The organism is Streptomyces sp. B21-105, assembly GCF_036898465.1.
Lineage (GTDB): Bacteria > Actinomycetota > Actinomycetes > Streptomycetales > Streptomycetaceae > Streptomyces.
Genome location: NZ_JARUMJ010000001.1, coordinates 7,333,208 through 7,389,900 on the forward strand (window position 1 = coordinate 7,333,208; position 56,693 = coordinate 7,389,900).

The window sequence follows — 56,693 nt, forward strand, 5'->3', positions numbered from 1 at the left end:
CCGTCAACTCGGACCAGCGCCGCGGCGGTGCGGTCCGCACGGCGAGCGGAAAGCCCTCCTCGCGCCATGCGGCCCGCTCCGCGTCGGACAGCTCCCACCAGGCGAGCTGAGCGCCGTGCCCGGCCTGCGCCATCGCCTTCCCCGCCGACATGTCCACCTCGGGGCTCATCCACAGCACGACAGTCCCCGGCTCCACGGCGCCGGGCGGCTGCGGGTCGTCGAGCTCGGTTCCGGAGACCTGGAGCTTCGCCAGCTCCTTCGGCCAGCCGTCCAGCGGCACGGGCGGGAACACCCGCACCTGTGCCGACTTCCCGGTGACGGTGATGCCGGGCAGCTCCGCCGCCCGCCGCCACTCCGCCCCCCGGGCCCGCCGCACCACCTTGCGGATCCGGGCGTCCTGCCAGTCCCGCATGACCTGAGCCCACTCCCCGTCCCCGACGGACCGCTCGTCCCCGAGCATGACGAGCACGGCCCGCGCGGCGGTCTCCAGGGCGTCGACGCGCGCGGGGGGAGCGGACTTCTCCACCTGCACGACGAGGGGCAGCACGAACTGCGGTGCCCGGTCACGGGGGTTCGGCTCGGTCTGGAACGGACTCTCACTCACCCGCGCAGGCTACTGGACCCGCGAGAGGATGTTCCTCATGGAACGCGATCTACGCCTCGAGGGGGTGGGCCGCCGCTACGGCTTACGCGGCCCCTGGGTGCTGCGCCACGTGACCCTGCGGCCGGAGCCCGCCACGCTCACCCGCGTCGCGGGCGGCAACGGGACCGGAAAGTCCACCCTGCTGCGCCTGCTGGCCCGCGTCGACGCCCCCACGGAGGGCAGGGTCACCGGCCGCCCCCGCACCGCCTACGTCCCCGAACGCTTCCCCGCCGCCCTCCCGTTCACGGCCGCCGGCTACCTCACCCACCTCGGCGCGGTGCACGGCCTGTCCCGCCCGGCCGCAGAGCGCGCCGCGGACCACTGGCTGGACCGCTTCGGCGCCGGAGCGCACGCCGCCACCCCCATGAACCGTCTGTCGAAGGGCAGCAGCCAGAAGGTCGCCGTGGCGCAGGCGCTCCTCGCCGAACCCGAACTGCTGATCCTGGACGAGGCGTGGACCGGCCTGGACGCGGACGCGCGGCCCGAGCTGGAGCGGGCGGTCGCCGAGCGGACGGCGGCCGGCGCGGCGGTCGTCTTCGTCGACCACGACCCCCGCCGCCTCGCCGCCGCCACCGACGTCGTACTCACCGTCCGGAACGGCGCTCTGCACGCGCGCGTGGACGCCGACCCCGGCCCGGACGCCGCGCCCCTCGGCCCGCACACGACGGTCGAGGTGCACGGTACGGCCGTGGCCCTGCCGCCGGACGCGCTCCGGTTGGCCACCTCGGCCGAACGGACGGCCGAGCGCCGCCACCGGCTCACCGTCCCTGTCTCGCACTCCGACATCCTGCTCCGCGCTCTGCTGACCGCCGACCCGCCGTGGCACGTGGTGAGCGTCCGTCAAGAAGAGAGCCGCCCGTGACCGCCCTGCTGCGTTACCAGAGCGCCCTGCTGGTCCGTTCGCAGCGCTGGCTGCCGCCGTTCCTGCTGTACGCCGTGTTCCTGGGCGTCGGCGTGCAGGGCGGCCAGCCGCTGCTGGACTCGCTCGGCTATACGGCCGCGTTCCTGCTGCCGGTGGCCGCCTGGCTGGTGCGGATCTGCGTCTCCAACGAGCCGCCGGCCGCCCGCACCGTCGTCGCCGCAGCGGTCGGGCCTGCGCGGGCCCATCTGGCCTGTGTGCTGGTCGCACTGTCGGCTGCCGCCGCGTTCGGCGTGGCGGCGACCGCGCTCGTCACCGTCGTCAGCGACCCGGTCGGCAGCGATCACCAGCGGCGTGTCCCGGTCGTCGAGGCGGCCGGCGCAGGCCTGCTCGCCGTCCTGACCTGCGCGCTGCTCGGCGCTGCCGTGGGCGCGCTCACCGCCTGGCCGGTGCTGCGTTCACCCGGCCGGGCGGTCCCCGCGCTGCTCCTGGCGGCTCTGCTGGCGCTGGTGGTGAGCGGGTCCCCGGCGCACGCGGCCGTCAGCGGCCTGGTCGGCGGTTCCCGGACGGCCACCGTCCACCTGCCACTGTGGCCCACGGCTACGGCGGCCCTGCTGAGCGCGGCCGCGATCGCCGCCGCCTGCGCGCTGACGTCCCACCGGTCGCCCTGACCGGGACTCGGCACTGGCCGGGCATCCGACCGCACGGCGGGACACGGGGCGTGCGGGGGCACGGGGCGTGCGGGGGGCGTGGGGCGTGGGGCGTGGGCACGGGGCGCGGTCGCGCGGGCCGGTGGGTACTCGGCGGACCAGCGGGTGGTCATCCCGAGCACGCGGTCCGCTGCGCCTCCTGCCACTCGCACACCGGACACAGCGTGATGCCCTTGTACGAGTCCGGGTACTCCGTCGGTTTGCGGCACTGCACGCAGTCCGCATACGGCGGTCCCTCGGCCCGGGGCGGCCGGGTGGCGTCGATCAGGCAGTACTCACGCTCGCTGTCGTCGCTCATGAATCCAGCGTACGGATCCGGCGTACGGAACTCCTGTGGGCCTCCGGAGCGGAGCACAGACCGGCGGGCGGGCGAGTGGGTCGGGTGCGGCCCAGTCGCCGCCCCCGCACGTCATCGACGCGTGCTCGCCGCTGCGATCAGTTCGGAAACCTTTACGAAGCGGTATCCGCGCCTGCGCAGCTCCGGGACGATCGTGCGCACCACCTGCTCGGTCGTCGGGGCCGCGCTGCGGGTGCAGTGCATGACGACGACCGAGCCGGGTCGCACACCGTCCAGCACCTGCCGGGCGACGGCGTCCGCGTCGGTGGCGAACGCGTCCCCGCTCACCACGTCCCACTGCACCGCGGTCACGCCGGTGCCGCTCACCGCGCGCAGCGCCCGGCTGTCATAGCAACCGCCGGGGAAGCGGAAATACGGCATCGCGTTCGGCACACCGGCCTTGCGGAACGCCGTGTAAGCCCTTTCGACGTCCGCTTTCATCCGGTCCTCGGGGACGGTCGGCAGGCCGTAGCAGTCGCCGGTGAAGGCGTGATGGCTGTAGGAGTGGTTGGCGATCTCGAACCGGGGGTCGCGGCCGACCGAGCGGGCCTGGCCGGGGTACTCCTCGGCCCAGCGGCCGGTCATGAACACAGTGGCGGGCACTTTCAGTTGGCGCAACGCCGCGATCAGCCCGGGGTTGTCGAAGCGCTCGCCGGCCGCCGCCCGAGCCCCCTGGTCGGCGGTCATGTCGGCGTCGAAGGTGAGGGCGACCGTCTTGCCGGCGGCGTGGGGCGCACTGCGGAAGACGGGGGTGAGGCCGGCCGGACCGGGGGCCAGGGTCGGGGGACGGGAAGGAGCGGAGGGGGTGGAAGCGGAGGGAGCGGCGGGGGTGGAAGCGGAGGGAGCGGCGGGGGCGGAAGCCGGGGGTGGGGCGGGGCTCGTGGCGGTCGTGGGCGTTGTGGGCGTCGTGGCCGAGGTGGAGGCGGGGGCGGCCGGACGGGCGGCCACCGGGTGCCCGGGGGTGCCACAGCCGGTGAGGGCGGCGAGAGCGGCGGTGAGGAGGCAGAGAGGGGCGGCCTGACGACGCACAGGAAGGATCATCGTATGAACCTACGGGGGACGCCCGGTGGTCGATGCGGAAATATGACCGCAGCTTCGATGTCGTCACCCGCCCGTGCGCCCCGGTGGATCGTCCGGCCGCGCCGCCGCTCGCCGCCGCTCGCCGCCGGGACCCCGGGACTCACGCGAGCATGGTCAACGCCGCCAGGGGCCCGTCACGGCGAACGTCGTCCCAGGGGTGTAGCAGTTGACGTACATCGTGTCGCCGTCGGGGGAGAAGGTGACCCCGGCGAACTCGCCCCACTCGGGCTCCTCGGGCGTGCCGATGTTCTGGCGCCCCCGCGCCATCGCGTAGACCTCGCCGCCCCTGGTCACGCCGAAGACGTGTTGCGCACCGTTGCCGTCCTCGCAGACCATCAGGCCGCCGCTGGGCGCGAGGCAGATGTTGTCCGGGGATTCGCCGGGCAGCTGCACGTCCGTGTCCGGGCCGAAGACGACGACGAGGGTGAGACGGCGGCGCTCCGGGTCGTAGCGCCAGATCTGACCGAAGTGGTCGGCCGCCGAGCCGTCCGCCCCGCGCGCGAACGACGACACGAAGTACACGCACCGCCCGCCCCAGTAACAGCCCTCCAGCTTCTGTGCGTGGGTGATGCCCTTCGGGCCGAAGTCCTGCAGCCGGATCGGGGTTTCGGCGGCGAGGGGATCCGGCACGTCGACCCATTCGACGCCTTCGAAGACATGGCCCGTGTCCTGGATGGAGGACAGGTCCGGCACTCCGGGCACCCGCATCGCCTGCAGCCGGCCACCCGCACGCAGCGAGCCCACCCCGCCCAACGGTTTCTCCGGCAGGAAACGGTAGAAAAGGCCGAACGGCTGAAGAAACGCGTCCTCCGTTTCGTAAACGATTCCGCACTGCGGGTCGACGGCGATCGCCTCGTGCTGGAAACGGCCCATCGCGGTCAGCGGCACGGCTCCGGTGCGGCGCGGGTCGGACGGGTGGACCTCGAAGATGAAACCGTGATCCTTGGTGTAACCGTTTGTGCCGGCTTTGTCCTCGGTCTCCTCGCAGGTCAGCCAGGTGTGCCACGGGGTGGGTCCCCCCGCGCAGTTGACGGCCGTACCCGCGATCGCGACCCGCTCGGAGAGCACCCTGCCCCGGGAGTCGAGCGTCAGAGCCGTACAGCCGCCCTTGCCGGCCGGGTCGTACGTCAGGCCCTTGACGGTGGGGACGGGACGCGCGGCGGTGTGACGGTTCTCGTGATTGCGGACCAGGTGCACGCGGCCGCCCTGCCCCGGGAGCGCCGTCATGCCGTCGTGGTTCGAGGGCACCGGGCCCTCACCGGAGCGCAGCGGGTCGCCCTCGCGGGACAGGACCCGGTAGCGGAAGCCCCTGGGGAGGTCGAGCAGGCCGTGCGGGTCGGGGACGAGGGGGCCGTACCCCTCGTGACCGAGGCCATGCGCGGCCGCTGTGCCGGCGAAGAGGTCGGAGAGGGCGCCGGTGAACGCGATGCTCGCGCCGACCCCCAGCGCACCGGTGCCGGCGAGGATCTGACGTCGTGTCGCAGACATGGGAAAACCTTCCTGCTGGCGGACAGGACTGTGATCCCGCTGTGTCTATCACCCGCGGTGCGCCCCGGGAACCACGCACGGCGCAGGTGTCACTCGTCGGCAGCCTCAGGAGGCGGTGGAGGCGGTGGAGCAGGCGGCGGCTGCTGAATCTGTTGCGGGAGCGGTTGCTGCCGCTGCGACGGTTGCGTAAACGCTTGCTGCTGATGCTGTTGCGTAAACGATTGCCGCTCAGGATGGTGCGGGAGCGGTTGTTGCTCGGAGTGTTGCGGAAGCGGTTGCTGCTCCGGCTGTTGTGGAGGCGGTTGCTGCGCTTTCTCCAGGAAACGCAGCAGCTCGACCGGAAACGGCAGCACCAGCGTGGAGTTCTTCTCCGCGGCGACCGCCACCACCGTCTGCAGCAGCCTCAGTTGGAGTGCGGCGGGCTGTTCGGACATCTCCGCGGCCGCCTCGGCGAGTTTCTTCGACGCCTGGAGCTCCGCGTCGGCGTTGATGATCCGCGCCCGGCGTTCGCGGTCGGCCTCGGCCTGACGGGCCATCGAACGCTTCATGGTGTCCGGCAGGGAGACGTCCTTGATCTCGACCCGGTCGATCTGCACGCCCCAGCCGATGGCCGGGCTGTCGATCATCAGTTCCAGGCCCTCGTTGAGTTTCTCCCGGTTGGACAGCAGGTCGTCCAGTTCGCTCTTGCCGATGATCGAGCGCAGCGAGGTCTGTGCCATCTGGGAGACGGCGAAGCGGTAGTCCTCGACGTTGATGATCGCGGCCGGCGCGTCCACCACGCGGAAGTACACGACCGCGTCGACCCGCACGGTCACGTTGTCGCGAGTGATGCCTTCCTGGGCCGGAATGGGCATCGTCACGATCTGCATGTTGACCTTGCGCAGCCGGTCCACCGCGGGGACGACGACGGTGAACCCGGGCTGGCGGACGTCGCCGTGCAGCCGGCCGAGCCGCAGGACCACCCCGCGCTCGTACTGCTTGACGACCCGTGCGGCGGCCCCGAGATACACGAGGCCTCCCGCGGCGACCGCCGCGGCCGCGCCCAGCAGCTCCTCGAGCATGTCGACCTCCTCGACCAGAGGTCCGATTGAGCTGGTCTGTCTACTCCTGTAACGATATGCCCGCCGTCTGGTCCGGGGCCATGCCCGGGGCCCCGGACCAGACGACGGACACGTCCGGTGTCAGCCGGCCGGGGCCGGCCCCGTCGCCGCCTCCGCGGCAGGCCGCGCCGTCACCGACCTCGTGACTTTCACCGAACCGGTGACCTTCACCGGCTCGCCGTGACCTTCACCGGTTCGGTGCCGTGGTCGCTGTGGCGTTCCGCCCAGTTCTCCAGGGCGGTCCGGCAGGCGTGGTCGAGGTGGTGCAGGCCGGACAGGTCCAGCTCGACCGGCCGGTCCTGCGGGAGGGACTCCAGGCTGTCCAGGATCTTCGGCAGGCGCAGGAAGGTCGCGTTGCCCGACAGGTACGTCTGCACCGGGCCCGCTCCCTTGTCCACGATCTCGAGCCGGATGTGCGAGGCCTCCCAGGCCGTCTTGACGACCGCCAGCGCGAGACCGATGAGGACGCCCTCGAACATGCTGACCACGACGATCGACACGGCCGTGACGACCAGGATCAGCGCCTCGCCGGGGTGCTCGCGCCACAACGCCACGAGCGACCGCACCGGCACCAGCTTGGCGCCCGCGTGGACGAGGATTCCGGCCAGCGCCGGGATCGGGATGTACGCCAGCAGATCCGGCAGCAGGGCCGCGAACAGCAGCAGCCACCCGCCGTGCAGCACGCGGGACGCCTTCGTCCGCGCTCCCGCCTGCACATTGGCCGCGCTCCGGACGATCACGGCGGTCATCGGCAGTGCGCCGAGCGCGCCGCAGACGGCGTTGCCGGCGCCCTGCGCCATGAGCTCCTTGTCGTAGGCGGTGCGCGGGCCGTCGTGCAGCCGGTCCACCGCCGCCGCGCTGAACAGCGACTCGGCGGACGCGATCAGGGTGAACGCGACGATCGTGCCGAGCAGAGCGACGTCCGCCAGATCGCCGAAGGCGGCGAGCGGCGGGGGCTGGACGGACTCGAGCAGACCCCGCACCTCGACAGTGGCCACCGGCAGGTCGAACAGCAGGGCGGCGAGCGTGGCCAGACCGACTGCGGCGAGCGGGCCGGGCACGGTGCGGACCTTCGCCGGCAACCGCTTCCACAACATCAGCACCGCGACCGTGCCCACGCCCAGTGCGAGCGAGGCGGAGGCGGCGGCGCTGCCGAACGCGTCCGCGACCGCTTCGGGCAGCCCGGCGATCTTCTCCGGACCGGACTCCGGCGCCTTGGCGCCGACCGCCGCGTACAGCTGACCGGCGATCAGCACCAGGCCGATCCCGGCCAGCATGCCCTCGACGACCGACACCGAGATGGCACGGAAGTAGCGGCCCAGCCGCAGCGCGCCCATGGCGAGCTGCAGGGCGCCCGTGGCCAGCACGATCACCCCGAGGGCCGGCAGGCCGAACTCCCGCACCGCCTCGAAGACCAGCACGGTCAAACCGGCCGCGGGACCGGACACCTGCAGGCTGCTGCCCCGCATGAGCCCGGTGACCAGGCCGCCGACGATGCCGGTGACGAGCCCGAGCTCGGCCGGCACGCCGGAGGCCACTGCCACGCCGACGCACAGCGGCAGCGCGACGAGGAAGACGACGAGAGAGGCGGCGAAGTCCTGCTTCAGGTGCGGGAACCGGGATATGTGCCCGGTGGGCTTCTGGTGCGTCATGGCGGCGCTCACAGGGCTTCGAAGCCGTCGGTGTCGACGCGGTGTTCGCGGACCGCGCCGGTGTGCACCTCGTAGTACCAGCCGCGCACCCGCAGCCGGCCGTCGGCCAGCCGCTTCTCCACGCACGGGTAGGAGTGCAGCCGCAGCAACTGGGCGAGCACGTGGTTCTGGACGGCGCGCATGACCGTCGGGTCGTCGGGATCGGCGGCGCCGGGTTCGCCGGCCGCGTGGGCGAGCCAGTCGCGTACGGCGGGCACCCCGTCGAGGTCGTCGCCGCGCACCAGCGCGCCGACGGCGCCGCAGTGCGAGTGGCCGCAGACCACGACGTCCTGGACGCCGAGCACCTCCACGGCGTACTCGATGGTGGCGGCCTCGCCGGTGGGGCGGTCGGAGCCGTAGGGGGGCACGATGTTGCCCGCGGTGCGCAGCTCGAAGAGCTCGCCGGGCCGGGCGCCCGTGATCAGGGCGGGAACGACCCGCGAATCGGAGCAGGTGATGAAGAGAACCTGCGGGGACTGGCCTTCGGCGAGCCTGGCGAACTCCTCAGGGCGCTGTCCGAAGGTACGGGCGTTGTCGATGAGGGGCTGCATGACGTGGTGACTCCTCCTGGCGCGCCGTGGGGGCGCGTCGGACGTGCAGGACATGAGGACAGGTGGGGGCTGTTGCTCTGTTCTGCTCGCTCAGCAGCGGAAGACCTGAAGTGCCGCCGGGGAGTGGGACGTCGAGGATCTGGACGCGCGGTGCCGGGGATCGCCGGGCCGGGCCTGCCGGTGACCGGCCGCGGGGTCCTGCGTCGGCGATGCGCGCTCGGACTCGTGGGGAGCCGAGGCGGCGCCGGCGGTGACGCGCAGGCGATCGCGGGTGCGACGAGGGTCGGCGGGACCGCCGGGAAGCTTGCAGTCACGCGAGGTGACCTTCTCCTGGCGCGGCGTCTTGGCGGAGAGTTTGATTCCGGGCTGGGTCTTGGCCTCGAGGTGACGCACCGTGTGCGCGGTTGCGAAGGGCGACGCCGGTGCGAAGAACGGGAGGGCCAGCAGGAGCGCGGCGAGGAGAGAAATTCCGGCACGGGCCGACCTACCTCGGAACATGCGCCTCCCTCCGGCTGTCACACATCTCCAGTCCGGACCAACGGTTGGTCAACGACTGGTCAAGAAACAAGGTAACCCTGCAAAGTTGTTTGCAGGGTTACCTCGATGTTTCCTGATGAAGTGCGCCTCAAAAGAGCTGGACGCGTGGCGCGAACCGGCTCTTGACCCGGGCGGCCAAGATCGCTTACTGGGGCTTGACGAGTGACTTGGCGTCGCGGGCCAGCGCGGTCAGCCGGGATATCGCGCGGAAGTACTTCTTGCGGTACCCGCCGTTCAGCATCTCCTCGCTGAAGAGCCGGTCGAAGGGGGCTCCCGAGGCCAGCACCGGGACCTCGCGGTCGTAGAGCCGGTCGGCCAGCACCACCAGCCGCAGCGCTGTGGACTGGTCGGGCACCGGCTGCACGTCCGTGAGGCAGACCGCTTTCAGGCCGTCGGCCAGCGCGCCGTAGCGGCTCGGGTGGACCTTCGCGAGATGCTCCAGCAGGTGCGGGAAGTCGTCGAGCGAGGCGCCCTCCGTGGCGTACGCGGTCTTCGTCACCTGCTCGTCGGAGTAGGGGGCCGGAGCCTCGGGCAGGCCGCGGTGTCGGTAGTCCTCGCCGTCGATGCGCAGGGCGCGGAACTGCGCCGACAGGCCCTGGATCTCCCGCAGGAAGTCGGCCGCGGCGAATCTCCCCTCGCCCAGCTTGCCGGGCAGCGTGTTGGAGGTCGCGGCGAGCGCCACACCGGCCTCGACCAGCTTGCCGAGCAGTGTGGAGACGAGAACGGTGTCGCCCGGGTCGTCCAGCTCGAACTCGTCGATGCACAGCAGGCGGTGCCCGGAGAGCGTGCGCACCGTCTGCTGGAAACCCAGGGCGCCGACGAGGTTGGTCAGCTCGACGAACGTGCCGAATGCCTTGAGGGCGGGCTCGGCCGGGGTCGCGTGCCACAGGGACGCCAGGAGGTGGGTCTTGCCGACGCCGTAGCCGCCGTCGAGGTAGACGCCGCGCGGCCCGACGGGCGTGCGGGGCGTCCTGGGCCGGCCGAAGCCGAGGAACCCCCGTCGGGCGGCGCCCGTGGCGTGTGCCCCGCCGAGTCCGGCCGCGAAACCCTCCAGGGCGCCGACCGCCTGCGTCTGGCTGGGCTGGTTGGGGTCCGGGATATAGGTGCTGAAGCGGACCGAGTCGAACCGCGGCGGCGGCACCATCTCGGCGACCAGCCGGTCCGCGGGGACGTGCGGCTGCCGGGCGCAGAGGGAGGCCGGCGACGCGTCGGCTATCGGGCGGAGGCCGGGGGCGGCGGAGGAGGACGACACGGTTCCCCATGCTACGGGGCGTGCCAGACTGCCTGACATGCGACGGCTGTTCCCTGTGACCGACCAGACAGCGACGACCGGCTCCGGCGGCGGCCCGCTCGGGGCGCGCGGCGAGGGAGGTGAGGCTGCCGAGGACCGTGAGTGGAGCCTCGACGAACTCGCCGAGGCGTACGCCTACCCGCAACCGGATCTGCAACCGCATTCACAACAGCAAGCGGATCCGCAACGGCAACAGCAACGGCAAGAGGTTCCGCAACGGCAAGCGGATCCGCAACGGCAACAGCAACGGCAAGCGGATCCGCAACAGCAACCGGATCGGCAACGGCAACCGCATCCACAACCGGATTCGCAGGCCCGTCCCGGCGGGCCGCGGCCCTGGCTGCGGGCCAACATGGTGTCCACCCTCGACGGCGCCGCCCAGCACGACGGGCGCTCCCAGCCCATCTCCACCGCCGCAGACATGCGGATCTTCGGCACGCTGCGAGGACTCGCGGACGTGGTGGTCGTCGGCGCGGAAACGGTCCGGATCGAGGGGTACCGCCCCGCACGCGCGCGTGCGGAGTTCGCGGCGCGGCGTGCGGCGGCCGGACAGGCGCCCGCCCCCGCTGTCGCGGTGGTCACCGCCGGCCTCGATCTGGACTTCTCGCTCCCGCTGTTCACGTCGCCGCTGGTCCCGACCCTGATCCTGACGGGCGCGGCGGCCCCGCCCGGCAGGGTCGCGACCGCGGAGAAGGCGGGCGTGCGGGTGGTGATCGCCGGGGACGGCATGGGCGTGGAGCCCGCCCGGGCCGTGCAGGCCCTCGGCGAGCTCGGACACACCCGGCTGCTGACGGAGGGCGGGCCGAGGTTGCTGGGCCAGTTCGTCGCCGCCGGGGTACTGGACGAGCTGTGCCTGACCATCGCCCCGATGCTCACCGCCGGCGACGCCCAGCGGATCGCGGACGGGCCGTCGGTCGCGGTACCGCAGCGGTTCGCCCTGGCGTCCCTGCTGGAGGAGGAGGGTTTCCTGTTCGGCAGGTACCGGCGGCCGTGACCCCGGAAACAGGTTCGATCGCCGCAGACGGTCCGCATCGGTGGAGTCGTTCGTTCCGTTTGACGTCCGGCGGGCACACTGAATCTCGCGGTACCCGTGCGATCACGGGGAAGGATGGTTTCCGCAGGGCCGCGAACGGCCCACGGAGGACAGAGGGCCACGGGGGTCCTCGCAGAGAATGGGGCGCCGGTGTTCACAAGCGTTTTGATGATCGAGAAGGCCCTGACATCCGCCGACGTGGAGTTCGTCACCACCTTGCACGGGGACGAGCAGGTCGCCTTCCACGTGCTGCTCCAGCCGCGCGGCGACCAGGCGGACCGTCTGCTGAGGGCCATCGACGACGTCGCTCTCGGCGAGCTGGACGAGGCCGCGCGTGAGCGCGAGACGCCGGAGGGGGACGAGGCGAAGGGCTTCGGCGTGCGCGCGCTGGAGGTGTCGCTCCAGGCGCTGCAGGCCTCCGGCAGCCCGGCGGTGGGGCGCCTGGTGGAGGACCATCCGCTGGACGCGCTGAAGTCCCTGGTGGCCGAGGTGGGGGCGGACGAGGTGATCGTGCTGACGGATCCGCACTACGTGGAGGAGTTCTTCCACCGGGACTGGGCCTCCCGGGCCCGGCACAAGGTGGGCGTCCCGGTGCTGAAGCTGTTCTCGCACAGCAAGGCGTAGCCGGCCCACCGCGGGGCGCGCGGTCATCCGCGCCGCGCGGTGTGCCGGATGCGGCGTGCGGGGGACCGTGCGTGCGGGGCACCGTGCGTGGCGTGGCGCGGGCGGCGGGGTGACGGTGCCGGCTGTGGTGTCGGCTTCGGTGCCGCTGCCGTGTCGGCGTCGGCTTCGGTGCCCGCCGGGGTCCCGGGGGTGATCCGTGGCGGGGCGGGTGCGGTTCCGGCTGTGGGTCGTACCGGGTCGGGTCCGGGTTTCTCCGCGCCCCTGGGGCCGTGCGGCCGGCCCGACCCCATAGGCTGGGGCGCGTTCACCGTCGTAGCGCACCCTGGAGACACGCACATGGCACCCGGCCTTCCTCCCGCCATGGACCGACCGCACTTCATCGGCATCGGCGGGGCCGGGATGTCCGGGATCGCGAAGATCCTCGCGCAGCGGGGGGCGAAGGTCGCCGGCAGTGACGCCAAGGAGTCGCAGACCGCGGCGGCGCTGCGGGCACTCGGGGCGACCGTGCACATCGGGCACGCCGCAGAGCACCTGGCCGACGACGCGAGTTGTGTCGTCGTCTCGTCGGCGATCCGCGCGGACAACCCCGAGCTCGCCCGCGCGGCCGAGCTGGGCCTCCCGGTCGTCCACCGCTCGGACGGGCTCGCCCGCCTGATGGACGGCCTGCGTCCGATCGCCGTCGCCGGCACGCACGGCAAGACGACCACCACGTCCATGCTGGCCGTGTCGCTGTCCGAGCTCGGTCTGCACCCCTCGTACGCGATCGGCGGCGACCTGGACGCGCCCGGTTCCAACGCGCTGCACGGCGAGGGCGACATCTTCGTCGCCGAGGCGGACGAATCGGACCGCAGCTTCCACAAGTACGCGCCCGAGGTCGCCATCGTCCTCAACGTCGAGCTCGACCACCACGCGAACTACGCCTCGATGGACGAGATCTACGAGTCCTTCGAGACCTTCGCCCAAAAGATCGTGCCCGGCGGCACCCTGGTGATCGCCGCCGACCAAGAGGGCGCGCGGGAACTGGCCCGGCGCGTCGAGGGCGTGCGCACGGTGACCTACGGCGAGGCCGAGGACGCCGACGTGCGGGTGCTGTCCGTCGTCCCGCAAGGGCTGAAGAGCGAGGTGACCGTCCTGCTCGACGGTCAGCAGCTCACCTTCACCGTCTCCGTGCCCGGCCGCCACTACGCTCACAATGCCGTCGCCGCGCTGGCGGCGGGCGTCGCGCTGGGCGTCCCGGCCGCCGAGCTGGCCCCCGCGCTCGCCGCGTACACGGGCGTCAAGCGCCGGCTGCAGCTCAAGGGCGAGGCGGCGGGCGTGCAGGTCGTCGACTCCTACGCCCACCACCCGACCGAGATGACGGCCGACCTCGAGGCGATGCGCGCGGCGGTCGACGACGCCCGCATCCTCGTCCTCTTCCAGCCGCACCTGTTCTCCCGTACGCAGGAACTGGGCACGGAGATGGGGCAGGCGCTGGCCCTGGCGGACGCCTCCGTCGTCCTGGACGTCTACCCTGCCCGCGAGGACCCGATCCCGGGCGTCACCAGCGAACTGATCATCGACGCGGCGCGGGCAGCGGGCGCGGACGTGACGGCCGTCCACGACAAGGACGAGGCGCCCGCCGTGATCGCGGGAATGGCGAAGGCCGGTGATCTCGTTCTCACCATGGGCGCGGGTGACGTGACGGACCTGGGCCCGCGCATTCTGGACCGTCTTTCCCAGTGAGGGGCTGAGGCTCATGTCGTACGACGTCGAGAAGCCGGACGAGCAGTGGCGGGCGGAGCTGACGCCGGCCGAGTACGCCGTCCTGCGCCAGGCGGCGACCGAGCCCGCGTTCACCGGTGAGTACACCGACACCAAGGCCGAGGGCGTCTACTCGTGCCGGGCCTGCGGCGCGGAACTGTTCACCTCCGACACCAAGTTCGACTCGCACTGCGGCTGGCCGTCGTTCTTCGACCCGAAGGACACCGACGCCGTGGAGCTGATCGAGGACCGTTCGCACGGGATGGTGCGCACCGAGGTGCGGTGCGCCCGGTGCGGGTCCCACCTCGGACACGTGTTCGCGGGCGAGGGCTATCAGACCCCGACCGACCAGCGGTACTGCATCAACAGCGTGTCCCTGCGGCTGACGACGCAGGACTGACGCCGCTGTCGCTGAGGTGACGGGCCTGCAGGCGTGACGGGCCTGGCGGCGGTCGGCGCCGCTTCGGCGGAGGGCTTACGGCGTTCGTCGCGCCGTGTGAAACCGTGTGGAGCCGGTGCGGTGGTGGGGCTGGTGGAGTCGGGCCGGTGAGGCTCACAGCCGTCCGCGCTGCACCATCGCCGACAGCACCAGCATCCCCGGCAACAGGGGCGCCCAGACCGTCAGCACCCGGTAGCCGATGACGGTCGCCGTGGCGAGGGGCAGCGGGGCGCCGTACCCGGCCAGGGTGAGGACCAGCGCCGCGTCGACCGGGCCGATGCCGCCCGGCGCGGGCACCGCACCGGCTGCCGTGCTCGCCGCGAGGAACGCGAAGAGCAGCTGTGACCAGGACAGCGGCAGGCCCAGCGCCGTTCCCACGGAGGCCACCACACACGCCTGGAGCAGCGGAGCCGCGGCTGCTCCGCCCCACAGGGGCAGAAACCGGGCGGGCCGGGTGTGCAGGCGCCGGGCGTCGGTGAGGGCCGTCCGGACGAAGTCCAGGGCGGGACGGCGCAGCGGCCGTGCGACGGCGAACAGCGCCGCGACCGCCACCGGGGCCAACAGAAGGCATGCGGCGGCCAGAAACAGCGTCCGCCCTTGCGGAAACAGTTCCGCGGGAGGCACGGCGGTGGGCGCCGCGAGGACGAAGACCAGCACCACAGGGATCTTCGCCACGGCTCTGACCAGGGAGTACAGGGCGATCGAGGCGGTGGCACGGTGCAACGGGACGCCCTCGCGCTGCAGAAACCGCAGGGTCACCGCGTGGGCGCCGATGCTCGCGGGCAGCACACGGTTGGCGGCGTCGGCGGCGATCTGCGAGGCCAGCAGTGCGCCCGGCGGCAGCCGGTCCGTGATCGCGCCCTGCCGCACGCAGGCAGCGGCGACCACCCCCAGACCGGTGAACAGGAGCCCGGTCAGCAGCCACCAGGGATCGGCGGTGGCCAGCCGGGCCGTGCCGTCGCGGACGGTGTGCCAGTCGACGGCCGCCCACACCGCGAGGAACAGCAGCGGCAGCAGGGCGAGGACGCGGCGGGTGGCGGGGGAGGCAGACGGGCGGCGGCGCTCGTCCGCAGGCGACAAAGACGTCGGCTGCGGCGACGGGAACGCGGGGTCCTCAACGGGTAACAGAGACACGGCGCACGTCATCCTTCCTCGCCGTCACCGCGCGCGGCGGTGTGACGGATCGGGGGCGAGCTTCGGGGAGGGTACGGAAAGTCCTTCCCCTCCGGCGTGGCGGTGCGGTGTCCGAAGGCCGACGGAGTGCGGGCGGAAGGGCGACCGCAGTGCGGTGGGGTCGGGGTGCGTCCGAGCCGGGGCGCGGTGGGGCTGGGGGTGCGGTAAGAGCTGGGCTGCGGTGCGGCCGTACGGGGGGTGCTGTGGGGCTGGGGTGCGCCCGTACGGGGGTGCTGTGGGGGGCTGGGGTGCGGTGAGGCTGTGGGATTTCTGCCCGCGTCCCTCCCTGTTCATCCCGGCCGCCTGCCGAGGTTCACCCGGCCCGCAGCACCGGGGCGCCGTCCGGGGCCGTGCCGGTTGCGGGGCGACCGGGACGGGGGGCGGGTCGCACTCCTCCGTCCGCGTGCCGCTTGATCGGACGCGGTGGATGGTGCGGGAGAGAGGGGGCGGCGTGGGCCGGCGGCAGGTCCGGAGGGTGAAAAGCGGGCACGCCGGGTGGGCGCGAACGGCGGCGACGGGGCACGCCACGGCCGTCTTCGGCCCGGGCACGGGGGTCCGGACCGGAAATCGGGGCTCGGGCGGATCAGGGTCGGCCGAGGGGCCCGTCCGGTCACTCCCGTTGCTCCGCCCCTGCGCCCCCCGGGTTCGCCGTCTTCCCCGGGTTGGCCACCTTCCCCGGATTCCCCGGCTTGCTCTGGTCCGACCCCAGGGGCAGCGTCATCGTGAAGACAGTGACGGTCGTCGTGTCGTCCAGCTCCAGCGAGCCGCCGTGGGCGCGTACCAGGGAGCTGGCGACCGAGAGGCCGAGGCCGCTGCCGCCCCGGTCGCGACTGCGCGCCTTGTCGACACGGTAGAAACGGTCGAAGACGCTTTCACGCTCGTCGAGCGGGATGCCGGGTCCCTGGTCGGTGACATGGACCCGGGCCGTCTCCGCCGAGACGGACACCTCGACCGAGACCGGCGTTCCGGCCGGGGTGTGCACGGCCGCGTTGGTGAGGAGGTTGTCCAGGACCTGGCGGATGCGATGCGGGTCGATCCGCAGCCGTACCGCCGCAGGGCCCGGAAGCACCGTTACCGGATGCCCGGGGTGACTCGCCCGGAACGCGTCGGCCGCCTGCTCGGCCAGTTCCACGAGGTCGGCGTGCTCCATCCGCAAGGGCGTCTCCACCTCGGCCGCGTCGAGACGGGCCAGCAGCAGGAGATCGTCGAGGAGTACGCCCATCCGGGCGGCCTCGGCGCGCAGCCGGGCCAGGTGTTTGTCGCGCTCCTCGGGGGCGTTGGCGGCCGCGTACTGGAAAAGGTCCGCGTAACCGCGTACCGACATCAGCGGCGTGCGCAGTTCGTGCGAGGCGTCGGCGACGAAGCGGCGCAGCCGCTGCTCGGCCTCCGCGCGCACGGCGAGGGAGTCGTCGATGTGCTCCAGCATCGTGTTGAAGGCCGTCCGCAGCTCCTCGACCTCGGGCCCGCCGCCGGGGGCGTCCGCCCGCAGGTGCAGCCGGGACGCCGACTCGCTCAGGTCGTGCGAGGCGATCCCGTGCGCGGTGTGGGCCATGTCGCTGAGCGGTTTCAGACCGTTCTTCAGCATCCGCCGGCCGAACACCACCAACGCCAGGAGAGCCAGACCGAACGCGACCACCTGCATGGTGATCAGCTGGCGCATGGTGCCGTCGATGTCCTGGGTCGGCGCGGCGCTGACCAGCACCACACCGGGCGATACCTCGCAGGCGCGCAGCAGATACGTGCCCTCGCCGATCCGCACGGTGCGGGTGACGTCGGCGTCCGAGTCGGACATCCGCCGGGCGAGGGCGGTCAGCGCCGTGGTGTCGGCGGGCACGTCGGCCGGCGTGCGCAGTACGGCCGAGTCCGCCGACACGTCGTAGACGGCCGTGTACCAGCCGTAGTACGGCTTGCGCTCCACGATCCCGTGCGCCTTGGCGTCCTTGGACTGCACCACCTGGACCAGCTTGATCTGGTCGCGCAGCTGGTGATCGAGATATTCCCGCATGTACATGGTCAGCATGGCGCCGACCACCGCGAACACGACCAGCGACAGCGCGCCCAGGCCGAGGGCCAGCCGGGTGCCCAGCCGGAGTCTGTGGTACGACCGGAGGAACCGGGCGGTCACTCCGCCGCCTGCCGGAGCACGTATCCGAAACCGCGTACCGTCTGGATCAGCGGATCGTCGCCCGTCTGGTCGAGCTTGCGGCGCAGCCGGCTGACGACCAGCTCGACGACGTTGGAACGGCCGCCGAAACCGTATTCCCACACATGATCGAGGATCTGCGCCTTGGTGAGCACGGTGGGGGACTTGCGCATCAGGTAACGCAGCACCTCGTACTCGGTGGGCGTCAGCGTGAGAAGTTTGCCGCCGCGTCGCACCTCGCGGGTGTCCTCGTCCATGGTGAGGTCCGCCACCTGCAGTACGGAACGCTGGAAACCAGGACCCGCACTGCGCCGCAGCACGGTGCGCAGCCGGGCCATCAGCTCCTCCACCGCAAACGGTTTCACCAGGTAGTCGTCCCCGCCTCGGGTCAGCCCCGCGACGCGGTCGGCGACACCGTCGCGCGCGGTCAGGAACACGACGGGAACCATCGTCCCGGTGGTGCGCAACCGGTCGAGCACGCCGAAACCGTCGATGTCGGGCAGCATCAGGTCGAGCACCACGATGTCCGGATGGAAGTCGGCGGCACGGCGCAGCGCCTCCTCACCCGAGTTCGCGGTCACCGCGTTCCAGCCCTCGTAGCGGGCGACCGTCGCCACGAGATCGGCGATCGGCGGGTCGTCGTCCACGACGAGGAGTCGTACTTTTTCCACCCGCCCATAGTGCGCCACTCGCCCCGCAACGCCAGAGCCGCGTCCCCTCTTCGCGCTCATCGATAAGATCTTGAAAGTTGTACGACAGAAGAATGACAGCAAAGCACGGAGAAGCTCTGTGTCCTGAGGATCCGATCTAGGAGTTTCCGTCCGTGACGACCGTCCAATCGCCCCCCTCGCCCCCCACGGCGATCCGCCCCAAGGTGGTGGCCCGCACCGGCCTGTACGCCGTGCTGGCCGCCAACGCGGCCGTCGTGACCCTGTTCGGCGTCCAGGCCGGCTTCGCTTCCAACGCGCTGGTCGTGATCGGCCGCTTCGCCGGCCTCTACGGCGCGTTGCTCATGGCGTTCCAGCTGTTGCTGGTGGCCCGGCTGCCCTGGCTCGACCGCCGGATCGGCATGGACCGGCTGACCAACTGGCACCGCTGGACCGGCTTCGGCCTGCTGTGGACGCTGGTCGGGCACATGGTGTTCATCACCTTCGGCTACGCCGAGTCGTCCTCGATGAACCCGGTGAACCAGCTCGTCGACCTCGCCGAAACCGTCGAAGGCGTTTTCCGTGCCGTGGTCGCCATGGGGCTGATCCTTGTCGTCGGCGGTGTCTCCGCCCGCTGGGCACGTCGTCAGCTGGCCTATGAGACCTGGCACTTCGTCCACCTGTACACGTACGTCGCCGTGGTGCTGGCCTTCACACACCAGGTCGCGGTCGGCACCACGTTTACCGCGTCGTCCGCCGCCACCGCCTACTGGTACGGCGTGTGGGGCGTCGCCCTCGGCTCGGTCCTCCTCGGCCGTCTCGTTCTGCCGCTGTGGCGGAACTGGCGTCACCAGCTGCGCGTCGAGGCGGTCGTCCCCGAGGCCGACAACGTCGTTTCCGTCTACATCACCGGACGCGACCTGGACCGGATGCCCGCCCGGGCCGGGCAGTTCTTCCTCTGGCGGTTCCTGACCAAGGACCGCTGGTGGCAGGCGAACCCGTTCTCCCTGTCGGCCGCACCCGACGGCTCCCGCCTGCGGCTGACCGCGAAAGCCGCCGGTGACGGCTCCGCGGGTCTGCGCCATGTCAAGCCCGGCACCCGCGTCTTCGCCGAGGGTCCCTACGGCGCGTTCACCGCGATGCACCGCACCCGCCCGGAAGCGCTGCTCATCGCCGGCGGCGTCGGCGTCACGCCGATCCGCGCGCTCCTCGAGGAGATCCACGGGCATGCCGTCGTCATCTACCGGGTCGCCGGCGAACGCGACGCCGTCCTCTACGACGAGCTGCACCAACTCGCGCTCACCAAGGGCGCCGAGCTGCACCTGGTCACCGGGCCGCCGGTGCCCGACCGGCTGGCGCCCCGCGAACTGTCGGCGCTCGTCCCGGACATCGCGCAGCGGGACGTCTTCCTGTGCGGGCCGCCGCCGATGATGAACGCGGTTCTCGGCACCCTCCGCGAGCTCGGCGTGCCGCGGCCGCAGATCCACTTCGAGCGCTTCAGCCTGGCGGGATGAGAGAGACATCGTGAAACGAGCCGTACCTGTCCTGATCCTGTCCGTTGCGGGACTCATCCCGGTCTGGCGCTACGAGCCGTCCACCGGGGCGTCGACCGCCACGTCCGCCGTCGCCGAGTCGCCCGCGTCCTCTTCCTCTTCGTCCTCCTCTTCGTCGGGGACCGAGACGTTCACCGGAACGACGGTCACCACGGAGAAGGGCGACGTCCAGGTCCGGATCACCTACGACGGCAGTGAGATCACGGCCGTCCAGATGCTGAAGCAGCCCAATCATCCGCAGACGACGGCGGCGGTGCCGAAGCTGATTGCAGAAACGCTTGCGGCGCAGAGCGCGGACATCGACACCGTTTCCGGAGCGACCATCACCAGCGACGGCTACAAGGAGTCGCTGCAGGCCGCGATCGACGCCAAGGGCGCCTGACGTGCACCGCGTCGAACATGTCATGGGGTTTCCCGTCTCGCTGCGGGTGGACGACGTCACCGACCCGTCGGTCTCCGAGGGCGCCGCGGACGCCGTCTTCGCATGGCTGCGGGAGGTCGACGAGCGGTTCAGCCCCTACCGGGAGGACAGCGAGGTGTCCCGGCTGGACCGGGGCGAGCTGTCCGCCGACCGGCTGAGCGACGACCTCACCGAGGTGCTCGGCCTGTGCGAGGAGTACCGGATCGCCACCGGCGGCGCCTTCGACGTCCGGCTGCCCGGCCGCGGCCTCGACCCCTGCGCGGTCGTCAAGGGCTGGTCGGTGCAGCGGGCGGCGAACCTGCTGGACGCGGCCGGACTGACCCGGTTCTGCCTCAACGCCGGCGGTGACGTCGTCGTCTCGGGCGGTCCTTGGCGGGTCGGCGTGCGGCACCCCTTCGTCGCCGACAAGGTGTGCGCGTCCTCGCCCTCACCGACGCGGCGGTCGCCACCTCCGCGCGCTACGAGCGCGGCGACCACATCCTCGACGGGCGCACCGGTCTGCCGGCCGTCGGCCTCGACAGCCTCACCGTCGTCGCCCCGGACCTGACCCTGGCAGACACCGTCGCCACCGCCGCGTTCGCGCTGGGCCGGGAGGGCGTGGAGTGGGCGGCCTCGCGGGCTGACTGCGAGGTCCACGCCGTGATCTCCGGGGGCGGCGTGCTGCGCACCCCCGGCTTCCTCACGGTCGGCGAGGGGACGGCAGCGACCTGACGTCCCGCCGACATGCCGGCGCACAACGGAAGAAACCGGGAGGAAACCGAGAAACACAGAGAAAGGCAACGCGGAGGAGAAGCGGGCTACGCGGAGAAACGCGGTAACGCCGAGAAACGCGGGCAACGCGGTAACGCCGAGAAAACGCAGGTAACGCGGAGGAACGCAGCCTGCTCCAGTGCTTCAGCGAGACGCTCCGTAAGCACGCAGACTTTCCCGTCCTCCGGTGAACGTCCTGCACTGGTCCTTATGGAGCCAAGAATCGCTCGACCCTCTGTTGCAGGTCGGGGGACAGAGCGGGCAACATCGAGACGATCACGCGAAGCTCTCGGCCGAGTTCGGAGTGCTCGATCCAGACCGAGGGGTCTCCACCTACTGGTCCGCGAAGTCGGGTAAGTGAGCGTAACCATGTGTGAGTGAGTGTGGTTGGGGTGTGAATCTGACGGAATGGGCGAAGACGCAGGGTGTGCATCCGCAGACCGCGTATCGCTGGTTCCGTGAGGGGGTGTTGCCGGTACCGGCTCAGCGGGTCGGACCGCGCACGATCCTGGTGAACATCGACGCGAACGCTACGCCCGAGGCCATCGGTGGTCTGGGCCTGTATGCCCGTGTGTCCTCGCACGATCAGAAGACCGATCTGGAACGCCAGGTCGCGCGGCTGTCGGCGTGGGCGGTGAACGCCGGTCACCGGGTCGTTCGTGTCGAGGCGGAGATCGCTTCGGGGATGGACGGCTGCCGTTCGAAGGCCCGGCGTCTGCTGGCCGACCCGAACGTGACCACCGTGGTGGTGGAGCATAAGGACCGGCTCGGCCGGATGAACGTCGAGGGCAACCAGGACATCCACAACCGTTCGGGATGTCCGCAGTGACCAGGTACGGGTCCAAGACTCACTCCTGCTCACTGATTAGGAACGGTTCCTGGTGAGGACCGCGGACAACAGATCCCCTGCGTACATGTCCCCTTCTGCCATCGGGTTCTCTCGCAGTACCTCCAGTGCCAGTGGCAGAAGGTAGGCAAGACCGATGTCCTGGCCGATCAACAAGCGCATGTCCTCGACGGTCAGCTCCCGGATCGGCCGACGCCGCAGGGTGTGCGCTGTAGCGACGAGACGGGTGTCGTCGGCTGACGGAGCAGGCCGGCAGACGTGTTCGCGCTCTTCAATGGAGAGGTCACGATTCAAGGTGCGCGTCACCGGTCGATGTCCTACGCCCAGCTCTCGCACGCGGTCCGAGCTTGTCTTGCCGCCTCTGCGCGCTTGTCCCTTCGGGTGCCTCTTCGTAGGGCGCGTTCTCCGGTCACGCGGAAGGGGAGAGCTGATCGCGTACCCATGCGGGATCGGGGTTGGTGTGTGGCCGGCCTGCCACGACGACGGTCGGCACGGTCTCGTTGCCGTCGTTTGCCGCCCTCACCGCTGCGGCTCCTGCCGGGTCACGCCAGATGTCGACCCAATGCAACCGGCGGACGTTGCGGCCCAGCCGGACGCGCAGCCGTATGCAGTACGTGCAGCCCGGACGCCAGAAGACGATCGGCCGGCCGTCGAGAGCGCTGCGGCGTTGTGCCTCCCGCGCACTGATCGACCTCGGGAACATCAGGGGCGAGTTCACGCCTGCGAACGTCAGGAACGCCAGCAGGAGCGCCGCGGCTGTGCCGAGGTCCCCCTGGAAGATCTGCCCGGTCGCGACGACCGAGCCGCACAGCACCAACAGCGTCGGCAGGATCCAGGCGCGCATCATGGTGACGAAGGCTACCGATCACCGACACGCTCCCCAAGCGCAAGGCCGGCCTTCACGGCCACAACGGGTCGTGAAGGCCGACGTCGCGCTCAGCCCCACCTTCACCGACAGCGTCGGCGAAAGGCCGGAGCGCTTGCCGTGCGTCGGGGTCAGCCGACGTCGGAGGCGTCCAGGCGGTAGAGGCCGCTGTGGTCGGAGACGGCCGTGCCGTTCGCCTTGACCCAGGTGGAGATCTCGGAGTTCGCGGAGCCCCGGCCGCTGTCGCTGATCACGATGTAGTGCAGCTTGCCCGTCTTCACGAGGCTCTTGAGCCCCGCGAGGGTCATCGCGTCGTCGCTGCCGGACCAGCCGCCCATCGAGATCACCGGCTCGCCGGACTCCAGGATGAGGGAAGAGGCCGTCTGGTCGGTGGCCACCGCCACCAGCCAGGTGGCGCCGTCCTGGTTCTCCTTCAGGTACGTGACCGTCGCGGACGAGATCTGGGTCTCGCCGCCCATGCCGCCGCCGTCCGAGTTTGTGCCTGAGGCGTCCGACTCGGCGGAACCGGCTTCGGCAGTGCCCGAGACGGTGCCGCTCGATTCCGTGGCAACGGACTCCGTGTTGCCGGGCGTGGAGCCGTCGCCGTTGGTCGAGCTGTTGCTGTTGCCGCTGCTCGACGACGGTCCGCCCGTGCCGCCGGGCCGCTGGCCTTTGCCCATGCCGCCGCCGGTGCCGGGGCCGGCCGTCGGGTTCGTGCCGTTGGTGCCGGAGGTCGCCGCCGACGCCGAGTAGGCAGCCGGACCGGCGAGCAGCGCCACGACCGCCGCGAGTGCCGCGACGCCCATCAGTCGCTGTCGCTTCGTGAACCGGGCGACCAGCAGCCCGATCACCGACGCGACCCCCGCCACGGCGACCACGGCCTCGGCGACCGTGTACAGCGTTCCCGAGCCGGAGACCCGCTCGAGCAGGACGACCGCCCAGCCGGTGCTGACCGCGATCGCGGTGGGCAGCACCCACGACCATTTCGCCGCCGCCCGCTCGCGGAAGGCGCCGTACAGCGTGACCCCGCCCGCGCCGGCCAGGGCCGCGATGCCGGGGGCCATGGCGGTCACGTAGTACGGGTGGAAGGTGCCCTCGGCGAGGGCGAACGTCAGGTAGTGCAGGACGAACCAGCCGCCCCACAGCATCAGCGCGGCGCGCTTGGCGTCCGTACGGGGCGCCCGGCCGCGCAGGACGAGACCGGCCGTCAGTGCGATCGCCGCGAAGGGGATCAGCCAGGAGATCTGACCGCCCATGATGTCGTTGAACATCCGGTACAGGCCCGCGTCGCCGCCGAAACTCGCGCTGTTGCCCTGCGAGCCGACCGACGAAGTCGCCCCGAAAACACGGCCGAAACCGTTGTAGCCGATGACCAGGTCCCACACCGTGTTGTCGGTCGAGCCACCGATGTAGGGGCGCGAGGAGACCGGGATCAGATCGACGACCACCATCCACCATGCGCTGGAGACGATCAGCGCGGCCGTGCCGGCCGCAAGATTGCACAGGCGCTTGCCCAGCGAGGCGTTCGCGGCCCACAGGTACACCAGGAAGAAGGCCGGCAGGACGACGTACGCCTGCATCATCTTGGTGTTGAACGCGAAGCCGATGGCGACGCCGGACCACACCAGCGGCACCAGCCGGCCGCTGCGCACGGCCTTCAGCAGCGCGGCCGCGCCCAGCAGCATCAGGAAGACGAGGACGGGGTCGGGGTTGGTGTCCCGGGTGATGGCCACCGTGATGGGGGTGAGGGCCAGCACCAGCGCGGAGAGCGTGGCGGCCGCCGGGCCGAAGTCCCGCTTGACGAGCCGGTGCACCAGCGCGACGGAACCGGTTCCCAGTGCGATCATCGGCAGCAGCAACTGCCAGGTGCCGTACCCGAAGGCGCGGGCGGACAGGCCCATCACCCACAGGGCGAACGGCGGTTTGTCGACCGTGATGAAGCTGCCGGCGTCCAGGGCGCCGAAGAAGAACGCCTTCCAGCTCCTGGTGCCGCTGTAGACGGCAGCGTTGTAAAACGTGTTTCCGGTGATCGAGGAGAGATTCCAGGCGTAGAGGGCTGTGGCCAACGCGAGGATCGCCAACAGGGCAGGGCGGGCCCAGCGCGGATCCTCGGGGGCCCCGGTGAGCAACTGCCTTGCGCGCGAGGCGAGTCCGCCGTCAAAGGCCTGCTTCGCCCGGTGGTGGGGCCCTTCCTGGCGGACGGGGGCGGGCGGCGGGGCGAGGGTCGTCATGACGCGTACTCCAGGTGGGTGGTCGTCCCGGCGGGCAGGCCGGGGACGGGAGCGGTCGTGCGCGCGGCCGGCACCTGGGGGGTGCAGGTACGGCGGGGTACGGCGGGGACGAGGGTGCGGCCGGCGAGGGTGGAGCGCAGCATCCGGCCGATGCCCAAAAGGTCGTCGCGGGCGGTGCGGACGATGTCGACCCGGCTGTCGGGGTCGTCGGTCCAGTCGACCGGCACCTCGTGGACGCGCAGCCCGTTGCGCTGGGCCAGGACCAGGAGTTCGGTGTCGAAGAACCAGCCGGTGTCCTCGATGTGCGGGGCGAGCGCGCGGAAGACGTCGGTGCGGACGGCCTTGAATCCGCACTGCGCGTCCGAGAAACGCGCTCCCAGGGCTGCTCTGAGCAGCAGGTTGTAGGAGCGGGAGACGAACTCCCGCTCGGCGCCCCGGACCACGGCGGCCTGGCGGTGCAGCCGGCTGCCGATCGCGAGATCGCTGTGGCCGGACAGCAACGGGGCCACCAGCGGGAGGAACGCCTCCAGGCCGGTGGAGAGGTCGATGTCCATGTAGGCGACGACGTCGGCTGCCGACCGGTTCCACACGTGTTTCAGGGCGCGGCCGCGGCCCTTCTGCTCCAGCCGTACGGCGTGCACATGGGGCAGACGGAGGGTCAGGCCGATCGCCGCGTCCCAGGTGCGGTCCGTGCTGGCGTTGTCCGCGACGGTGATGCGGAACGGGAACGGGAAGGACTCTTCGAGGTGTGCGTGGAGACGGCCGATGCTCTCGGTGAGGACGTGTGCCTCGTCGTACACCGGCACCACGATCTCGACCGACCGCTGCCGGACGCCTCCCGCGTTCGTTTCGTTCATGGCCCTGACGATGGGGGCGCCGTCTGGGGGATCTCTGAGTCGTTGCTGAGCGTGCGGTGAGAATCAGAGGACTCACAGGTCGCGCACAGCGAAAGCGCTCTCACCCGCTTCCCCGGGGGTGACCGAGGGCGGCCGCGCCCTCCGTCGTGTCCTCGAAAACGCGCGAAACGCGAGCGGTCTAGACTCTTTCCGCCATCGCCTGAACTCGCGTGGCCGAGTATGGGCGGAAACGGCCAGACCCGAAGGGTATTCGGCGTTTTGATACGGATAGATTCAGTCACCAAGCAGTATCCGGACGGCACGGTGGCGGTCGACCGGCTCTCCCTCGACATACCCGACCGCTCGATCACCGTCCTTGTCGGCCCGTCCGGCTGCGGCAAGACGACCACCCTGCGGATGATCAACCGGATGGTCGAGCCCACCGAGGGCGCGATCCTCATCGACGGCGTCGACAGCCGTCAGCAACCGGTCAACTCGCTGCGCCGGTCGATGGGTTACGTCATCCAGAACGCCGGGCTCTTCCAGCACCGCACGGTCGTCGACAACATCGCCACCGTCCCCCGGCTGCTGGGCTGGGGCAAGGGCAGGGCCCGCGCGCGGGCCAGGGAGCTGATGGAACGGGTGGGACTCGACGCCTCGTACGCCAAGCGCTACCCCTATCAGCTCTCCGGTGGCCAGCAGCAGCGCGTCGGTGTGGCGCGGGCGCTCGCCGCGGACCCGCCGGTCCTGCTGATGGACGAGCCGTTCTCCGCCGTCGACCCGGTCGTCCGTAAAGGACTTCAGGACGAACTCCTGCGCATTCAGGCCGAGTTGGGCAAGACCATCGTCTTCGTCACGCACGACATCGACGAGGCCGTCAAGCTCGGCACCATGGTCGCCGTGTTGCGTACCGGCGGCCTGCTCGCCCAGTTCGCGCCGCCCGCCGACTTGTTGTCCGACCCCGCCGACGCGTTCGTCGAGGACTTCCTCGGCGCCGACCGGGGCATCCGCCGCCTGTCGTTCTTCTCCTCCGCCGAACTGGAGTTGCTCACCGCCCCCGTCGTCGCGGTCGACTCCACCGCCGAGCAGATCACCGCCAAGGCCACGGCCGACGTCCCCTATCTCCTCGTCACCGGCCCGGACGGCCGTCCGCTCGGCTGGAGCGAGCCCGACGCGCTGACCGCGGGACAGATCGACGCCGGCCGACTGCTGTCGTACGGGCGGCCGTTCGCGGCCGGACAGGACTCACTGCGCGCCGCGCTCGACTGCGCCGTCCTGTCGCCCACCGGCTGGGCAGTCGCCGTGGACGCGGAGGGCCGGGCCGCCGGAGTCGTCTCGCAGGCGGCGATCGCCGAGGCGATCCGCGGCGCCCACGCGGCAGGCCGGCAAGAACAACTGGAGCGGCAGGAACGACTGGAACAGTTGGAACGGCAGAAACGGCAGGGAGCGCAGCCCGGTGGGGAAACCGTTTCCAAGGCCGTCCAGTGAACCGCTTCTTCGACATTCCCAGCGATCTCCAGCACGACTGGCTCGGCCTGATCGGGCTGCATCTGCGCGAGGCCCTGCTGCCGGTGCTGGGCGGACTGCTGCTCGCGCTCCCGCTGGCGCAGCTGTGCGTGCGGCTGCGCTGGCTGTACCCGCCGGTGCTGTGGGTGACGACCGTGCTCTACGCCATCCCGTCCCTTGCCTTCTTCGTCGTCCTCATCGACTACACGGGGCAGACCGAGCTGACGGTGATGATCCCGCTCACCGTCTACTCCCTGGTGGTGCTCGTCCCGGCGATCGTCGACGGCGTGCGCTCGGTGCCGCAGGAAACCCTCGCCGCGGCGACCGCCATGGGTTTCGGGCCCGTACGCCGCTATCTGCAGGTGCAGTTGCCGATCGCGGTGCCCGCGATCATCGCCGGTCTGCGGGTCGCGACGGTGTCCAGCATCAGCCTCGTCAGCGTCGGCATGCTGATCGGCAACCAGGGCGCGCTCGGCAACCTGCTGCACGACGCGCAGATCTACAACCGGCCGGAACTGGCCTGGAACTCCGTGATCACCACGGCCGTCCTCGCGGTCCTCGTGGACGGCGCGCTGGTCCTCGTACGGCTCCTGCTGACCCCGTGGATGCCGGCCGCCGCCGGCCGCCGCCGGGCTGCGCGGACGGCGCCCGTCCTTAAGGGGGCGAACCGGTGAACGTACTGAACTTCGTCAGCGCCTTCTTCGGCGACGGCGCCCACTGGCACGGCTACGACGGCATCCCCACCCGGCTGCTGGAGCACCTGCGGTACTCGCTCGAGGCGCTCGCCCTCGCCGCCCTCGTCGGGCTGCCGGTCGGGCTCGTCACCGGCCACTACGGCAAGGGCGGCAACACCCTCACCCTGATCGCCACCGCGGGACGGGCGCTGCCCACGTTCGGTCTGCTGGTGCTCATCACCCTCACCACCGGTTTCGGCATGATGCCGGTGATGATCCCGCTGGTCGTCCTCGCCGTCCCGCCGATCCTGGTCACCGCCTACGAGGCGGTGCGCTCCGTCGACCCGTCCCCGGTGGACGCGGCTCGGGGCATCGGCATGGCCGAACCACGCATCCTGCTCCAGGTGGAGCTGCCCGTCGCGCTGCCGCTCATCCTCGGCGGGCTGCGCTCGGCGGCCATCCAGATCGTCTCCACAGCCACCATCGCGGCGTACGTGGGCCTCGGCGGACTCGGCCGCTTCATCGTGGACGGCCTTTACCAGCACGATTACGAGAAGGTCGTCGGCGGCGCCACCCTGGTCGCCGGCATGGCCCTCGCGACCCTGGGCGTCTTCTGGGCCGTCGGCCGCGCGACCGTGTCGCCGGGAGTGCGGCGCGCATGACGGCGATCACGGATCGACGCCGATCGGTGACCCGTCTGCTCTTGACCGATCGAGAAGCGGGTGGATTGGATCGGAAGACAACAGTGTTTGCGTTCTCATCAACCACCAGCCGGAACGGAAACCGTGACTTCCCACACCAACAGCAACAGCAGGTCCCTGAGTACCCGCCCCGGCGCGGCGGCCGTCGCCCTGGCCGCGATGACGGCCCTGCTGGCGGGATGTGGCTCCTCGTCAGGCGGCACCGACAACCCGCTCGCCGGTGGCAAGGCGGCCGGTGACACGGTGGTCGTCGGCTCCAACAACTTCGCCGAGAGCATCCTGCTCGCCGACATCTACGGCGAGGCCCTGAAGGCCAAGGGCGTCAAGGTGTCCTACAAGCCCAACATCGGCAGCCGTGAGACCACGTACGGGCTGCTGAGGAACGGTTCCATCACCGTCCTGCCGGAGTACAACGGCTCCCTGCTGGCGTACCTGGACAAGGACGCCGTGCAGACCTCGCTCGAGACCGTGAACGCTGCGGTGAAGACGAAGCTGGACTCCAGGCTGACGCTGCTGGAGTCGTCGCCCGCCGAGAACAAGGACTCCGTCACGATCAACGCGAAGACCGCGAAGAAGTACGGGCTCACCTCGGCGTCCACGCTGGCCGACCTCAAGGACGCCGCACCCGACCTGGTACTCGGGGGTTCGCCGGAGTTTCAGACCAGGCAGCAGGGCATGGTCGGTCTGGAGTCGGTGTACGGGCTGAAGTTCAAGAACTTCACGGCGCTCGACGCGGGCGGTCCGCTGACCCAGGCGGCGCTGAAGGAGAACACCGTGCAGGCCGCGGACATCTTCACCACGGACCCGACCATCACCAAGGAGAAGTTCGTCGTCCTGAAGGACCCGAAGAACCTCTTCGGATTCGCGAACGTGACGCCGCTCGTCTACAAGAGCGGCCTCTCCCCGGAGGGCATCGCCGCGCTCAACGCCGTCTCCGCCAAGCTCGACACCAAGACGCTGCTCGAGCTGGACGTCCAGGTGCAACTGGAGAGCAAGGACCCGCTGGACGCCGCCAAGGCCTGGCTGAAGTCCGCGGGCCTGGACTGAGTCCGAACCCCCAGCCGCCCGAACCCCCAGCGGCCCGAACCCCCAGCGGCCCGAACCCCCAGCGGCCCGAGCCCCGGCGCCCGAACCCCAGCCGTACGGGCGTTGAGGACACTGCCCGGGCTGCCCCGGCCGCCGCCTTCGCCCTGACGGCGGCGGCCGCCCTGCCCGCAGGCACGGACGACCGCCCCCGACCGCCCCCGACCGACGACGTGACGGCGGCCACCGCACCGCTGCCGGTCCAGAACCGTGTGTGAAACCGTTTCCGGAACGGCCGCCTCAGTACCCCACGTAGAACGTCGCGTCCTGCTTCTCCGTCGATGTCGAGATCGGGTCGATGCGCAGGACGTAGTTCGAGTGCCGGATGTACCGGGTGGGGTTGTTGTACGAGCGGAACGACGACCAGCCGGCGTCCGCCAGTCCCGCCGTACGGTAGAACGTCGCGTCCCCGGCGAACGTCGACGTGCCGTCGTTGACGTCGAGTTGGAGCGCGTAGTTGTAGTGCCGCAGATAGCGGTTCGGGAAGTTCACGGACCGGAAGGAGACGCCGGAGCTGTCCGCGAGGCCCGGCACCAGCGTCCACTGCGAGTCCTTGTACGGCTCCACGGGGTACTGGTCGATCCGGGCGGCGTAGTTGGAGTGGCGCACGTAACGGGCCGGGAAGTTGTAGGACTTCAGGCGGTTCCAGGCCGGGGCGCCCCACTTGGCCACGAGGCTGTCGTACTGGGTCGACGTGATCGTCGTGACGCCGCAGTGCTTGGAGTTGACCGGCTGGGTGTAGTTCTTCTGGTCGACGGGGGTCCAGGTGCCGGCCGACAGGTCGGTGGACTGCCAGGCGTAGAACACGCCGTTGGGGGTGTAGGTGTCGCCCCACAGGTACCAGGTCCCGGAACTGAGGGACTTGACCAGGGTCGGAGCCTCGGTGCCGCCGTGGGAGACGGCGGTGCTGAACGGCGTGAAGCTGCCGGGGTTCAGGGAGGTGGATCTGGCGCCGAGGAGGGTGCCGTTCTTCTTGAAGTAGAGGTAGTTGACGCCGTTCACCCCGACGGCCATGTCGCCGTCGATCACGTCGTAGCCGGGGTCGAAGAAGACCTGGGGGGCCGAGACGGTGACGAAGTCGGTCGTGTAGTTGACCATGATGACGTTGTGGCCGCTGCTGTTGACGGCGGAGTAGATGAGCGCGTACTGGCCGCGGCCCGCGTCCCAGAAGGCCTCCGGCGCCCAGCTGTGGGTGTTCATGTCGTGCAGCTTCAGCCGGTGGTACCCGGTGAAGGTGCGCAGGTCGGTGGAGTTCCAGACGTGGACGTACTGGCTGACGTAGTTCCAGTCGGTCCCCTTGAGGTCGGTGGCGAGCACGACGAAGGTGCCGTCCTGCTTGCGCAGGATGAACGGGTCGCGCAGCCCGCCCGCCCCCTCGGTGGGCGTGACCACGGGGTTGTTCTGGTTCAGCGGCATCCAGCGCAGCCCGTCCGTGCTGACGGCCAGATGCAGGCCGTAGTCGGTGCCGTCGCCGAGACTCGTCGATTCGGTGAAATAGCCCATCACGTAGGCGGAGTCGGCCGCGTGGGCGGACGGAACGCCCAGCGTCAGGGCCAGCGGGACGGAGGCGGCCGCGCCGAGGAAGAGCCGGCGGGACGGGTTGGGGGACATGTGCGCTCCAGGGGATGCAGCGGGGGCCCGATACAGCCGACCTGATTCGATATTTCGAACCAAGTTCGGTTAGTCGGTCAGAAGGTAGGGGCGGAAGAGGCGCAGGTCAATCGGTGGGACACGCTTGGCGGTTTTCCGCCGCCTACCTGTGCGCCGCTCATGAGAAAACCCGGCGACGTCGTCGCCCGCGCTGGATAGGGTCGGCACCCGTGAACAGGAGACGGCAGAAGAAGCTGACTAGACGGCTGGTCGCGGCGGCCAGGTTCGAGGAGGCCGAGGACGTCGGCCGGCTGCTCCGGGCCGGCGCGGATCCGGCGGCTTCCGACGCCGAGGGGACCACCCCGCTGTACGCGGCCTGCGTGCAGGGCGAGGCCGACAAGGCCCGCAGACTCCTGGAGGCCGGAGCGCCGCCCGACGCCGAGAGCGCCGGACTCGGCGCCGAGGGAACTCCCCTGTGCGCGGCGGCCTGTTGGGGCTACACCGACACCGTCCGCGTCCTCCTCGCGCATGGCGCCGACCCCCACCTCCGCGAGGACCACGGCACGGGCATGACACCCCTCGAGTGGGCGAGTGCGGGACCCCACCCGGAGACGATCGCCGTACTGCACGCGGCCGGAGCCCGCTGAGCCCGTTGACACGGTCAAGCTGAGCCCGTTGACACGGACAAGCGGACAAGCAAGGCGACGCCGCAGGCCCCTGCTCCGCAGGCCCCTGCTCCGCCGGCCCCGGCTCCACCAGCCCCCGGCTCCACCAGCCCCCGGCTCCGCCGGCCCTGACGGGTGTCCTAACCCCGCCGGGCCGCGGCGGTGACGTCGTCGATCAGGTGGTCGATCAACGCGATCAGCACCTCCCGGCACGACTCCCGCTCGCGCGCGTCGCAGAGCAGCACCGGAACGTGTGCCGGCAGCGCCAGTGACTCCCTGATGTCCTCGGTGGGGTAGGGGTGCAGCCCGTGGAAGCCGTTCACCGCGATGACGAACGGGATGCCCCGGCGTTCGAAGAAGTCGACGGCGGCGAAACTGCTCTCGGGCCGCCGCACGTCGATGAGCACCACCGCCCCGAGCGCACCGATCGCCAGGTCGTTCCACATGAACCAGAAACGTTGCTGGCCCGGCGTGCCGAAGAGGTACAGCACCAGGTCGTCGCCGATGGTGATCCGCCCGAAGTCGAGGGCCACGGTCGTGGACCGTTTCGCCTCGATGCCCAACAGGTCGTCGACGTCCAGCCCGGCGACCGTCAGCGGCTCCTCCGTGCGCAGCGGCGCGATCTCGCTGACCGCCCCGACCAGGGTGGTCTTGCCGACGCCGAAGCCGCCGGCGACGAGGATCTTCACGGTGTCGGGCGCCGCCGCCGACCCGGTGGTGGCGGGGGCGGCGCCGTCAGATCCGGCCAAGGCCGTCCCTCACTTTCTGCAGCAGGTCCAGGTCCAGGTCCGCGGAGCCGGTCACCGAGCGGGGCGGCCGGGCCGTGATCAGGCCCGTCTCCAGCAGGTCGCAGAGCATGATGACGACCACGCTCACCGGCAGGTCGAGATGGGCCGCGAGCTCCGCCACGGCGACCGGCCGGGCGCACAGCCGCAGGATCCGGGCGTACTCCGGCTGCGGCCGCGCCACCCGGGCGGGCGGCGGGTTCACCGCCGTGACCGTGGTGATGAGCGTGAAGTCGGCGCGGCTGGGGCGGGTCCGTCCACCGGTCAGAGCGAACGGTCGGACGAGCCGGCCCGCTTCGTCGCCTCCGCTCACCTCACCCGCCGTGGGTGCGCACGGCGGGACCGACATGGGCCCGCGGCGCGGCGCTGAGGTGCTCGCCGATCTTCTTCACGAGCATGTTCATCTGGTACGCCACCACGCCGACGTCCGCGTTCTTGCCGGCCAGCACGACGAGATGGGCGCCCGGACCGGCCGAGGTCAGGATCAGGTACGTGTGGGCCATCTCGATGAGGGCCTGGCGCACCGGGCCGCCCCGGAAGTCCATGCTGACGCCCTTGCTGAGACTCATCAGCCCGGACGCCGTCGCCGCCAGCCGTTCGGCGTCCTCGCGCAGGAAGCCGGTGGACTTGCTGACCACCAGTCCGTCCTCGGAGAGGACCACGGCCTGGTTGACGTCGGCGACGCGGTCCACGAGACCGGTGAGCAACTGGTCGAGCTGGGTGTTCGTGCCGGGGAGGGAGGGTGTCATCGGGGTGTCCTTCATGAGCGTTCGGCGGGCTTGGTCGGGGTCTGGGCGGCGCCCGCGGCGGTGACCGGCGGGCCGGGTGCCTCCTCGGCGGTCGCCTCCTGCGGGTCGGACGGCGGCTCGTCGGCGTCGGCGTGGGCCCGCAGCGTGCCGCTCTGGAATCCGGCGAGGGAAGAGGCGGCGCGCTCCGCCGTGAAGTCGTCCAGGACACCGTCGTCCTCGACGGCTCCGGCGGACGAGGCGTCCTCGCGCAGTTCGCAGGCGAGGCTGGTCTGCGGGACCCGGCGCGGCAGCGGAGTGAGACCGCCGGGACGGGAGCCGGCGCCCGCGGGCACACTCACCGCCCGCAAGGACGACTCGTGCGCCGGGACGGAGGTGGCGCGGACCGGAAGGGGGGACGAGGTCCGGGGCGCGGGCCGGCCGTCGTCCCGGCGCAGGTGCCCGGCCCGGTCAGGGGCGTTACGGTCCCGGCTCCCGCCGTGGCCGTCACGCTCCAGCTCCCGTTCCCGTTCCCGCTCCGGGTTCTGGTCGCGGTCCCGGCCAGGAAGGGGGGCGGGAAGGGGAGCGGGGGACGTGTCCTCGTCGGGCCGGGGCCGGCCGTGCTCGTTCCCCCCGCCGGACACGCGCCGTGCCTCGCGGTCGTTGTGTGCATCCCCTTCGCGAGCGTCGTCCTGCACCTCCCGCGCCGGGTCCGGCGCGGCCTGTCCGGGGGACGGGCTGCCGGACGCTCCCTGCCTGGCACCGGCACGGGTGTGGACGCCGGCACCGGCACCGGCGTCCACACCTGTGCGGCCTTCTGCTCCGGGGCCGGCCTCCGTTCCGGTGGGGGCCTCCGCTCCGGCCGAGGGTCCGGCGGCATTCGCCGCGCCGGAGATCGTGGTGGCCGGGTCGTGCGCGTCGGGGGACTCGGGGACCACGACCTCGTGCGGCAGCAGCACGATCGCGGTGGTGCCGCCGTACGGCGAGGAGCGCAGGGTCACGCCTATGCCGTGCCGGGTCGCCAGCCGGGCGATCACGAACATGCCCAGCCGCAGGTCGTCGGCGAGCGCCACCACGTCGAACTGGGGTGAGACCGCCAGTTGCGCGTTGAACGACGCGTAGTCCTCCTCGGACATGCCGAGGCCGCGGTCCTCGACCTCGATCGCCAGCCCCTTGGCCACCAGCGTGGCCCGCACCCCGACCGGAGCGGGCGCCGGCGAGTAGGAGGTCGCGTTGTCGATGAGCTCGGCGAGCAGATGGATCACGTCCGCCACGGCGGGCGGAGCGATGCACACCTCCTCCTCGGTGTGCACCTCCACCCGCTGGTACTCGGCGACCTCCCCGACGGCGCTGCGCAGGATGTCGATCAGCGCCACCGGCTCCGACCAGCTGCGTCCGGGCCGACCGCCGCTGATGATGACGAGGTTCTCCTCATAGCGGCGCAACTGGCTCGCCGTGGAGTCCAGTTCGTACAGTCCGGCGAGGACGTCCGGGTCCTGGTGCCGGCGTTCCAGCGCGTCGAGCTTGCTGAGCTGGAGGTTGACCAGGTTCTGGCTCTGCCGGGCGATGCCGAGGATGACCTTCTCGAAGCCCCGCCGGGTGTCGGCGAGTTCGACCGCGGTGAGCACGGCGGTGCGCTGCGCCGTGTTGAACGCCGCAGCCACCTGGCCGAGTTCGTCACCGCCGTAGTCCAGCGGCGGGGTCTCGGCGTCCACGTCGACGGTCTCCCCGCGGTCCAGCCGGGCCACCACGTCCGGGAGCCGCTCGTGCGCCAGACCCAGCGTGGCCATGCGCAGTCCGCGCAGCCGCCGGGACAGCGACCGGGTGATTCGCCAGGACATGCCGACGCACAGCAGCAGGGCGACGAGACCGCCGGCGCTCAGCGAGGCGGCCGTGATGAGCAGTCCGCGCGATTTGTCCGCGCTGCGCTGCAGCAGGTCCGCGGTCTGCTGCCGGATCAGCTTCTCGTACTGGGTGGAGACGTCGATGAGGGCGGCGCGCCATTCCTTCTGCACGTCCGGCAGCGCGATGTCACCCTTCTTGCTCTGCCTGGCGCGGGCCGCGAGCACCTTGTCCTCGACGGCCTCCAGGGTCTGCCACTGGTAACTCGTCAGGATCTCTTCGGTCTGCGCCCTCGCGGGACCGGTCAGCGAGGGCACGATCTGGTCCTCCACGAGCCAGCGCCGGCTGTTGACCAACTGCGCGAACTCGGTCCACGCCTCGGCGTCCATCCGCCCCGAGGGCCCGGCCAGCGTCAGGTTCAGGTCCTCCTCGGAGACCAGCTCGGCCGCGTGCTCGAGGGCGATGAGCGGGCCGGCCTGCGAGGTGAGGTCGCCGTCGTCGACCTGGGACAGCTCCTGGAAGGCGTGGATCTGGACGTCGATGATCGAGGTGTACTGGTCCAGTGCCTGCGCGGCGGTGATGTCGACCGGGTCGTCCACCTGTCCACGGTAGTACTCGAGACTGCCCACGGAGGCGACGACCGAGTAAAGCCGGTCCCTGACGCGGGCCGGGGCCCGCTGGATGTCGTCGGCGCGGGCGACCAGTTTGGCGACCGCCGCGTCCGTCTTCCCGCGCTGCGCCTCCAGCGCGGCCCGGGAGCCGGCCGGCCCCGAGGCCAGCCACACGGCGGAAAGGCTGCGTTCCTGCTGCAGCGCGAGCGTCGCCTCGGTGCCCATGGCGCCGGTGGAGCGGCTCAGTTCGGTCTGCTCGCGCAGCCGCAGCCCCTCCGAGAACATCTGCGTCGTCGTCACGCCCCACATGGCGGCGAGGGTGACGCTGGGCACCAGCGCGAGGAGGAACAGCGAGAGACGTATGGAGCCGAGACGGCGGCGCCGGGCACCTGTCCGTGGAGACATAGTCGTCCTAGGGCGATCAGCGGGAGGGGGGCGGTCGAAGACGGGTACGGGTCAGCGGGTTCCGGCGGCGGCCAGGCGGGCGACGTCCGAGACGTTGGTCTTCGTGACGAAGGCCGGTCCCGTCAGCACGGGCGCGACGCCGCCGCCGCTGACATTGCCGTTGGTCTTGTGGAGCCAGAGCGCGTCCACGGCCAGATATCCCTGCAGGTAGGGCTGTTGGTCCACCGCGAACTGCACGCGGCCTTCGCGGACCGCGGCCACCAGGTCCTTGTTGAGGTCGAACGTCGCGATCTCGGCCTTGCTGCCGGCCTTGTCGACCGCCTGCACCGCGGTGAGCGCGAACTGCGCGCCGAGGGTGATGATCTCGTCGATGTCGGAGTCCTGCCTCAGCCGGGCCGTCAGCGCCGCGGTCATGGCGTCCGGGTCCGTTCCGTCGACGTAGAGCATCCGGGTCTCACCGTCGAAGGTCTTCTTCACGCCCGCGCAGCGCGCCTCCAGCGCGACGTTGCCCCGCTCGTGGATGACGCACAGGGCGTGTCTCACGCGCAGCGCGTCCAGCTTGTCGCCGACGGCGCGCCCCGCCACGCTCTCGTCCTGGCCGAAGTACTCCAGCAGCCCCAGCGAACGCCAGTCGTCGATACCGGAGTTGAGGCCGACGACGGGTATGCCGGCCGCCTTGGCCTCGGCCACCGGACTCCTCATGGCCTGCGGCTTGGCCAAGGTCACCGCGATGCCGTCGACGTGATCGTGGATCGCCTTCCGCACCAGTTCGGCCTGTTCGGCGGGGTCGGCGTCGCTGGCGTAGGTCAGATCGATGCCGTCCTTGTCGGCCGCTGCCTGGGCGCCCTTGCGCACCAGCTCCCAGAAGGCGTCCTTCTCGGCGCCGTGGGTGACCAGGGCGACCTTGATGCGGCCGCCCGTGCCGCCCGCCCCGTCCGCCGCCGCCGCGTCCGCGCCGGACGACGCGGCGCCGGTGCAGCCGGCGAGGAGGAGGCAGCAGGCCACGGCGAGGGCGGCCAGACGCAGGGATCCGCGGGGACACGGAACGGCGGGAACGGCGGGGACGGAAGTGTTCATGGGGGGCTGCACCTCGCTGAGCGGCAGAGCAGGAGGACGGGGCGAGCAGCCGCCGGAACGCAGGGGTGTGGACCGGCGGAAGACATGCGTTGGCTCGGAGCCAACCGTGTGTGACCACTGGTAGTCAAGTGAGCACCCACCAGGTGTGAAGAGACGCTGCCGCATTGTGATCCGGAACGCGGTGGGCGGGGGCGTTCGGGCGTAAGTCCGCAGGTGGGTTGACTGTTGGTCAATCCAGGCGGAATCCGTTCTCGTGCGCGGCCGTCCGGTCGCCCCGCACGTCACGCGCCCTCCGGCCGGCGTGCCGCCTTCCGCGCGGCGGGTCCCGCCGCCGCGCCCTCATGGCCGTCCGCCGGTCGCGGCCCGTCGGGCCGCGACCGGCGGACGGGCCGTGACATCCGCGCCGCCCCGGTGCGGGATGTGTGGCTCCCGCCGCCCGGCTCCCGCCGCCCGGCGTCCGCCGCCCGGCGTCCGCCGCCCGGGCGTCCGGCGCGGGAGAGTCCGTGCCGGGTGCGGGGGAGGGACGCGGCCGCGGGACCGTGCCGACGTGGGTCCGTGTGACGTGGCCGAGGCCACGTCACACGGCGCCGTGGGTCCGGCGCCCGCCGGTCGTGCGCCCGGCGCCCGGCGCACGACCGGCGGGGCCGGAGGCGGCCTGCTGTGCGCAGGTCGTCCCGGCCCCGCCGGTGAGGTGAGGCGCGGCCTCGTCAGGCGGGCTTGCCCCCGTCGGGCAGCGGTCCGCTCTTGAGGAACGTCTCCGTCCTCGACGGCCCCTGGTCAGCCTCGCGCCGCTTGCGGCGGCTCACGCGAGGCTCCTGGTCCGGCAGCCAGCCGAAGGCCACCGAGCTGCCCACGACGCCCAGCAGCAGGCCTACGACGAAGCCGCCGATGTTGGAGGTGAGCCAGGTGCCCAGGGAGAGCAGGATGGCGATGATCGAGTAGAACAGCCGCTGAGTCGGGTTGAACAGGATCAGCAGGCCGCAGAGCACCATCAGGGTCGGCAGGAGGTAACCCGCCAGACCCTGCATGCCGACGTGCAGGATGACCGGAAGCGGTGCCTTCATGGTCACCAGGATCTCGGCGCCGCCCAGGACGAGCATCAGGCCGCCCGCGAAGGGGCGTTGGCCTCTCCACCTGCGGAAGCGGTCCCGCCACTGGGTGAAGGTCATTACTTGCAGCCCTCGCTGGAGAAGCTCATCTTCAGTCCGGGGAGCTTGAAGACGGCGGCGGTGGCCGCGTAGTTGTGCTGGTACAGGTTCTTGATGACGACCGTGTCGGCCTGCTGGCCGTAGACGCCCGCGGGACCCTGGATCGGGACCTTGTCGAAGGTGCTCGAGTCACGGCCGATCTCGATGTTGGTCATCTCGGCGTCACCCGAGACCTCGTCGGAGTCGATGGCCAGGTTCTTCACACTCACCGGCGTGGAGCCTCCGCCGGCCCTGAGGACGAGCTGGATGCCGCCGAGGTCGACGCTCTGGCACATGTTGGTGATCTTGCCGCTCTTCACGACCGAGGTGATGACCAGGACCTGGCCACCGGTGTCACCCTGGTTGGGGCTGTTCTCGATCATGTTGTCGAGTGCGCCGAACTGCGCGAAACCCTCACCGTCGAGTCGGTCGGCGGTCACCACGAACGGCATCCCGGAGATCGCGAACTGCACACCCAGGGCTCCCTGAGCGGTGAGGACCGCGAGCCCCGCGGCGACGAAGGTGGCGGGCACCGCCATGACGGCGGCCCGGCGCAGCCGGATCCGGCCGCGTCTTTCTGCGGAACCGCTTTCGGGGTTCTCGGGGGTGTTGTCGGCGGACGAACTGACGTCCGGGGACGAGGCCATGTCTGCTCCCATGCGCTAAGTCGTGCGGGTTGGGCTTCAGCGGCACGTTGTCCTGGCGCGGACAGCGGCTGCTGCGCACGCTCCCTCGCAACTCCCGGAAGCCGTAAGGGCTTTCTCGTTACGCAGCAGTAGCCTTCGAGGAAGTTACCGATGGTTACACCGGCGGGTCAAGGGAGATGTGGAAAAAGAGTGTTCATTATGTGCCATCCCTCGACCGGGCGGCTCGACGGGAGGCATTCACATGTATCTGCCGAGGCATCAACTTTGTTTCACTGTCTTGACGTTGACTGACCATCAGGTCTACAACTGCCCTGGCTCAGCCCGGATCCGTGGCGCCGGATCCGCAGCGCGACGACCTCGTTCGCGCTCCCGGACCCATTCAGCCAGCCGGACTCATCCAGCCAGTACGGGCCCTCGGTCCCGCGCTCGATCCCATCACAGCCGCCGGCGCGGCCGCTTCCCCCAGTGGTCCGCGGCCGGCGGCCCTCTCCCGCCCGGCCCGTACGGAGTCACTCACCAGTGGCCTCCGCACGGTCACCGGCCGCCTGCCGTTGCCGGTCCGTCGCGTACGGAGAAGGCGTCACGGGCCGGCAGCGGTGGACGCCACCCGGCGTCCCCCACGTCGCCACCAGCGACACGCCGGTTCACACCCACCGAGCAACTCCCCCCTTACACCCCCACTTCGAAAGAGGCACTCCAATGCGCACCCGCTCCCGCTCCCTCCTCGCCCTCGCCGGAACCGTCGCCGCGCTCTCCCTCACGGCCGTCACCCCGGCCTCCGCGGCGGGCGCCGTGCTGACGACGCCGGCCGGCGACGTCGCCGTCGGCGACGTCCTCAACGCCTCCCTGGCCAGCGGCACGAACGCCACCCTCTACTCCACCGCCACCGGCACCAGCGGTCTGTCCTGCGCCGCCTCCGGGTTCACCGCCACCGTCACCGACAACCCCGCCGCGCCCGGCACCGCCACCGAGTCGCTCAGCGCACACACCTTCGGCAGCTGCACCACCAACGTGTTCGGCGTGCTCGGCGTCACCAGCATCACGGTCAACGCGCTGCCCTACACCAGCAGCGTGTCCTCCGACGGCACCGTCACCGTGACCCCGTCCACCGGCTCCGTCATCCAGACCACCGTCGTGCTGCGCACCCTGCTCGGCAGCATCAACTGCGTCTACCAGGCGCCCAGCCTGTCCGGCACCGCGAGCAACGCCGACAACAGCATCTCCTTCGTCAACCAGCAGTTCACCAAGTCGTCCGGCTCGTCGCTCTGTTTCGCGAACGGTTTCTTCACCGCCAAGTACGCCCCGGTGACCGACGGGAGCGACGCGGTCACCGTCAACTGACCCTCTGACGGGGACCACTGAACGCCGTGCGGCCCGAGTCTCAGCGCCGACGCAGGCGCACGGCCAGGGCGGCGCCGCCGGTGAGCAACAGCACCGTCGCGGCGCCGCCTGCCAGCATGGGTGCGGACGGCCCGGAGCTCCCGGTCTCCGAGGCCACCGGGGTGCTCTGTGGCGTCGCGGCCCTCTGCACGGGCGTGGCGCCGGAGGCGGCCGGCGCCGACGGGCCGGCGGAGACCGGGGTCGTCTTCGGCGTCGGGCTCGAGGACGCCGTGCGCGTCGCCGGAGCGGCGGGCGCCTTCGTCGTGGGCCTGCTCTCCGCCTTCTCTTCCGTAACCGTTTGCGGGAACACGACGTCCGAGCACGAGTAGTACGTGTCGGGCGTGCTGCTGTTCTGCCAGATCGTGTACAGCACCTGACGACCTGTCCGGTCGGAGGGCAGCTTCGCCGTGAAACGGTATGCGCCGTTCGTCAGCGCCGGGTTCTTCACCTGGGCGAACGGACGCTCCGGCAGATCGGACCAGGTGAGCGGTTTCGACGGGTCGTACCCCGGCTTCGTCAGATACAGCTTGAACGTGCCCTCGTGCGCGATCGTCGAGGCGTACGTCATCCGCAGCGTGGCTCCCGGCTTCAGCCGCGTGGACGGCCAGTCGGCGCGGGCCAGGTCGAGCCCCCGGTAGGCGGCCAGACCGCCGCTGCACAACTGCCCGTCGGGGACGGTCTGCCGGTCACGGCCGTTCACGTCGGCCACGCGCAGGTTGTCCCAGGCGGCGAAGGAGGAGCCGCCTGCCCGGACGGCCGCCCGGCAGGCAGCCGAACCGGCGTCGGCGCCGCCCTCGGGTGAGCAGGCGTACGCCCGGCTGACCGGGTCGGTCGGCGCGCCGTGCGCCTGGGCGGGTCCGGCGGCCCACAGGCCCAGCAGGAAGGGCCCTGCGACGGCGGTGGCCAGCGCTGCGGAGCGGTGTGCGGTCGTGCGGGGCATCGGGGACGTCTCCTCGGCCGGCGCGGGAACGGTCTCCCGTCAGTACGGGAACGCGACCGCCGGCGTTCAACCCGCCCGCGCACGACACCTTTGGCCTGTACCACCACGCCAAATCGGTCGATCACCGCCGATCGTGCGCGCCGTGGGGGAGCGGCCGGCCGGGTCGAGGGTTTCCCCTGTATCCGCATGACTGTTCCTTTGCCTATCGTTCGTTCACAGCCGAACTACAGGTAACCCCGAGCGGATCGGCTTCCCGCGCCCGGCCGGCCTTCTGCGCTGCTCTTCGAACCACCCCCGCCGATTCACCCCCGCCGCTTCGACGACGAAGCGAATCGACCGCCGCTCCGCCCTGCCCGGGGCCGGCCACCGAAAGGCACGCTCTTGCGCACCTCACCTGCCTTGAGAAGGAAGCTCATATCCGTCGCCGCGGTCTCCGCGGCACTGCTCACCGCCGCTTCGACCGCCTCGGCCGTCGCCGTTCAGGAAACCGCTTCCGCGGCCTCCGGCGTCCCCGCGGCGCAGACCGAGGCCGCACCCGGCGCCCCCGCCGAGCGCCTCATCGTCGGTTACAAGTCCGGAGTCGCCGAGGCCACGTCGAACCCGGCCGCCGAGGCCGACGCCGCCGCCAAGGGCAAGGCGGCCGGCGAGGACGTCGACTTCCAGCGCCGCCTCGGCACCGGCGCCGCCCTGGTCGACCTGGGCGAGGACCTCACGAAGGCGGACGTCGCCGACGTCGTGGCCCGGTACCAGGCCGACCCGCAGGTCGCCTACGTGGTCCCGGACCGCCTGAACAAGCCCCAGGCCGTCGACCCGGACGACACCGAGTACGCCAAGCAGTGGGACCTCTTCGAGTCCACCGCCGGCATGAACGTGCCGGGAGCCTGGGGCACTTCGACGGGCGCCGGCGTGACCGTCGCCGTCATCGACACCGGTTACGTCGCGCACTCCGACCTCGCCGCGAACATCGTCGGCGGCTACGACTTCATCTCCGACACCGCCGTCTCCGTCGACGGCAACGGCCGCGACTCCAACCCGGCCGACCCGGGCGACTGGTACAACGCCAACGAGTGCGGCGCGGGCATCCCCGCCAGCACCTCCTCCTGGCACGGCACGCACGTGGCCGGCACCATCGCCGCCGCCACGAACAACGGCAAGGGCGTCGCGGGCATCGCGTACGGCGCCAAGATCTCCCCGCTCCGTGTGCTCGGCAAGTGCGGCGGTTACGACTCCGACATCATCGACGCCATCACCTGGGCGTCCGGTGGAACCGTTTCCGGTGTTCCCGCCAACTCCAACGTCGCGAAGGTCATCAACATGAGCCTCGGCGGCGACGGAGCGTGCTCCTCGGCCACCCAGAGCGCCATCACCGCCGCTGTGAACCGGGGCACCACCGTCGTCGTGGCCGCGGGCAACGAGAGCGACAACGTCGCGAACCACAACCCGGGCAACTGCAACAACGTCATCTCGGTCGCCGCGACCAACCGCAGCGGCGCCAAGGCGTCCTACTCCAACTACGGCTCCCTCGTGGACATCTCGGCGCCCGGCGGTCAGACCAGCACCGGCACCGCGAACGGCATCCTCTCCACGCTGAACTCCGGCACGAAGACCCCGTCGAGCGAGTCGTACGCCTACTACCAGGGCACCAGCATGGCCACCCCGCACATCGCGGGCCTGGTCGCGCTCATGAAGTCGGCGAACCCCGCGCTGACCCCGGCGCAGATCGAGACGGCCATCAAGAACAACGCCCGTGCCCTGCCCGGCGCCTGCTCCGGCGGCTGCGGCGCGGGTCTGGCCGACGCGGCCAAGACGGTGCAGGCGGTGAGCGGCTCCGGCGGCGGCTCCACGGGTGGCACCGTCTTCTCCAACACGACCGCGCTCTCGATCCCGGACAACGGCTCCGCCGTCGAGTCCTCGATCGCCGTCACCGGCCGAACGGGCAACGCCCCGTCCGCCCTTCAGGTCGGCGTGGACATCACCCACACCTACCGCGGTGACCTGGTCATCGACCTGGTCGCGCCCGACGGCACGGCCTACCGGCTGAAGGCGGCCAGCTCCTCCGACTCGGCCGACGACGTCGTGACCACCTACACGGTCAACGCGTCCGGCGAGACCGCCAACGGCACGTGGAAGCTGCGCGTGCAGGACACGGCCGCGCAGGACACGGGCAAGCTCAACAACTGGAAGCTGACCTTCTAGGCACGACTCCCGCGGTCGCCGTGGGCGGCGAACGGGCGGGCGGGCCGGCCGGTGTGAGAGGCACCGGCCGGCCCGCCCTGCTTTCTGTCTCCGCGGAGCCTTGTCGTTCCGCGGAGCTTTCTGTTGCCGTGGCGCCCCTTGTTCCCGTACGTGTTTCCGCTCCGCAACCGTTTCCCGGCGTGCTCCGTTCCCGCAACCGTTTCCCGGACGTTGCCGGGCGCGGATGCGCGCCCGATGACGCGGGTACGCCTTCCGCGGCGGTCTGCTCGCACGGAGATCTGCTCGCACGGCGGTCCACCCGAGGGCGGTGACACGTGTCGCCTCCCCGGCGCTCACCTGGCCTGACACCGTGAAACAGTGTCAGAAACCGCGCACCCCGTCTTTTTTGATCGACTTCACGGTTGTGCCTCAGATGCCTCCGTTGTGGCAGGCTGTCATCTGAAAGACCTGTTGCCATGGGGCAAGTAGGGGGCGCGCAGGGGGAGTCGACGGCGCGCGCCTGTCCTGCCGACTCACTCAGAGGGTGAGCTATGGTGTACACGGGGTAAGAAAAAACGGCATGACCCGTTCTTTACAAGCCCGGGAGAGTACCAGTCGATGGCGAGGCAGTTACGCGCCGAACAGACCCGCACGACGATCATCACGGCTGCCGCCGACCTGTTCGACCGGCACGGCTACGAGTCGACCAGCCTCAGTGACATCGTCGCGCACGCCCATGTCACCAAAGGAGCCTTGTACTTCCACTTCGCGGCGAAGGAGGACCTGGCACACGCCATCATGGAGTTGCAGTCCAAGGCCGCGCGCCGGATCGCCGGCGAGATCGACGACCGCGGCGGCACCGCCCTGGAAGCCCTGATGCGTCTGACGTTCGGTCTGACGAGGCTCTCCGTCGAGGGGCCGATCACCCGGGCCGGCCTGCGTCTGGCCACGGGCGGAGTCGCGGTCCGGCCCCCGCTGCCGCACCCCTTCACGGAGTTGCTCGACCTGATCTCCCGACGCCTGGCCGGCGCGGTGAAGGAGTCCGACATCCACGCCGACGTCGATCTCGACGCGGTCGCCCACTCGCTGGTCTGCTTCTTCGTCGGCACCCGCGTCGTCGGCCGCTCCCGCGAACCCGCCGGCCGGCTGCCCCGCCGGATGGCCGAGATGTGGCACGTCCTCATCCGAGGCCTGGTACCGGTACCGCGCCGCCCGCGCTATGTGAGCCTCGCCGCCCGACTCGAGCGGGAGACCATGGCGGCCGTGTGACAACCGCCGCCGGGGGAGGGGCGACAGGCCGGGCGATCGCGTGCCGCCGGACACGGCTGGAGATCGGACGCCGGACAGGGAGGGGCAGGGCGGCAGGGTGTGACGCGGTGCGGGCGTGCGGTGCCGGCGGGCGGTGTGGTGCGGTGCGTGTGATGCGGGGCTCCGCGATACGGTGAACCGCATGCCCCGCGCCGCCGCTCCGCCCCTGATCCTCGGCAATGAGCCGGGCTCGTTCCCCCACAGCGTCCTGGCCGAACGGCATCCGGCGATCATCCGGCAGGTGCGGGAGGCCTTCCCCTACGGCCCCGACCTCCACCGAGGCCTGGACGCGCTGCTGGCCGCCTGCGCCGACGGCGTGATCGCCCCGCTGCCCGACGACGCGCACGATCGCGACAGGTGGCGCGTCTGGGACCTCGACGCGCACGTGGGCCGTTCCTGGTTCGACGTGCCGTGGCTGTGGTCGGAGAGCTACTTCTACCGTCGACTCCTCGACGCCGTCGGGTACTTCGGACCCGGACCGTGGCAGGGCATCGACCCGTTCCGCCCCTTCAAGCTGGCCGAGCTCGAGGCGCCCGAGACCGACGCGGAACTGGCCGCGCTCGACGCCCTCGAAGACCTACCCGTCGAGGAACAGGACCGCGCCCTGCTGCACGGATCCCTCTGGGGCAACCGTGCCGACCTCGGCTTCCGGCTCTCCGATGCCGAGGCCGAACAGCGGGCCGCCGTTCCCGGCCTCGTCGCCGACGACAGCGAGCGGCTCTGGGCACTCGTGCCGCAGGCAGGAGTGAACACCACTGTCGGCACCGGTTCCCGGGCCGGGACCGGTCGTGGCACCGGGACCGGTCCGGGTACCGGCACCCTGTGCCTCGTCGCCGACAACGCCGGACGTGAGCTGGTGCCCGACCTGCTCCTGGCCGCCCATCTGCTCGCACACCGGCGGTGCGGGCGGGTCGTCCTGCACGTCAAGCCGTACCCGTACTACGTCTCGGACGCCACGACAGCCGACGTCGTCGACGCGGTGCGGAAGCTGGCGGCGGCGCGGGGAGTGGCCGCCGCACACGGCCGCCGGTTGTGGCAGGCCATGGCGGACGGCTCTCTCACGGTCCGGGCACACCCGTTCTCCGCCGCCCCGCTGCCCTACGCGCGGATGCCGGACGACCTGTGGGCCGAGTTCGCGGCGGCCACCCTGACGATCGTGAAGGGCGACCTCAACTACCGTCGGCTGGTGGGCGACAGCCGTTGGGCTCCCACCACCCCCTTCACCGAGGTCACCGCGTACTTCCCCGGCCCGGTCGCGGCGCTGCGCACGCTGAAGTCCGACGTCGTCACCGGTCTCGACGCCGACACGGAGGCCGCCCTGGTCGCGGCCGAAGGACAGAACTGGCGCACCGGCGGCACACACGCGCTGATCCAGGTGCGGGAGTGAGGCGCCGGAGAGTCCCCCGGGGAGCGGGGGGCCGGCGCCCGGGACACGGTCACGCCGCAGGCCGACTCCCCGCACGTTGCCCGCTTCGCGCCGATTCACACGATGGTGTGATCATCCGGCGCCGGGTGGATGGCCGTTCGGACCCCCGGGTAGGGCCCGGCCATGACGCGACCGTTCGAACTCCCGCACTTCTACCTGCCGCACCCCGCACGGCTGAACCCGCACCTCGAAGAGGCGCGGGCGCACTCCACGCGGTGGGCGCGGGACATGGGCATGCTGGAGGGCTCCGGGATCTGGGAGCAGGCCGACCTGGAGGCGCACGACTACGGCCTGCTCTGCGCCTACACCCACCCCGACTGCGACGGGCCCGCGCTGTCGCTGATCACCGACTGGTACGTGTGGGTGTTCTTCTTCGACGACCATTTCCTCGACATGTTCAAGCGCACCCCGGACCGCGCCGCCGGCAAGGCGCATCTGGACCGGCTCCCGCTGTTCATGCCGCCGGACCCGGCGACCCCGGTTCCCGAGCCGCGCAACCCCGTGGAGGCCGGGCTGAAGGACCTGTGGGCGCGCACGGTGCCGGCCATGTCGCAGGACTGGCGCCGCCGTTTCGCCGTGGCCACGGAGCACCTGCTCAACGAGTCGATGTGGGAGCTGTCCAACATCGACGAGGGGCGGATCGCCAACCCCGTCGAGTACATCGAGATGCGCCGCAAGGTGGGCGGCGCGCCCTGGTCGGCGGGGCTGGTGGAGTACGCCACCGCCGAGGTCCCCGCCGCCGTCGCGGGAACCAGGCCGCTCAGGGTGCTGATGGAGACGTTCTCGGACGCCGTGCACCTGCGCAACGACCTGTTCTCGTACCAGCGCGAGGTCGAGGACGAGGGCGAGAACAGCAACGGCGTGCTCGTCCTGGAGACGTTCTTCGGCTGCACCACCCAGGAGGCCGCCGACACCGTCAACGACATCCTCACCTCCCGGCTCCACCAGTTCGAGCACACCGCGTTCACCGAAGTCCCCCTGCTCGCCCTGGACAAGGGGCTCGGACCCGGCGAGGTGGCCGCCGTCGCCGCTTACACCAAGGGCCTCCAGGACTGGCAGTCCGGCGGCCACGAATGGCACCTGCGCTCCAGCCGCTACATGAACGAGGGAGCCTCGTCCCCCGCCCCCTGGCTGAAGCCGACCGGACCCGGCACCTCGGCCGCCGACGTCGGCGCGCTGCTGGCCTCCGCCGCCGCCGAACGCCTGCGCGCGTACACGCAACGGCCCTACCAGAAGGTCGGCCCCTCGCAACTGCCCGACTTCCACATGCCGTTCGCGGTCGGCCTCGGCCCGCACCTGGACGCCTGCCGCCCGCGCCTGCTGGCGTGGACGCACCGGATGGGCATGCTGGAGGAGGGGGTCTGGGACGAGGACAAGCTCGCCTCCTGCGACCTCGCCCTGTGCGCGGCCGGCCTCGACCCGGACGCCACCGCAGAGGAGCTCGACCTCAGCTCCCAGTGGCTCGCCTGGGGCACCTACGCTGACGACTACTACCCGCTCGTCTTCGGCAACCGCCGTGATCTCGCGGCCGCCCGCCTCACCACGGCCCGTCTGTCGGCCTGCATGCCCGTCGACGGCGAGCCGACCCCGGTCGTCCCCGTCGACGCGATGGAACGCGGCCTGATCGACCTCTGGGCGCGCACTGCCCACGACATGACCCCCGGTCAGCGGAGCGACCTGCGCGCCGCGGTCGACGCCATGACCGAGAGCTGGTTGTGGGAGCTGTCCAACCAACTCCACAACCGCGTTCCCGACCCGGTCGACTACCTGGAGATGCGCCGCGCCACCTTCGGCTCCGACCTCACCCTGAGCCTGTGCCGCACGGGCCGGGGCCCCGCAGTCCCGCCGGAGGTCTACCGCAGCGGGGTCGTGCGCGCGCTGGAGAACGCGGCGATGGACTACGCCTGCCTCACCAACGACGTCTTCTCGTACCAGAAGGAGATCGAGTACGAGGGAGAGGTGCACAACGCGATCCTCGTCGTGCAGAACTTCTTCGGCTGCGACTACCCGGCCGCACTCGGCGTCGTCCACGACCTCATGACCCGGCGCATGCAGCAGTTCGAGCACATCGTCGCGCACGAACTGCCCGTCCTGTGCGACGACTTCGGCCTCTCCTTCGAAGCCCGGACCGCGGTGGGGGAGTACGTGGGCGACCTGCAGAACTGGCTGGCGGGCATCCTGAACTGGCACCGCGAGGTCGACCGGTACAAGGCCGGATACCTGGCCCGACGCACCCACGGCTTCCTGCCCGACCTCGCGCCGCCGTCGCCGTTGCCGTCGCCACCGTTGCCGCCGTCCTCGTCGTTCCTGCAGTTCTCACTCTCCTGACTCACCGTCGGGCCGCGTGCCCGACCGCGGCCCGCGCCAGCGCCCGCACCACCGGGTGCGGGCGCGAGCCGTCCCCCGACAGCTCCGGCTGGAAGAGGGAGGCCAGGAAGAAGGGGTGGTCCGCCAGTTCGGCGACCCGGGGCCGGCCCTGCTCGTCGTGGCCGGAGAAACGCAGCCCATGGGCGCGCAGGACGTCCACCTGGCGGGAGGGCCCGTATGCGCAGAAGTAGCGCTCCACCGTGCGCTCCGAGCCGATCACCGCGTGGGCGAGCGAGCCCGGCTCGAGCGTCACCGTGCCTTCGTGGCCCACCAGCGAGCAGACGAGCGGCTCGATGAGCGGGTCGTCGGCGTCGGGATCGGTCTCGGCGTGCGCCGCGCGCGTCAGCCCGCAGACCGAGCGCGCGTACTCCAGGAGCGCGTGCTGGAAGCCGCCGCAGGTGCCGAGGAACGGGATGCCGTCCTCGCGCGCGGCGCGGATCGCGGACAGGACGCCCGCCTCGCTCCGGTAGGGGCTGCCCGGCACCACCCACACCGCGTCGAAACCCCGCACCGCGCCCTCGGCCGCCTCCTGAGAGGGGATCCAGTAGGCGTCCAGGACCAGCCGGTCCCGGGCGGCCAGGGCGTCCAGGAGGAGCGGTATCCGCGTGTGGGAGACGACGTTGGAGGAGCGGTCGCCCACCAGGGCGATCCGGGCGGTCTGCGCTGCGATGCCGGTCATGCCTCCTCATCCTGGGCGCGGCCGCAGGTTCACGTCCAACGATGATTCCTGCATGCTCGATAAGCAGAACTGATGCATTCGAGGATCCTGACGCGCGGATCCTGGACGCATGGACCCGCACCTCCTGCGCACCTACGTCACCGTCGCCCGGCTCGCCTCCTTCTCCGACGCCGCCCGGGAACTCGGCTACACCCAGTCCGCCGTGTCCCAGCACATCGCGGCCCTCGAACAGAACCTCGGCACGCGGCTGCTCACCCGCCGCCCGGTCGCCCCCACGACGGCCGGCGAACGCCTCCTCGAACACGCGGGACCGCTGCTGCTGCGCCTGGACGCAGCCCGCGCGGACGTCGCCCGGCTCGCCGCCGCGCCCTCCCACGGGCTGACGCTGGCCGTCGCGCCGACGGCCCTCGGCCCCACCGCACTCGCCGCGCTCCCGCCCGCCGGAGTGACCCTGCGCGTGCTCGGCCGTGACCACGTCGTCGCCGCCGTCGCCGAGGGCACGGCCGACCTGGGTCTCGTCGACGGCCTGGCCGCGCCCAGCGACCCGCTGCGGCTGCCCGACGTGGCGCCGCTGACCACGCGCGGCGTCGGCGAGGAGCCCGTCAGCGTCCTGCTGCCCGCCGCCCATCCGCTCGCCCGCCGCAGCGGTCTGCGTCTTTGCGACCTCGTCGACGCGCGCTGGCTGGACGCACCCGACGCCGGGCTGCCGCTGTCCCAGCTGCGCGCCGCCGCCGGCGGCGGCAACGGCTTTCGGCCCGCCCTGCGCTACGACGGCTGCGACGTCAGGCTGCTGACCGCGCTCGCCGCCGCCGGTCACGGCCTGACCCTGCTGCCTCGCTCGGCAGCCGCGGGCGTCCCGGGCGGGATCGCCGTCCCGGTCGTCGAACCGCGGGTCGTGCACCGGGTGGAGATCGTGCACGCCGCAACGCCGTCGGGCGCGGCCCGCGTCCTGGTGGAGGCATGGGCCGCACACGTATGAGGCGCGGCAGCCGGAGCCGGGGACGTCGTCCTCGGGGGTGGATTCGCGTCGTCCTCGCGTGCGTGGCGGCCCGGCCCGGGACGGCTGACCTGGGCGGGCCGTCCGCCCGAAACCTTTGCCGATCGGCTCGCGCGACCCCCGCCGGACGGGCAGGATGCTGCCCGTGGTCATCTCGCCGGCGTCACCTCGTCCCTCACCTCGTCCGTCACCTGTCCACAGCCTCAGCGGCATCAGCAGCCACCCCAGCCACCTCAGCCGCATCAGTCACCCCCGTCACCTCAGTCGCAACGTCCCTCCTGGGAGGCCCGGATGACCGGCACCGCCCCCGCGCCCTTCACCGCCGACGACTACCGGGCCCGCATGGAACGCGCCGCCCGGGAGGCCGCCGACGCCGGACTCGCCGGACTCCTCGTGGCGCCGGGTCCCGACCTCGTCTGGCTCGCCGGCTACGCGCCGACCGCCGCCACCGAACGGCTCACCCTGCTCGTCCTCGCCGCCGGCCGGGACCCGGTCCTCGTCGTGCCGGCCCTCGAGGCCCCCGACGCCGCGAAGGCGGCCGGCGCTCCCGCGCTCACCCTGCGGGACTGGACCGACGGCAAGGACCCCTACGCGGCCACCGCCGCCCTCCTCGATGACCGGGGGCGGTTCGGGATCAGCGACAACGCCTGGGCGATGCACCTGCTGGCCCTGCAGAAGGCCCTGCCCGCCACCTCCTACACCTCCCTCACCGAGTCCCTGCCCATGCTGCGCGCCGTCAAGGACGCCGCCGAGCTGGAGCTGATGGCGGCGGCGGGAGCGGCCGCGGACCGGGTCTTCGAGGAGATCCGCACGGTCCCCTTCGGCGGGCGCAGGGAGACGGAGGTCGGCGCCGAGCTCGCCGACCTGCTGCGCCGGTTCGGCCACTCCCAGGTCGACTTCACCATCGTCGCCTCCGGCCCGAACGGCGCCAACCCGCACCACGAGGTCGGCGACCGCGTCATCGAGCGCGGCGACATGGTCGTCCTCGACTTCGGCGGCCTCAAGGACGGCTACGGCTCCGACACCTCCCGCACCGTGCACGTCGGCGAGCCCACCGGCGAGGAACGCCGGGTGCACGACCTGGTGCGCGAGGCGCAGGAGGCCGGATTCCGGGCGGTCCGGCCCGGCGTCGCCTGCCAGGAGGTCGACCGGGCGGCCCGCGCGGTCATCGCCGCCGCCGGCTACGGCGCGAACTTCATCCACCGCACCGGCCACGGCATCGGCGTCACCACCCACGAGCCGCCGTACATGATCGAGGGCGAGGAGCAGCCGCTCGTGCCTGGCATGTGCTTCTCCGTTGAGCCCGGCGTGTACCTGCCCGGCCGGTTCGGCGTGCGCATCGAGGACATCGTCACCGTCACCGAGGACGGCGGCCGCCGCCTCAACGACACCACCCGTGAGCTGGTCATAGTGGACTGACCCGCACCCAGGAGTCCCCGGCACCCACCCGAACGGCAACGGCGCGACCATGACCCAGGCACCGACACCCACCGCGGACACCGTCCGCCGACTGGTCCGAACGCTCCTCGAGGAGACCGGGGCGAGCGGCCCCGGACCAGAGGTACGGCCCGTCACCGAGGGCGCAGCGCCCACCACCTGGTGGGTCGGCGCCCGCCATGTGCTGCGGCTCGCCACCGACCGCGAGGCGACCGTGCGCCGTCGCCGCGAACTGCGACTGCGCGACCTCGTCCGCCAGCACGTCCCGATCGCCGTGCCGGCCGGCGTCGCGCACGGCGAGTGGTCCCCGGGGCTCGCCTACACCCTCGACACCAGGCTGCCCGGCGGCACGGCCGAGGAACACGACGTGTCGGCCGTCGGCGAGGCCGACCTCGCCGGACTGCTCAGCGGGCTGCGCGAGGTGCCGGCCCGGCAGGCGGAGGCGCTCGGCGTGCCGCGCGCCGCCCCGCGCTCCCTGGAGGCGCTGCGCCGGATGGCCGTGGCCGCCGCCGAACACCTCGACCGCGCCGACGAGTTCGACCCCGCCCGGCTGCACCAGCTCACGCCGGCCGGCGCGGCCCAGCTCGCCGCCCAGGCCGCCCCCGCGGTCCTCGTCCACCACGCCCTGCGCGGCGAGCACCTCGTGGTGAGCGCCGACGGCCGGGTACGCGGCGTCCTCGACTGGACCGACGCGGTTCTCGGGGACCCCGCCGAGGACATCGCCGGCCTCGCCCTCGCCGTCGGCGCCGGGGCCGCCGTGCGAGCCGCCACCCTCGCCGGCTACGGCGCCCGACCCTGCCTGCGCGGCCTGTGGCTCGCCCGCTGCGACACCGTCGTCCGCCTCGCCCGGAGCCTCGAGGGCCGCGGGTCCGGCCCGCGGGACGCCGACGCCCTCGCCCTCCCGCGGACCCGGCTGCGGCGCGCCTGGGAGGCGATCCTGCTGGAACGTGTCACGGAGTTCCGCGAGGACGGGGGCAGCGGGGACGGCGGGAACGTAACGGAGGAGGACGGGTAGGGCGGATGAGGGCGGACGGGAACGGGGGCAAGCGATTACGCCTGTTTCGGTGCGGCCGAGTGGTGGCCGGTGGGGGGTAAGCGACTACGCCTGTTTCTGTGTGTGCGAGTGGCGCCTGGCGCCTGGCGCGGGTAATCGCTTACGCCTGTTTCGGTGCGGCCGAGTGGTGGCCGGTGGGGGTAAGCGACTACGCCTGTTTCGGTGTGGCTGGGTGGGGCGCCGGTGCGGGCAATCGCTTACGCGTGTTTCCGTGTGTCGACCCGCCCTACACCCACCGGGCCGCCCGGCCTCACTCCTGTTCCAGGACCACGCACGCCTCCCCGGGGAGATGCAGTAGTCCGTCCGGGCCCGGGGCGTCCACCGGTTCCCAGGCGGCCAGCACGCGCGCGGGGCGCGGGCCCAGCGGGATGGCGGCCGGCTCCGTGCCGAGGTTGACGGCCACCCGGACGTCGCCGCGCCGGAAGGCCAGCCAGCGGCCCCGGACGTCGTACGCGACCTTGATGTCGGCCAGGTCGGGATCGGTGAGGTCGGGCTGGGCGTGCCGCAGGGCGATCAGCTCGCGGTACCAGGCCAGCACGCGCGCGTGCGGCTCGCGCCGCGGCTCGGACCAGTCCAGGCAGGAGCGCTCGCGGGTCGCCGGGTCCTGCGGGTCGGGCACGTCCTCCTCGGCCCAGCCGTGCGCTGCGAACTCCCGCCGCCGCCCCCGTCGCACGGCCTCGGCGAGCTCCGGGTCGGTGTGATCGGTGAAGTACTGCCAGGGCGTGCCCGCCGCCCATTCCTCGCCCATGAACAGCATCGGCGTGAACGGCGCCGTCAGCGTCAGCGCCGCCGCGCACGCCAGCAGCCCCGGCGTGAGGGACGCCGTCAGACGGTCGCCCTGGGCGCGGTTGCCGACCTGGTCGTGGGTCTGGCTGTACCCGAGCAGCCGGTGCGCGGGCACCCGGGCCCGGTCCAGCGGGCGGCCGTGGCGTCGGGCCCGGAAGCCGGAGTGGACGCCGTCGTGGAAGTAGCCGCCGGTCAGGGTCTTGGCGAGGGCGGCGAACGGGTCGCGCGCGAAGTCGGCGTAATAGCCCTGGGACTCGCCGGTGAGCGCGGTGTGCAGGGCGTGGTGGAAGTCGTCGTTCCACTGCGCGTGCAGGCCCAGGCCGCCCTGTCGGCGTGGGGTGATGAGCCGCGGGTCGTTCAGGTCGGACTCGGCGATCAGGAACAGCGGGCGGCCCGTCTCGGCGGCGAGGGCGTCCACCGCCGCCGACAGTTCCTCCAGGAAGGGGTACGCGCGCGTGTCCGCCAGCGCGTGCACCGCGTCCAGGCGCAGCCCGTCGAGCCGGTAGTCGCGCAGCCAGGCCAGCGCGCTGCCCAGCAGGTAGGCGCGCACCTCGTCGGAACCGGGGGCGTCCAGGTTCACGGCCGCCCCCCACGGCGTGTGGTGCGTGTCGGTGAAGTACGGGCCGAAGGAGGGCAGCTGGTTGCCGGACGGACCCAGATGGTTGTGCACCACGTCCAGGACCACGCCCAGCCCCAGCGCATGGGCCCGGTCGACGAACCGCTTCAGGCCCTCGGGGCCGCCGTACGGCTCGTGCACCGCCCACGGGGACACCCCGTCGTACCCCCAGCCGTGCCGGCCGGGGAACGGGCACAGCGGCATCAACTCCACGTGGGTGACGCCGAGTCCGGCGAGGTGGCCGAGTCGTTCGGCGGCCGCGTCCAGCGTCCCCTCGGGCGTGTAGGTGCCCACGTGCAGCTCGTACAGCACGGCGCCGGGCAGGGGACGTCCGGACCACGGCGTGCGCCACTCGTACAGGCTCTGGTCGACGACGGCGCTCAGCCCGTCCGGCCCGTCCGGCTGGCGGCGCGAGCGGGGATCGGGCCGGACCGGGCCGTCGTCGACCGCGAAGCCGTACCGGGCGCCGTCCCCGGCCACCGCCTCGCCCGTCCACCACCCCTCCCGCTCCGGATCGCGCTCCAACGCGCGCGTGGCGCCGTCGCAGCGGAGCGTGACGCGTTCGGCCTGCGGTGCCCACACCTCGAACTGCACGGACGGCTCCCCTTCGTCTGCTCACCGTGAGGTAGTCCCGTCCATCGTGCTCCACCCGGGATCGATCCGGCTCGGAAACACTCCCACCGGCTCGGGGGACACCCCGCCGGCCCGGGAACACTCCCACCGGCTCGGGGACACCCCGCCGGCCAGCGGACGCCCCGCCGGCCCGGGAACACTCCCACCGGCTCGGGGACACCCCGCCGGCCAGCGGACGCCCCGCCGGCCCGGGAACACTCCCACCGGCTCGGGCACACGCCCGTCGACGCCGCCCCCCCCGTGCGGGGGGCGTTCTCCGGTCTTCTGGACACCCGGGGCCCGCTGACCGACAATCACCACCGTGACGTCGTCCTTCGAGTTCAACACGTACCCCGCGCGGTTGTCCGACGCGGAGCGCGACCACGCGCTGAAGGTGCTGCGCGACGGCGTCGCCCTGGGGCGCCTGTCGCACGACACGTTCATCCGGCGCATGGAGCTGGCCCTCGCCGCCCGCCGCCCGGACGAGCTCGCCGTCCTCACCGCCGACCTGTCCGAGGAGAACCGCTTCTCGAGGGTCGTCTTCGGCGCGGTCGAGGCGGTCTCCGGCTTCACCGTGAGACTGCGCCGCGCCTGGCAGGCCGAGCGGCTGCCCAAGCTGCTGCTGCCGCACCCGGGCACCACGCACGCGCTGCGCATCGGCCGCGATCCCGTGAACGGTCTGCGGCTGACGCACGAGAGTGTCTCGCGGGTGCACGCCGAACTCGTCCGCCAGGGCGGGGTGTGGGTGCTGCGCGACCTCGGCTCCACCAACGGCACGACGGTCAACGGGCGGCGCGTCATCGGCGCGGCCGTGGTCCGTGAGGGCGACCAGGTCGCCTTCGGCCGGACCGGGTTCCGTCTCTCCGCGAGCTGAAATCGGTCAAGTGTCCTGGTCCGACGCGGTGTTGACGTAACCCGGAACCATGACTCACTGTGCGTACACCAGATACGCCCGGTGAACCGACGGCGCCCCTGTGGAGGTGTGCCCTGCCGCCCCTCCTCCGCTACCCGACCGTGGACGAACTCGCGGCCCGCGCGGCCGCGCTCGCCGTCCGCAGCTCCGGGGACGTCCGGCTGCGCCGCGTCGGAGTCTCCCGCGCGGGCACACCGCTGTGGCTGCTCTCCGTCGGCCGGGGCGCCCGTCAGGCCCTCGTCGTCGCGGGACCGCACGCCAACGAGCCCGTCGGCGGCGCCACCGTGCTGCGACTGGCCGAACGCGTCCTGGCCGACCCGCGGCTCACCGCGGGAGCCGACGCCACCTGGAACCTGCTGCTCTGCCTCGACCCGGACGGCCTGCGCCGCAACGAGGGCTGGCTCACCGGCCCCTACACCCTCGGCCGCTACTTCCGGCGCTTCTTCCGGCCCGGCTTCCTGGAACAGCCCGAATGGCTGCCCGACGGCGCGGCCGGCGCCGCACTGCCGGAAACCCGTGCGCTGCTCCGCCTCCAGGACGAACTGAAACCTTTCTTCCAGTGCTCGCTGCACGGCGTCGACGTCGGCGGCGCCTTCGTGGAACTCACCCGCGACCTGCCCGGGCTGTCCCGGCGCGTCGCCCACTCCGCCGCCCGCCTCGGCATCCCCCTCGAACTCGGGCCGTACGACACCCTGTACTGGCCGCGCATCGGGCCGGCCGTCTACCGGATCCCGCCGCCGTGCCCGCGCGACCTCGCCGCGGCCATCACCGAGGCCGCCGTCGAGTCCACCTGGTACCACCCGCAACGGCACGGCACGGTCACCGCGGTCGTCGAAGCGCCCATGTGGGGCGTCGCCGCCGTCGCGGACGGCTCCCCGCCCGCCGACCGGGACGCGGCGCTGCGCACCGTCAGCCA

The 56,693-nt window shown here is 71.7% G+C and carries 50 protein-coding genes and 2 pseudogenes (2 of these 52 running past the window's edge); 25 read left to right on the forward strand and 27 right to left on the reverse strand.

Annotated elements, in window-relative coordinates:
* Positions 1-604, reverse strand: partial view of a peptidyl-tRNA hydrolase gene (locus QA802_RS32895; RefSeq protein ID WP_334530402.1) — the 5' portion only. The gene continues 98 nt to the left of window position 1, outside the view; the window shows 604 of its 702 coding nt (coding positions 1-604); the start codon lies at positions 602-604; its stop codon lies beyond the left edge, outside the window.
* A 37-nt stretch (positions 605-641) separates the two neighbouring features.
* On the opposite strand from QA802_RS32895, the gene QA802_RS32900 reads away from it, so the two are divergent.
* A complete protein-coding gene (locus QA802_RS32900) occupies positions 642-1,505 on the forward strand; it encodes an ATP-binding cassette domain-containing protein (RefSeq protein ID WP_334530405.1) in 864 nt (287 codons plus the stop codon).
* Complete coding sequence (locus tag QA802_RS32905) at positions 1,502-2,173, forward strand: ABC transporter (RefSeq protein ID WP_334530408.1); 672 nt, start codon at positions 1,502-1,504, stop codon at positions 2,171-2,173. Before QA802_RS32900 ends, QA802_RS32905 begins: the two co-directional genes overlap by 4 nt.
* A 148-nt stretch (positions 2,174-2,321) precedes the next feature.
* On the opposite strand, the gene QA802_RS32910 is transcribed toward QA802_RS32905, so the two are convergent.
* The 8 genes from QA802_RS32910 to zapE form a co-directional block, all read right to left on the reverse strand.
* Positions 2,322-2,510 (reverse strand): hypothetical protein, encoded by a 189-nt coding sequence (locus QA802_RS32910; RefSeq protein ID WP_334530411.1) that lies wholly within the window; start codon positions 2,508-2,510, stop codon positions 2,322-2,324.
* 111 nt (positions 2,511-2,621) lie between these two features.
* A complete protein-coding gene (locus tag QA802_RS32915; RefSeq protein WP_443042210.1) occupies positions 2,622-3,590 on the reverse strand; it encodes a polysaccharide deacetylase family protein in 969 nt (322 codons plus the stop codon).
* Positions 3,591-3,743: 153 nt separating this feature from the next.
* Positions 3,744-5,117 carry an alkaline phosphatase PhoX gene (locus tag QA802_RS32920; protein WP_334530414.1) on the reverse strand — a complete coding sequence of 458 codons (1,374 nt, stop codon included), beginning with the start codon at positions 5,115-5,117 and terminating at the stop codon, positions 3,744-3,746.
* An 89-nt stretch (positions 5,118-5,206) separates the two neighbouring features.
* Complete coding sequence (locus tag QA802_RS32925) at positions 5,207-6,178, reverse strand: slipin family protein (protein ID WP_334530417.1); 972 nt, start codon at positions 6,176-6,178, stop codon at positions 5,207-5,209.
* A gap of 206 nt (positions 6,179-6,384) precedes the next feature.
* Entirely contained in the window at positions 6,385-7,869 is a 1,485-nt protein-coding gene (locus QA802_RS32930) for a SulP family inorganic anion transporter (protein ID WP_334530420.1), read from the reverse strand.
* Between the two features lie 8 nt (positions 7,870-7,877).
* Positions 7,878-8,459, reverse strand: a complete 582-nt coding sequence (locus QA802_RS32935; RefSeq protein WP_334530423.1) for a carbonic anhydrase — start codon at positions 8,457-8,459, stop codon at positions 7,878-7,880.
* A 90-nt stretch (positions 8,460-8,549) separates the two neighbouring features.
* A complete protein-coding gene (locus QA802_RS32940) occupies positions 8,550-8,957 on the reverse strand; it encodes a hypothetical protein (RefSeq protein ID WP_334530426.1) in 408 nt (135 codons plus the stop codon).
* A gap of 184 nt (positions 8,958-9,141) precedes the next feature.
* Positions 9,142-10,248 (reverse strand): cell division protein ZapE, encoded by a 1,107-nt coding sequence (gene zapE, locus QA802_RS32945; RefSeq protein ID WP_334530428.1) that lies wholly within the window; start codon positions 10,246-10,248, stop codon positions 9,142-9,144.
* Between the two features lie 37 nt (positions 10,249-10,285).
* On the opposite strand from zapE, the gene QA802_RS32950 reads away from it, so the two are divergent.
* From QA802_RS32950 to msrB, 4 genes are all read left to right on the forward strand, one after another.
* Entirely contained in the window at positions 10,286-11,281 is a 996-nt protein-coding gene (locus QA802_RS32950) for a pyrimidine reductase family protein (protein ID WP_334530431.1), read from the forward strand.
* Positions 11,282-11,470: 189 nt separating this feature from the next.
* Positions 11,471-11,944 carry an indole-3-glycerol phosphate synthase gene (locus QA802_RS32955; protein WP_173985757.1) on the forward strand — a complete coding sequence of 158 codons (474 nt, stop codon included), beginning with the start codon at positions 11,471-11,473 and terminating at the stop codon, positions 11,942-11,944.
* 336 nt (positions 11,945-12,280) lie between these two features.
* Positions 12,281-13,666, forward strand: coding sequence for a UDP-N-acetylmuramate--L-alanine ligase (gene murC, locus QA802_RS32960; RefSeq protein ID WP_334530434.1), 1,386 nt, complete (start codon positions 12,281-12,283; stop codon positions 13,664-13,666).
* A gap of 13 nt (positions 13,667-13,679) precedes the next feature.
* Complete coding sequence (gene msrB, locus QA802_RS32965) at positions 13,680-14,084, forward strand: peptide-methionine (R)-S-oxide reductase MsrB (protein ID WP_334530437.1); 405 nt, start codon at positions 13,680-13,682, stop codon at positions 14,082-14,084.
* Positions 14,085-14,237: 153 nt separating this feature from the next.
* On the opposite strand, the gene QA802_RS32970 is transcribed toward msrB, so the two are convergent.
* The 3 genes from QA802_RS32970 to QA802_RS32980 form a co-directional block, all read right to left on the reverse strand.
* A complete protein-coding gene (locus QA802_RS32970) occupies positions 14,238-15,257 on the reverse strand; it encodes a lysylphosphatidylglycerol synthase transmembrane domain-containing protein (protein WP_334530440.1) in 1,020 nt (339 codons plus the stop codon).
* Positions 15,258-15,906: 649 nt separating this feature from the next.
* A complete protein-coding gene (locus QA802_RS32975; protein WP_334530443.1) occupies positions 15,907-17,421 on the reverse strand; it encodes a sensor histidine kinase in 1,515 nt (504 codons plus the stop codon).
* Positions 17,418-18,170 (reverse strand): response regulator transcription factor, encoded by a 753-nt coding sequence (locus tag QA802_RS32980; RefSeq protein WP_334530446.1) that lies wholly within the window; start codon positions 18,168-18,170, stop codon positions 17,418-17,420. Before QA802_RS32980 ends, QA802_RS32975 begins: the two co-directional genes overlap by 4 nt.
* A 92-nt stretch (positions 18,171-18,262) precedes the next feature.
* On the opposite strand from QA802_RS32980, the gene QA802_RS32985 reads away from it, so the two are divergent.
* The 4 genes and pseudogenes from QA802_RS32985 to QA802_RS33000 all read left to right on the forward strand — a co-directional run.
* On the forward strand, positions 18,263-19,600 hold the full coding sequence (locus tag QA802_RS32985) for a ferredoxin reductase family protein (protein ID WP_334530448.1): 1,338 nt from the start codon (positions 18,263-18,265) through the stop codon (positions 19,598-19,600).
* Between the two features lie 10 nt (positions 19,601-19,610).
* Positions 19,611-20,021 carry an FMN-binding protein gene (locus QA802_RS32990; RefSeq protein WP_334530451.1) on the forward strand — a complete coding sequence of 137 codons (411 nt, stop codon included), beginning with the start codon at positions 19,611-19,613 and terminating at the stop codon, positions 20,019-20,021.
* Between the two features lies 1 nt (position 20,022).
* A pseudogene (locus QA802_RS32995) lies at positions 20,023-20,771 on the forward strand (FAD:protein FMN transferase).
* Positions 20,772-21,276: 505 nt separating this feature from the next.
* Positions 21,277-21,570 (forward strand): annotated as a pseudogene (locus QA802_RS33000) (recombinase family protein); the annotation flags it as partial.
* 105 nt (positions 21,571-21,675) lie between these two features.
* Here QA802_RS33000 and QA802_RS33005 read toward each other — a convergent pair.
* The 4 genes from QA802_RS33005 to QA802_RS33020 all read right to left on the reverse strand — a co-directional run bounded on the left by QA802_RS33005 (position 21,676) and on the right by QA802_RS33020 (position 25,610).
* Positions 21,676-21,963: a contact-dependent growth inhibition system immunity protein gene (locus tag QA802_RS33005; protein ID WP_334530457.1), complete on the reverse strand. Its 288-nt coding sequence runs from the start codon at positions 21,961-21,963 to the stop codon at positions 21,676-21,678.
* A 103-nt stretch (positions 21,964-22,066) separates the two neighbouring features.
* Positions 22,067-22,504, reverse strand: coding sequence for a glutaredoxin domain-containing protein (locus tag QA802_RS33010; protein ID WP_334530460.1), 438 nt, complete (start codon positions 22,502-22,504; stop codon positions 22,067-22,069).
* Positions 22,505-22,653: 149 nt separating this feature from the next.
* A complete protein-coding gene (locus QA802_RS33015) occupies positions 22,654-24,753 on the reverse strand; it encodes an ArnT family glycosyltransferase (RefSeq protein WP_334530464.1) in 2,100 nt (699 codons plus the stop codon).
* Positions 24,750-25,610 (reverse strand): dolichyl-phosphate beta-glucosyltransferase, encoded by an 861-nt coding sequence (locus tag QA802_RS33020; protein ID WP_334530467.1) that lies wholly within the window; start codon positions 25,608-25,610, stop codon positions 24,750-24,752. Before QA802_RS33020 ends, QA802_RS33015 begins: the two co-directional genes overlap by 4 nt.
* Before the next feature lie 258 nt (positions 25,611-25,868).
* Between QA802_RS33020 and QA802_RS33025 the strand changes: the two genes are divergently transcribed.
* The 4 genes from QA802_RS33025 (at position 25,869) to QA802_RS33040 (ending at position 29,517) form a co-directional block, all read left to right on the forward strand.
* Positions 25,869-27,077: an ABC transporter ATP-binding protein gene (locus tag QA802_RS33025; RefSeq protein ID WP_334530470.1), complete on the forward strand. Its 1,209-nt coding sequence runs from the start codon at positions 25,869-25,871 to the stop codon at positions 27,075-27,077.
* Positions 27,074-27,769: an ABC transporter permease gene (locus tag QA802_RS33030; protein ID WP_334530473.1), complete on the forward strand. Its 696-nt coding sequence runs from the start codon at positions 27,074-27,076 to the stop codon at positions 27,767-27,769. Before QA802_RS33025 ends, QA802_RS33030 begins: the two co-directional genes overlap by 4 nt.
* Positions 27,766-28,431 (forward strand): ABC transporter permease, encoded by a 666-nt coding sequence (locus tag QA802_RS33035; RefSeq protein ID WP_334530475.1) that lies wholly within the window; start codon positions 27,766-27,768, stop codon positions 28,429-28,431. The genes QA802_RS33030 and QA802_RS33035 overlap by 4 nt, the downstream gene beginning before the upstream one ends.
* A gap of 198 nt (positions 28,432-28,629) precedes the next feature.
* A complete protein-coding gene (locus QA802_RS33040; RefSeq protein WP_334535028.1) occupies positions 28,630-29,517 on the forward strand; it encodes an ABC transporter substrate-binding protein in 888 nt (295 codons plus the stop codon).
* 276 nt (positions 29,518-29,793) lie between these two features.
* Here the strand turns inward: QA802_RS33040 and QA802_RS33045 are convergent, their stop codons facing one another.
* Positions 29,794-31,164, reverse strand: coding sequence for a glycoside hydrolase family 43 protein (locus QA802_RS33045; protein ID WP_334530478.1), 1,371 nt, complete (start codon positions 31,162-31,164; stop codon positions 29,794-29,796).
* Positions 31,165-31,373: 209 nt separating this feature from the next.
* Here QA802_RS33045 and QA802_RS33050 point away from each other — a divergent pair, with 209 nt between their 5' ends.
* Positions 31,374-31,790 carry an ankyrin repeat domain-containing protein gene (locus QA802_RS33050; protein ID WP_334530481.1) on the forward strand — a complete coding sequence of 139 codons (417 nt, stop codon included), beginning with the start codon at positions 31,374-31,376 and terminating at the stop codon, positions 31,788-31,790.
* Between the two features lie 158 nt (positions 31,791-31,948).
* On the opposite strand, the gene QA802_RS33055 is transcribed toward QA802_RS33050, so the two are convergent.
* From QA802_RS33055 to QA802_RS33085, 7 genes are all read right to left on the reverse strand, one after another.
* Positions 31,949-32,557 carry a GTP-binding protein gene (locus tag QA802_RS33055; RefSeq protein WP_319169528.1) on the reverse strand — a complete coding sequence of 203 codons (609 nt, stop codon included), beginning with the start codon at positions 32,555-32,557 and terminating at the stop codon, positions 31,949-31,951.
* Positions 32,544-32,906, reverse strand: a complete 363-nt coding sequence (locus tag QA802_RS33060) for a DUF742 domain-containing protein (RefSeq protein WP_334530485.1) — start codon at positions 32,904-32,906, stop codon at positions 32,544-32,546. Before QA802_RS33060 ends, QA802_RS33055 begins: the two co-directional genes overlap by 14 nt.
* Position 32,907: 1 nt before the next feature.
* The gene (locus tag QA802_RS33065) at positions 32,908-33,342 is read right to left on the reverse strand and encodes a roadblock/LC7 domain-containing protein (RefSeq protein ID WP_206779589.1); all 435 of its coding nucleotides are present in this window, start codon (positions 33,340-33,342) and stop codon (positions 32,908-32,910) included.
* Positions 33,343-33,353: 11 nt separating this feature from the next.
* On the reverse strand, positions 33,354-36,176 hold the full coding sequence (locus QA802_RS33070) for a sensor histidine kinase (protein WP_334530488.1): 2,823 nt from the start codon (positions 36,174-36,176) through the stop codon (positions 33,354-33,356).
* A gap of 51 nt (positions 36,177-36,227) precedes the next feature.
* On the reverse strand, positions 36,228-37,253 hold the full coding sequence (locus QA802_RS33075; protein WP_334530491.1) for a substrate-binding domain-containing protein: 1,026 nt from the start codon (positions 37,251-37,253) through the stop codon (positions 36,228-36,230).
* Between the two features lie 707 nt (positions 37,254-37,960).
* Positions 37,961-38,422: a DUF6114 domain-containing protein gene (locus tag QA802_RS33080; RefSeq protein ID WP_334530493.1), complete on the reverse strand. Its 462-nt coding sequence runs from the start codon at positions 38,420-38,422 to the stop codon at positions 37,961-37,963.
* Positions 38,422-39,087, reverse strand: coding sequence for a DUF6230 family protein (locus QA802_RS33085; RefSeq protein WP_334530496.1), 666 nt, complete (start codon positions 39,085-39,087; stop codon positions 38,422-38,424). The genes QA802_RS33080 and QA802_RS33085 overlap by 1 nt, the downstream gene beginning before the upstream one ends.
* A gap of 699 nt (positions 39,088-39,786) precedes the next feature.
* Here QA802_RS33085 and QA802_RS33090 point away from each other — a divergent pair.
* Positions 39,787-40,428 carry a Tat pathway signal sequence domain protein gene (locus QA802_RS33090; RefSeq protein ID WP_334530499.1) on the forward strand — a complete coding sequence of 214 codons (642 nt, stop codon included), beginning with the start codon at positions 39,787-39,789 and terminating at the stop codon, positions 40,426-40,428.
* A gap of 40 nt (positions 40,429-40,468) precedes the next feature.
* On the opposite strand, the gene QA802_RS33095 is transcribed toward QA802_RS33090, so the two are convergent.
* Positions 40,469-41,407 (reverse strand): lytic polysaccharide monooxygenase auxiliary activity family 9 protein, encoded by a 939-nt coding sequence (locus QA802_RS33095; RefSeq protein ID WP_334530502.1) that lies wholly within the window; start codon positions 41,405-41,407, stop codon positions 40,469-40,471.
* Positions 41,408-41,788: 381 nt separating this feature from the next.
* On the opposite strand from QA802_RS33095, the gene QA802_RS33100 reads away from it, so the two are divergent.
* From QA802_RS33100 to cyc2, 4 genes are all read left to right on the forward strand, one after another.
* The gene (locus QA802_RS33100) at positions 41,789-43,603 is read left to right on the forward strand and encodes a S8 family peptidase (protein WP_334530505.1); all 1,815 of its coding nucleotides are present in this window, start codon (positions 41,789-41,791) and stop codon (positions 43,601-43,603) included.
* Positions 43,604-44,200: 597 nt separating this feature from the next.
* Positions 44,201-44,851: a ScbR family autoregulator-binding transcription factor gene (locus tag QA802_RS33105; protein WP_334530509.1), complete on the forward strand. Its 651-nt coding sequence runs from the start codon at positions 44,201-44,203 to the stop codon at positions 44,849-44,851.
* 181 nt (positions 44,852-45,032) lie between these two features.
* Positions 45,033-46,277 carry a damage-control phosphatase ARMT1 family protein gene (locus QA802_RS33110; protein ID WP_334530512.1) on the forward strand — a complete coding sequence of 415 codons (1,245 nt, stop codon included), beginning with the start codon at positions 45,033-45,035 and terminating at the stop codon, positions 46,275-46,277.
* A 162-nt stretch (positions 46,278-46,439) separates the two neighbouring features.
* On the forward strand, positions 46,440-48,644 hold the full coding sequence (cyc2, locus tag QA802_RS33115) for a germacradienol/geosmin synthase Cyc2 (RefSeq protein WP_334530514.1): 2,205 nt from the start codon (positions 46,440-46,442) through the stop codon (positions 48,642-48,644).
* A gap of 1 nt (position 48,645) precedes the next feature.
* Here the strand turns inward: cyc2 and QA802_RS33120 are convergent, their stop codons facing one another.
* Entirely contained in the window at positions 48,646-49,362 is a 717-nt protein-coding gene (locus QA802_RS33120; RefSeq protein WP_334530516.1) for a CTP synthase C-terminal region-related (seleno)protein, read from the reverse strand.
* A gap of 109 nt (positions 49,363-49,471) precedes the next feature.
* Here QA802_RS33120 and QA802_RS33125 point away from each other — a divergent pair, with 109 nt between their 5' ends.
* From QA802_RS33125 to QA802_RS33135, 3 genes are all read left to right on the forward strand, one after another.
* A complete protein-coding gene (locus QA802_RS33125; protein WP_334530519.1) occupies positions 49,472-50,341 on the forward strand; it encodes a LysR family transcriptional regulator in 870 nt (289 codons plus the stop codon).
* A 309-nt stretch (positions 50,342-50,650) separates the two neighbouring features.
* A complete protein-coding gene (locus QA802_RS33130) occupies positions 50,651-51,778 on the forward strand; it encodes a M24 family metallopeptidase (RefSeq protein ID WP_334530522.1) in 1,128 nt (375 codons plus the stop codon).
* A 49-nt stretch (positions 51,779-51,827) separates the two neighbouring features.
* Positions 51,828-52,811 carry an aminoglycoside phosphotransferase family protein gene (locus QA802_RS33135; protein ID WP_334530525.1) on the forward strand — a complete coding sequence of 328 codons (984 nt, stop codon included), beginning with the start codon at positions 51,828-51,830 and terminating at the stop codon, positions 52,809-52,811.
* Positions 52,812-53,100: 289 nt separating this feature from the next.
* On the opposite strand, the gene treZ is transcribed toward QA802_RS33135, so the two are convergent.
* Positions 53,101-54,846 carry a malto-oligosyltrehalose trehalohydrolase gene (gene treZ, locus QA802_RS33140; RefSeq protein ID WP_334530527.1) on the reverse strand — a complete coding sequence of 582 codons (1,746 nt, stop codon included), beginning with the start codon at positions 54,844-54,846 and terminating at the stop codon, positions 53,101-53,103.
* Positions 54,847-55,186: 340 nt separating this feature from the next.
* On the opposite strand from treZ, the gene QA802_RS33145 reads away from it, so the two are divergent.
* Positions 55,187-55,738, forward strand: coding sequence for an FHA domain-containing protein (locus QA802_RS33145; protein ID WP_319169510.1), 552 nt, complete (start codon positions 55,187-55,189; stop codon positions 55,736-55,738).
* Positions 55,739-55,836: 98 nt separating this feature from the next.
* Positions 55,837-56,693: the 5' portion of a M14 family zinc carboxypeptidase gene (locus tag QA802_RS33150; RefSeq protein WP_334535030.1), read on the forward strand. Its footprint extends 490 nt past the window's final position; the window shows 857 of its 1,347 coding nt (coding positions 1-857); it begins with the start codon at positions 55,837-55,839; its stop codon lies beyond the right edge, outside the window.

Bases quoted from the DNA above. Each gene is read 5' to 3' on its own strand.
- QA802_RS32900 (WP_334530405.1), top strand. From the start codon at position 642: ATGGAACGCGATCTACGCCTCGAGGGGGTGGGCCGCCGCTACGGCTTA.
- QA802_RS32910 (WP_334530411.1), bottom strand. From the start codon at position 2,510: ATGAGCGACGACAGCGAGCGTGAGTACTGCCTGATCGACGCCACCCGG.
- QA802_RS32915 (WP_443042210.1), bottom strand. From the start codon at position 3,590: ATGATCCTTCCTGTGCGTCGTCAGGCCGCCCCTCTCTGCCTCCTCACC.
- QA802_RS32920 (WP_334530414.1), bottom strand. From the start codon at position 5,117: ATGTCTGCGACACGACGTCAGATCCTCGCCGGCACCGGTGCGCTGGGG.
- QA802_RS32925 (WP_334530417.1), bottom strand. From the start codon at position 6,178: ATGCTCGAGGAGCTGCTGGGCGCGGCCGCGGCGGTCGCCGCGGGAGGC.
- QA802_RS32930 (WP_334530420.1), bottom strand. From the start codon at position 7,869: ATGACGCACCAGAAGCCCACCGGGCACATATCCCGGTTCCCGCACCTG.
- QA802_RS32935 (WP_334530423.1), bottom strand. From the start codon at position 8,459: ATGCAGCCCCTCATCGACAACGCCCGTACCTTCGGACAGCGCCCTGAG.
- QA802_RS32940 (WP_334530426.1), bottom strand. From the start codon at position 8,957: ATGTTCCGAGGTAGGTCGGCCCGTGCCGGAATTTCTCTCCTCGCCGCG.
- QA802_RS32950 (WP_334530431.1), top strand. From the start codon at position 10,286: ATGCGACGGCTGTTCCCTGTGACCGACCAGACAGCGACGACCGGCTCC.
- murC (WP_334530434.1), top strand. From the start codon at position 12,281: ATGGCACCCGGCCTTCCTCCCGCCATGGACCGACCGCACTTCATCGGC.
- msrB (WP_334530437.1), top strand. From the start codon at position 13,680: ATGTCGTACGACGTCGAGAAGCCGGACGAGCAGTGGCGGGCGGAGCTG.
- QA802_RS32980 (WP_334530446.1), bottom strand. From the start codon at position 18,170: ATGAGCGCGAAGAGGGGACGCGGCTCTGGCGTTGCGGGGCGAGTGGCG.
- QA802_RS33010 (WP_334530460.1), bottom strand. From the start codon at position 22,504: ATGATGCGCGCCTGGATCCTGCCGACGCTGTTGGTGCTGTGCGGCTCG.
- QA802_RS33015 (WP_334530464.1), bottom strand. From the start codon at position 24,753: ATGACGACCCTCGCCCCGCCGCCCGCCCCCGTCCGCCAGGAAGGGCCC.
- QA802_RS33020 (WP_334530467.1), bottom strand. From the start codon at position 25,610: ATGAACGAAACGAACGCGGGAGGCGTCCGGCAGCGGTCGGTCGAGATC.
- QA802_RS33040 (WP_334535028.1), top strand. From the start codon at position 28,630: ATGACGGCCCTGCTGGCGGGATGTGGCTCCTCGTCAGGCGGCACCGAC.
- QA802_RS33045 (WP_334530478.1), bottom strand. From the start codon at position 31,164: ATGTCCCCCAACCCGTCCCGCCGGCTCTTCCTCGGCGCGGCCGCCTCC.
- QA802_RS33065 (WP_206779589.1), bottom strand. From the start codon at position 33,342: ATGACACCCTCCCTCCCCGGCACGAACACCCAGCTCGACCAGTTGCTC.
- QA802_RS33070 (WP_334530488.1), bottom strand. From the start codon at position 36,176: ATGTCTCCACGGACAGGTGCCCGGCGCCGCCGTCTCGGCTCCATACGT.
- QA802_RS33075 (WP_334530491.1), bottom strand. From the start codon at position 37,253: ATGAACACTTCCGTCCCCGCCGTTCCCGCCGTTCCGTGTCCCCGCGGA.
- QA802_RS33080 (WP_334530493.1), bottom strand. From the start codon at position 38,422: ATGACCTTCACCCAGTGGCGGGACCGCTTCCGCAGGTGGAGAGGCCAA.
- QA802_RS33085 (WP_334530496.1), bottom strand. From the start codon at position 39,087: ATGGCCTCGTCCCCGGACGTCAGTTCGTCCGCCGACAACACCCCCGAG.
- QA802_RS33090 (WP_334530499.1), top strand. From the start codon at position 39,787: ATGCGCACCCGCTCCCGCTCCCTCCTCGCCCTCGCCGGAACCGTCGCC.
- QA802_RS33095 (WP_334530502.1), bottom strand. From the start codon at position 41,407: ATGCCCCGCACGACCGCACACCGCTCCGCAGCGCTGGCCACCGCCGTC.
- QA802_RS33105 (WP_334530509.1), top strand. From the start codon at position 44,201: ATGGCGAGGCAGTTACGCGCCGAACAGACCCGCACGACGATCATCACG.
- QA802_RS33110 (WP_334530512.1), top strand. From the start codon at position 45,033: ATGCCCCGCGCCGCCGCTCCGCCCCTGATCCTCGGCAATGAGCCGGGC.
- cyc2 (WP_334530514.1), top strand. From the start codon at position 46,440: ATGACGCGACCGTTCGAACTCCCGCACTTCTACCTGCCGCACCCCGCA.
- QA802_RS33120 (WP_334530516.1), bottom strand. From the start codon at position 49,362: ATGACCGGCATCGCAGCGCAGACCGCCCGGATCGCCCTGGTGGGCGAC.
- QA802_RS33125 (WP_334530519.1), top strand. From the start codon at position 49,472: ATGGACCCGCACCTCCTGCGCACCTACGTCACCGTCGCCCGGCTCGCC.
- QA802_RS33130 (WP_334530522.1), top strand. From the start codon at position 50,651: ATGACCGGCACCGCCCCCGCGCCCTTCACCGCCGACGACTACCGGGCC.
- QA802_RS33135 (WP_334530525.1), top strand. From the start codon at position 51,828: ATGACCCAGGCACCGACACCCACCGCGGACACCGTCCGCCGACTGGTC.